This is a genomic window from Rufibacter sediminis (genome assembly GCF_014269285.1).
GTDB lineage: Bacteria > Bacteroidota > Bacteroidia > Cytophagales > Hymenobacteraceae > Nibribacter > Nibribacter sediminis.
This window is the reverse complement of the sequence record NZ_JACOAF010000007.1, coordinates 1-40,711: the sequence shown is the minus strand read 5'-3', so window position 1 is coordinate 40,711 and position 40,711 is coordinate 1. Positions and strand designations below refer to the sequence as shown.

Genomic DNA, 40,711 nt, shown 5'->3' with positions numbered 1-40,711 from the left:
GAACGCCATCAAGAACAAGATCGTCAGCCGCATGTTCGCCGTCATCGAGCGGAACATGCCCTACGTGTGCCTGCAGAGTTAAGTGGGTTGATTGGAAGGGATTCTTGGAAAAATTATGCGCTTTTTGTTGCTTTTACCATAGAACACAATGTTGTGAGGCGTTTTTCTTTCAAAGTTCGTAGTTAAGCAAGTAGGCTTCCTCTTTCTTTCCTTTCAGGTCAAGGTCAAGTCCGAACCCATTATTCTGTTTATCCCGAATCATTGCCCCATAGATATGTAGAATCTCTTTCCCGTCCTTGGTCTGGTTGACTTTGAAACCAAAAGGCCTCAATGGTTCGGTCACATTCCCTAACTTACCGTCCGCTTCCTTCAATGAAGCTATCAATGCTTTTTTGTCGTACTTGAACAATGCTGAATCGTTAAGCATTGGCATAAGCGCATCATAGTCCTTTTCTTTTATAAGCCACACAATCTTTTCGGCAACCTTCATCCGTTCAGTTACAAGACGTAAAGTCTCTGTTGAATACTTATAGGTTGATTTCTGCCCGTCCTTGTAGACTAAAACGGTGTGGATTTCATCATAATTTTCTGCTTCCTTGCCTAAGTTCCTAAAAAACAGGTAAGGAATATTGGAGCCTGGGAGGTGAGGAGAATCGGCCAGCTTATCAATGCCCTCACTTTGGCTTACCTCAAGCTCAAAGTATTTCTTTTTCCCCTCGTCAGTTGATGCGGACGCGCCAACTGCGTATTTGCATTGGCCGCCATAAAAGTCCAGGACTTCTTCTACTCCTTTGTTTTCATTGTCGGTAATGCTTACCAAATGCGAGAGTAGCCCAGTTTTTTCCTCCCCGTCTCTCTTTTCAGAGCATGAGTTCAGTAATAGTATCCCTACAGCTAATAAGTAAATTCTTTTCATTTCATTTTATGTTTTAAATGCCCTATAACGTCTAGTATAAAAGACGGCAAGGCCGTCGGCCGTAGCTGACTTTTATGCCTTGTTAGCGGTTGCTTTTCTTTTTAGTTCAAGTACTAAGTCTTCCAAATTTCCTTTAAGCTGGCTTCTACTTTTCAATAACAGTAGATGAATTATCATGGTGAAGGTTAGCCAAGAGAGTAAGGCCCAAAGAATTGTAAATTTAATGGTGCTTATGATAAGCCCAAGCAAAGTAAGAAAAGCAAGGAAGAAGATTATAAAATAAATTCCGTAAATGTTTGTTTTATAGTAAGGGATAATTTCAGCCTGTAATCTTGTTCCGATTCTGTCTAGTCCGCTGATTATTTCTATTCTGATTCTTCCGTTTGCTCTGAATGGCTGTAGGTTCGTTGGTCGCACATTTATTTCTATTGTGTCCGTACCAGTAAAACTCACTTCGCTGAAGTCGATGGAAAAACTTGTGAGTTTATCGAGAAAGCTTCTCTTTTTCTCTTTCTGCTGAGAAATGTAGCCAACAATCAGGCTTTTCGGCTTATCAAGGTCGAAAGTGTAATGCCTGTGATATTTGGAGAAAAGCTTCTTCATTATTTAAAGTTACCGCTAACGGTTAGTATAAAAAACGTGTGAGGCCGTCGGCCGAAACATGATTTTTATACAATGTTACATGGCGTAGTTTTTATAACTCTATTCTGACTTTTTTACCTCCCATGACACCCTCTGCATAAATCTTCCCTTCTTTATGCTCTATGGAGAGGGATTCAAACCCATTCTTGATTTTTATTTGTCCTGTCGTGTCAACTACGTACCACTTTCCATCTTTCATTATCTGCCCATGGTACCAGTTGAACTCTGATATGCCGTTTTGGCTGAAAGTTGATATAAGTTTTCCCTTGTAATCAACAAAAGCATACTGATTGTCTTTTACGACAACGGAGACACCATTCTTAAATCCCCAAACGGTATCGAATGGGATGGTGGAAACCAACTTCTCTTTTTTATCAATTAGGAAGTATTTCCCTTTGCCCTCCACGACAGCAGTTCCCCTATAGAATGGAACGGCATGTTTGAACTTAGGCTTTATCAGCCAGTTGCCAGTAGTGTCGACATATCCATACAAGGAATCCTTAAGCACTAGGGAGGAATAGTCATTAACTAAGACATAGTCGAACTGCGGCCTGAACAGTACCTTGCCAGTAGCATTTATAAGACCGTATTTGTTGAATTTGTAATCATTGTATTCCTTTCTGCCTCCCGAATCCACTAGGATAAATCCGTATTCCTGCCAGTCCTGGATATAGTCGAACTGGGCAGGCAAGATGATATTGCCTACGGAGTCATGAAGTCCTTCCTTTCCATTCTCCTCGTAGATATAGACAGTTTCCTTTATCTGGCCGATTGGCCGCATAGGTAAGTCTTCCTCTCCGCTAGGTGAAACTTTACAAGAGGCGATTAAGCATAGAAGTAGATATAGGTAACTTTTCATTTTCTTTCTATGCCATGTAACGTGCTGGGCTAAACGGCGTGCGAGGCCATCGGCCGATGCATGGCGTTTAGGTGTTGTTGTGGTGCGTTTTTCTTTTCTTTTCTTTTTAGCTGTCAAAGTCTTGGCACTCTACCTCACATACATAGCTTCCAATTTGTTTCAGTTTTGGAAGCATGAGGTTTAGGTAATGACTATAATCGGTGTATCTGTCCGAGCCGCTGATTCTTTTGCCAATCCCAAGGACAAAACTCAATTCATAATGCTTGCTGTAACCTTCGTAATTGTTATCAAGTGGGTAAACCAGAAACGAATTGCTCTCAAAGTAATCAATGTCCCATAAAACTAATGAGTTTACTCTTTTCAGTTCTTCTCTTTTGTCAAGGATTCTGCTGACTTCTTCGAAGTTGTCAAAAGGCAAATGGTTAAAGTCGTCATTGTCGTCAACCGCTATTGAGTAAAACTTTCCATCAGGGTTTTTCAGAGTCCAAAAGTCATTAGTAAAATCTTGGATGAAACTGGAAAGAGTTTGGTAGTTAGTTACGACTCTGATTCTAATTGACCTTGCAACCCCCATTTTTTATATTTTAAATGCACCACAACGTCTAGTGTAAGCGGCGGGCGAGGCCGTCGGCCGAAGGCTGACGTTTACACCTTGTTGAGCGACGTTTTTCTTATTCTTCTACTATCAATTCTGCTTCTTCACAATTCACTCTCACTACTCTGCCATTCTCAAATAAAAACATCAGGTCGTCATTTTCCTCTGGGTTCTTTTGCAGAGTAAAGCTGTCATTAACTTCTCGCAAATTAGATGGGAAGAAAGTGATTTCTCCCAAACGTTTGGCATCTTCGGGGAATTCACTATCGTCGCCTTCTTCAAAGTATCTGTAGTTGACGTTTTTTAGTAGAAAGATTAATCGAGAGAATTCTCCTTCTTGTACCCATTCTCCTTTAGTTTTTGTGAATTTTAGGGTGATTTCATTCTTTTCAGCGTTGTCCGCTAGTTCAATGAAGTCGAAGTTGTTATGAAGGTCAATGTGTCTGTTCTTGAATTGAACCGCATAATTTTCCTCAATTTCAAAGTTTGTTTTCATTTTATAAATGACGCTCAACGGCTAGTGCATGAGACGTGCTAGGCCGTCGGCCGTAGCATGGCTTATGCACCTTGTTGCCAGAAGTTATTTTTTCTTTAGTTCTGTTTCAAATAGATTCCTGATTTTAATATAATCTTTAAGCTCCTGCACGTTAGAATAGAACTTTGAATATGGTTCAGGATTGTAAAAAGTAAAAGTCCTTTGATTTCCTGTAATCTGATATTCAACAGCAAAGCTCTGCCCGTCTGTAACATCAATTCTATGCTCAACTTCTTGTCCATTCCTTACTGTTACTTTTCTCATTTTTTGCCTGAGCTCATTTTGACTAGGTAGCGTCGTCAGGTTACTCGCAAGAAGAGAGTCGTACAATTTCCCAAACCCATTTCTTGCCACTAGCTTATATTTTCTTATTCTACGAATCGGGTAATTCAATTCATCATATAGAATACCTTTCCAGATTCCATTCTTTAATGTTAAAATCTTCAAATCCTTTGTGTTGGACAACGCCTCATGAGTATAGAATCTTATTTCTACATCACAGTCGGATTCTGCAATGGGCTTTATTCCGATTCGCTTCTCAAAATCGCTATTTGAAGAAATGCTATACAGCTCAGAAGGCTGTGCATTATAATTACTCGTCTTTAGATTCCGTACTTCAACCTGAGAATGTCCTTTATCTAGGAGCACCAAAACTAGAAGAAGCAACAAACACCAACTTTTCATATTTATAATTACTGGCAACGTCTAGTGTAAGCGACGGGCGAGGCCGTCGGCCGAAGGCTGGCGTTTACACCTTGTTGGCAGTAGGCGTTTTTCTACTCTTCTGCAATTCCTTTACTCTTCTTTAATATTCTTTCCACTTTTGCCACAAGATTCGACACATCTTTTCTAAAATCTTTCCCGTGACAATTCTTATATATTTTCGGGCTACCACAATAACAGGGCTTACTTGGCCTTGCTCCTGAATTGATAAAATTTAATAAATTAGCCTTAAACTGCTCTAAGTGGGGTATCAGTTGTACTGCTGGTTCCGGAACTGACATTTGCTCATCATCAATTCTTTGTCCGTAACTATAAAGTTTTTCTATGTTTTCACATAGAAATATAAAATCATCTACTAACGGATTATCCGTAATATTTATTCGAATATTGTCAACCAATTGGCCAGTGTAAACAAAATCATTATCTGGCACAAACATTATCTGCTCGAAATCTAATTCATTTGGCGTTATATCAATCAGATCCCCTTCAGCTGACTCCCAAACAGCATGTCTTTCCGCTTCACAAATAATTTCCGATTGAAAAATATTCCAGCCGTAATAAACGCTTCCTCCGTCCTTTTTTACCTTTTCTTCAACATTTATAAAGCAATTTTGTGACTTTGAATATGGTTCGACTTTTACGGGCACTTGTTCTGGCTCATATTCACTTCCAATTTTTTTTAAAAGTTTTTCAACGTACTTATCAACTTCTTTAGGACTAATAGCTTTCATTTTTCATAAGAGTTAATTTATTTTTTCGCTTACTGCCAACTACTAAATAAACGGAACAACTCCGGTTATTGACTCTATACTTGGAGCCAAACTTCCGTTTATCAAACCAACGGTAGTCAGATAAACGGAACTGCACTATCGAATATACTATATAGTTCTATCTTAATCCTATAAGGAAGAGAATCCTTCCCGTTTATAGCCTGATTTTACCGAAACAGCCCCAAAACGAATTGCTACTTTAATCTTCCCTGTTTCCGGCGCATGATTTCCTCAACGGGTATATTCTCTATCTTGCTTTCCAGCCAGGAGATGATATCTAGGTACATGAAAGGGCGACGCTCGTAGGGGTTTTGGGAGATAGCGATCAGCTTTTCCTTGAGGGTAATGAAGGCGTCCTTTAGCTGGTAAGGGGCAATGTTGCCCACGGAGCGCAGGAACTTGAAAATCTCTACCTGCATTTGCTGCTGGTTGTCCATTTTGCCCAGGAAATGGTACACCGTCCGGATCTGGTAATCCAGGGTGTCATCATCGTAGCCGGCCTCGTAGTGAGCAATCAGGTTTAAGATCCGCGCAAAGCACTGCAGGTCCTCGCGCAGACTGGTGTTTTGGTGATGGATGACCTTGTTCAGGTACTCAATGGCTTTTTTAAAATCGCCGGAGCCAAAGTACAGACTGGCAATTTTGTAGTAGAACACCAGCATGCGGTGCGGGTCCAGTTGGGCCTGGAAGCCTTCCAGGTTCTTGAGTACGCCCGGAATCACCTGCAAGCCCTCGGTGAACTTGCCTTCCAGAAAATAGCCGTTGATCTTGTTGGTGTAGATGTAGAGAAACAGCAGCGTGTCTACGTTGGGGTTAGACCGCCGCGCTGGATCGGTCGCATAGTCTTCCAGTTGCTTCAGTACCCGTACAAATTTGGAATGGTATAAGATGTTATACAGTGTGTTGAGCAGGTTGTGCATGCCCTTGATGTAGAGCACGGGCCGCCGCTCTTTCATATGCGGATATTCGTCAAATAGATCCACCCACTTCTGCGCGGCGCGGTAACAGTTCTTGAAATCCTGAATCATGAGGTAATACCACACGTGCGACTGGTGGTAGTACAGCTTCTCGTAGAAGCCCGCCCGGCGCATGTCTATTTCGGGCAGGTTTTCCTGAAAGAAGGCCGAAATCGAGTTGTAGTCTTCCTGATTCCGGGCCAGGCCCACCTTCAGGTATAGGCCATACAGGCGCAGCGCCACGTTTGATAGCTGGTGCATCTGGGAGATGTGCGCAGAAACAGCGGTGGCTTCCTGGGTCAGGCTCTCCGCGCGGCCGCTCAGACTGCGGGTAATGTACTGGCTCTCAATCAGCTTTTCAAAGTCAATGGCCGTGAGCGCGATGTGCGGTAACTCATATTCCAGGGCCGTGACTTTCACTTTGTCCAGCATCTTCAGGCTCTGCTGGTAGAAACCCTTGTTATATAAGACGCGCGCGTAGTCCAGCTGCTCGTGCAACTGGATGTCCAGGTTCTGGGGCGTATGGAAGGCCCGCAGGCTGGAGAGCAAATGCTTGTAGAGGTTGTTCTTCAGATTGGCCAGCTGGGCCTTCTTGATGCTGGGCACCTGCTTCAGCACCTGGGCCTCATTCAAGGTGTCCTGCTGGTCCATGGCGTCAAACAACAGCAGAAACTTCAGGTCCTCACTAGAGCCGCTCCGGTTGGTAAACAGTCTAAAGTGCCTTTTCTCGGAAGGGGTAAGCGATTTTATCAACTGAAAAATGGGGTCAATATTTTGGTTAGGCATTGTAAAGGTGGAGGAGTTAAAATATTGATTTTCAGGATGATATAATTTGAAAGCGGAGGGTTAGAAATAGTAGATCAGGCGAAAATAATTTTTTGGTTCTGTACTACTACGCGCTTCTTTGTAAAGAATAAGTAGCCAAAATAACAATGTCAGCTCAGAAGATACAAATATTTGACACAACGTTGCGCGATGGGGAACAAGTACCCGGTTGCAAATTGAACATGGAGGAGAAGTTGGTAATTGCGCGTCAATTGGAGCTTCTGGGCGTGAATGTCATTGAGGCGGGTTTCCCGGTTTCCAGCCCCGGCGATTTTGAGGCGGTGCGCGCCATTGCCACGCAAACCAGAGAAGCCACCGTGTGCGGCCTCACCCGCGCCGTGGAGAACGACATCAGAGTAGCCGCCGAGGCGCTGAAAACCGCGCGTTACCCCAGAATCCACACCGGCATCGGGACGTCAGACTCGCACGTGAAATTCAAGCTGCGCACCACCCAAGCTGATGTAGTGGAGCGGGCCGTGGCCGCCGTGAAATTAGCCAAAAGCTTTGTGGAAGACGTGGAATTCTACGCCGAGGACGCCGGCCGCACTGACAACGAGTTTCTGGCCATGGTGTGCGAAGCCGTCATTAAGGCGGGTGCCACGGTGCTGAACATCCCCGACACCACCGGCTATTGCCTGCCAGAGGAATATGGCGCGAAAATTAAATATCTGTATGAAAACGTGCGCGGCGTGCAGAACGTCACGCTTTCCACCCACTGCCACAATGATTTAGGGTTGGCCACCGCCAACTCCATTGCGGGTGTGGTGAACGGAGCCCGCCAGATTGAGTGTACTATCAACGGGGTAGGGGAGCGCGCCGGCAACACCGCCCTGGAGGAAGTGGTCATGATTCTGCGCCAGCACCCGTACCTGAACCTGGACACCAGCGTGAACACGCGCCTGTTAACAGAGACCTCGCACTTGGTTTCGCACATGATGCGCATGCAGGTGCAGCCCAACAAGGCCATTGTCGGCGCCAACGCCTTTGCCCACTCCAGCGGCATTCACCAGGACGGGGTCATCAAGCACCGCGAGACCTATGAAATCATTGACCCCAAAGAAGTAGGCGCCGAGGATTCCTCTATCGTGTTAACTGCCCGCTCAGGCCGGGCGGCCCTGGCGTACCGCATGCAGAAACTGGGCTATACCCTGGAGAAAGAAGCCTTAGACAAAGCCTATGCTTCGTTTTTAGCAGTAGCAGACAAAAAGAAAGAAGTGGTAGATGAAGACCTCCATTTTATGGTGGAGCAGGATAATTTGGTAGCTGCAAATTAAGCACCTTTTCGTGTTTTCCGGCCAGAAACGGGAGAAACCAGCGCAACGTAGCGCTTCCCCAGAAAACTGGACCGGAAGACAATTATGAAAACTATGGCACAGACATTATTAGATAAGATTTGGGGCGCCCACGTAGTGAAATCCATTCCGGGCGGCGGGTTAGACGTGTTTTACATTGACCGTCACCTGATCCACGAGGTGACCAGCCCCCAGGCGTTTGACGAGATTGAGGCCCGTGGCTTGCCGTTGTTCCGCAAGGAGCAGATGGTGGCCACCGCTGACCATAACGTACCAACCAAAAACCAACACCTGCCCATTGAAGAGCCGCTTTCGCGTTTCCAGGTAGACAAACTCACCGAGAACTGCGCCAAGCACAACATAGAACTGTACGGCCTGGGCCACCAGAACCAGGGCATTGTGCACGTGATCGGGCCGGAACTGGGCCTGACCCAACCCGGCATGACCATCGTGTGCGGCGACAGCCATACCTCCACCCACGGCGCGTTCGGAGCCATTGCCTTTGGCATCGGTACCAGCCAGGTGGCGCAGGTGATGGCGTCCCAATGTTTGCTCCTGAGTAAGCCTAAGAGCATGCGGATCACGGTGGACGGTGACGTGAGAAAAGGCGTTACGGCCAAAGACATCATCCTGTACGTGATCTCCAAACTGGGCACGGGTGGCGCCACGGGTTACTTTGTGGAGTATGCCGGTAGTGCATTCCGGGCGTTGAGCATGGAAGGCCGCATGACCGTCTGCAACATGAGCATTGAGATGGGCGCCCGCGGCGGACTGATTGCCCCAGACCAAACCACGTTTGATTACCTGCAAGGCCGTCCGTTCGCGCCGCAGGGCGAACGTTGGGAACAAGCGGTAGCCTACTGGTCCACCCTGTATACCGACGAAGGAGCGGCCTTTGACCAGGAGTTATACTTTGACGCGCAGGACATCGCGCCCATGATCACCTTCGGGACCAACCCAGGCATGGGCATGGCCATTGATGCGCTTATTCCTACGGATGTGCCAGCCAGTGAGCAGGCCAGCTATAGCAAATCATTGAACTACATGGGCTTCCAGCCGGGCGAGTCTCTGTTGGGCAAGCAGATTGATTACGTGTTCATCGGGTCGTGTACCAATTCCCGCATTGAAGATTTGCGCCAGGTAGCCAAGTACGTGCAGGGCAAGCGCAAAGCGCCGCATGTAGAGGCCATCATTGTGCCGGGATCCAAACACGTGGAGAAGCAGGCCATGGAAGAAGGCATTGACAAAGTATTGGCCGAAGCTGGTTTTGAATTGCGGGAGCCGGGTTGCAGCGCCTGTCTGGCCATGAACGAAGACAAGATTCCGGCCGGGGCCTACTGCGTGTCTACCTCTAACCGCAATTTTGAAGGTCGGCAGGGACCGGGTTCCCGCACCTTGCTAGCCAGCCCGTTAGTGGCGGCCATCACCGCCGTGGAAGGCAAGATCGTGGACATCACCCAGTATTTAAATTAGGCCTAACTGCTGTTCGGGATTTACCAATCCCGAACCACTCTGTCGGGGATTTACCAATCCCTTTTGCAAGAGTTAAAAAACGGGGATTAATAAATCCCCTACAGAAGACATCCGGATTGAAAATCCGGATTAGCAAAGTTAAATTTTAGGTACGCATACAAGGTCGTCCCCCTTTGAAGGGGGTAGGGGGATGACAAAGGCAGTTGAGGAACCATCCGCTTCAGCTACAAAGAAATAAGATCGATTCTCGGGAAAGCCACATCAGCACGAGAAATCATCCCCCAACCCCCTTCAAAGGGGGACAGACGGAGAAAGACATTTGATAGAAAATGGAAAAGTTTGAGATACTCCAATCCACGGCGGTTCCGCTCCCGATTGAGAACATAGATACTGATCAGATCATCCCGGCCCGCTTTTTAAAGGCTACCTCCCGCGAGGGATTCGGGGAGAACCTGTTCCGCGATTGGCGCTTTGATTCTGCCGGTCAGCCCAAAGCCGATTTCGTGCTGAACAACGGCCGTTTCAGCGGCAGAATTCTGGTAGCCGGTAAAAACTTCGGATGTGGCTCCAGTCGCGAGCACGCTGCCTGGGCCATTTATGATGCCGGCTTCAAGGTGGTGATCTCCAGCTTCTTCGCCGATATCTTCAAAGGTAACGCCCTGAACAACGGTTTGTTGCCGCTGCAGGTGTCTGACGAGGTGCTGGCAAGATTGTTGCGCCAGATTGAGCAGGATCCGCAGACCACGCTGGTGGTTGACCTGGTGAACCAGGAGTTGCAGGTGCCCGTGTGGGAAGAGAGAATCTCCTTTGCCATTGACGCCTACAAGAAAGAGTGCATGATCAATGGCTATGATGACATTGATTTTTTAGTGAACCAGAAAGACGCGATAGAACAATACGAAAGCAGCAGACCATGGGCGTATTAACGAAGAGAATAGCCGTTTTACCCGGCGATGGAATTGGGCCCGAAGTATGTGCCGAGGCCCTGAAAGTGTTAGAGGCGGTGTCTGAGCGTTTCGGGCACCAGTTTGAGCTGGATGTGCAACTCATGGGTGCTTGCGCCATTGACGCCACCGGTGATCCGTTGCCGGAGTCAACCCTGCAAGCCTGTTTTGAAGCCGATGCCATTCTGTTGGGTGCCATCGGGGACCCGAAATACGACAACAACCCAGCCGCCAAAGTGCGCCCCGAGCAAGGTTTGTTGCGCCTTAGAAAGTCACTGGGGCTGTTCGCCAACATCCGGCCGGTCACGGCCTATGAGGTGCTGCTGAGCCATTCCCCGCTGAAGAGCGACCGCATCTCTGGCGTGGACATGGTGATTTATCGCGAGTTGACCGGCGGCATTTACTTCGGCCAGAAAGGCCGCACCGAGGAAGGCGCGTTTGACCATTGCACCTATACCCGCGAAGAGATCGTACGCATTGCGCACCTGGCCTTCCAGGCCGCAACAACCCGCCGCAACAAACTGACGCTAGTAGACAAAGCCAACGTGCTGGAGACCTCAAGGCTGTGGCGCGAAGTGGTGCAGCAGATTGCCCCGGAATATCCGTCCGTGGCCGTGGATTACCTGTTCGTGGACAACGCCGCCATGCAGATGATCCTGAACCCGAAGCAGTTTGACGTGATCCTCACCGAGAACATGTTTGGCGATATCATCTCCGACGAGGCATCGGTAATTGCCGGTTCGCTGGGCTTGCTGCCCTCGGCTTCGGTAGGGGAGACCGCGGCACTATTTGAGCCCATCCACGGATCTTTCCCGCAAGCAAAAGGCAAAGGCATCGCCAACCCCATCGCCACTATTTTGTCGGTGGCCATGATGCTGGAGCATTTCGGGCTGCAGGAAGAGGCAGACCTGGTGAAAGAGGCCGTTGATTACACCTTAGACAAAAAAGTACTGACCCCGGAACTGCGGGCCGATCATCCGTTCACCACCGAGCAGGTAGGCGCGTTCATTGCCAACTACGTGCAGGAAGGCGGCGAGAGTTTCCGGCACCTGAACAACATTGAGATCGGGATCAGCACCATCATCTGATTTTCTGTTTTGGGGCTGTTTTCCTGAAAACAGCCCCAAAACAGAAAAGATGGTTCATACTGGCGCGAGTCTTCAGACTCGTGACACCGGATGATGCGAGTCTCCAGACTCGCCGGGAGCCACAAACTGAATGAACTGAAAAGGAGTCTGGAGACTCCACTCATCACCTGTCACGAGTCTGAAGACTCGCGCCAGAGATAAAATGAAGAACGCGTTTTAGGCCTGTTTCTTAGAAAACAGGCTTAAAACAGTAAAAGCTTGAAGACCGCCTACATGCGACGACACCGATTTAGTATTTCCATTTTAGTCATTCGTCCTCTGCCGCAAGGTGGGTAGGAACGGTCCATTACAATCTTTTGGAGCCTTTCAATCTGCCGGTAGAAAGGCTCTTTTTTTTAGAAAACACCAGTAAAACACCTAGTTACAAACCATGGCTTTAAATAAATACAGCGGCATCTACACCAAAGACGACAGCCTTCCGGCCTCCCAGGCCATGTTGATCGGCTCGGGTATTCCGGAGGAGGATCTTCGGAAACCGTTCGTGGGCATCGTGTCTACCGGCTTTGAGGGCAATACCTGCAACATGCACCTGGACGGCCTCGCCGATGCGGTGAAGATGGGCGTGCAGGCCAATGGCATGGTGGGGCTACGGTTCAACACCATTGGCGTGAGCGACGGCATCACCAACGGCAACGCCGGCATGCGCTTTTCACTGGTGAGCCGTGAGATTATCGCTGATTCTATTGAAGCCATGGCCGGCGCGCATTACTATGATGCCGTGGCCACGGTGGTAGGCTGTGACAAAAATATGCCCGGTGCCTTGATAGCCATGGCCCGCCTGAACCGTCCGTCGCTCATGGTGTACGGCGGTACCATCAAAGGCGGGGAGTACAAAGGGCAGAAGCTCAACATTGTCTCCTGCTTTGAGGCTTACGGCAAAAAGCTGAACGGCACTATTTCAGACGAAGATTACCGCGGCATCATCCGGAATGCTTGTCCAGGGCCGGGTGCCTGCGGCGGGATGTACACGGCCAACACCATGGCGGCCGCCATTGAGACCTTGGGCATGAGCCTGCCGTTCTCTTCATCGGCCACGGCCGTGAGCCAGGAGAAAAACCAGGAAGCCCTGGATACCGGCGCTTACATCCTGAACCTACTGGAAAAAGACATCAAGCCCAGAGACATCTTAACCAGGGAGGCGTTTGAAAATGCCCTGGTGATGATTACGGTACTGGGCGGCTCTACCAACGCGGTGCTCCACCTCATCGCCATCGCCCACGCCGCGGGCGTGAAACTGACCATGGAAGACTTCCAGGACGTGAGCAACCGCATACCGGTACTCGCTGACCTGAAGCCCAGCGGAAAGTACCTTATGGAAGACCTTTCCGCCTTGGGCGGCGTTCCGGCGGTGCAGAAAACACTCTTGGAAGCTGGTTTGCTGAACGGAGATTTACTAACCGTCACCGGAAAAACGCTGGCCGAAAACTTAGCCAATGTGAAGCCACTAGGCGCGGAGCAGGACTTATTGAGACCGCTTTCCAACCCGATCAAATCAGACGGACACATTCAGATTCTGTACGGCAACTTGGCTTCTAAAGGAGCCGTGGCGAAGATCTCCGGGAAAGAAGGTTTGCGGTTTGAAGGTCCGGCCATTGTCTTCAACTCTGAGGAAGAACTCAACGAAGGCATCGCCGCCGGTAAAATCCAGCCTGGTCAGGTGGTCGTCATTCGGTACGTGGGACCCAAAGGCGGTCCGGGCATGCCCGAAATGCTGAAACCCACCTCCGCCATCATGGGCGCGGGTTTGGGCGATAAAGTGGCTTTGATCACTGATGGTCGTTTCTCGGGCGGAACGCACGGCTTCGTGATCGGCCACGTGAGCCCCGAAGCTTATGACGGCGGCACCATAGCCCTGGTAGAAGACGGCGACTGGATTGTGCTGGACGCCACCACCAACACCATAGATGTGCAGCTAGACGAGGCTGAGTTAGCCCTACGCAGAAGCCAATGGCAAAGACCTAAGCCCAATGTACAGGGTGGAGTGCTGTTGAAATATATCAGAACCGTGAGTGATGCCAGCCACGGTTGTATCACCGATTTACAGGAAGAAGCCTATGTTAACGCAAGAGAAACAAGCCCCAGCCTTGCCTGAAACAGACACGCTGCTGAGCGGCGGTCAGGCCTTATTGCACGCCCTGGCAGAGGAAGGGGTTGACACCATTTTCGGTTATCCGGGGGGCGCGATCATGCCCATCTACGATGCCCTGTTTGATTTCCCCGGGAACATCCAGCACGTGCTGGTGCGCCACGAACAAGGCGGTATCCACGCCGGGCAGGGCTATGCCCGTTCCTCCGGCAAAGTAGGCGTGGTGTTCGCCACCAGCGGACCCGGCGCCACGAACCTGATCACCGGCCTCGCCGATGCCCTCATTGACAGCACGCCGCTCGTCTGCATCACCGGCCAGGTGTTCGCGCACCTGCTGGGCACCGATGCTTTCCAGGAAGCGGATGTGATTGGCATCACCACGCCCGTCACCAAATGGAACTACCAGGTAACCGATGCCACCGAAATTCCGGAGGTATTGGCCAAGGCGTTTCATATCGCCCGCACGGGCCGTCCGGGACCGGTGTTGATTGACATCACCAAGAATGCCCAGTTGCAGAAATTTCCTTTTCAGGGCTATAAACGATGTGACCACATCCGCAGCTACCGGCCCAAACCTATTGTGCGGCCGGAGTACATCGCGCAGGCCGCCGAGCTGATCAACAGCGCCCAAAAGCCTTTTGTGCTGTGGGGGCAAGGCGTGATCCTGGGCTCGGCGGAGCAGGAATTCAAGGCGTTTCTGGAAAAGTCGGGCATTCCGGCGGCCTGGACCATTATGGGCGCGGGGGCTTTGCCCAGTGACCATCCGCAAAACGTGGGCATGTTGGGCATGCACGGCAACTACGGCCCCAACGTGATGACGAACGAGTGCGATGTGCTCATTGCGATAGGCATGCGCTTCGATGACCGCGTGACCGGCCGTCTGGATAAATACGCCAAACAGGCCAAGATCATCCACCTGGACATTGACCCCGCTGAGATCGACAAAAACGTGAAAACCACCGTGCCGGTGTGGGGCGACTGCAAAGAGACTTTGCCCTTGCTGACCCAACTGGTGGAAGCCAAGCAGCATACCCAGTGGCTGGCCAAGTTCCGGGAGTTTGAGCAAAAGGAAATTGACGCAGTGATCCGGGAAGAGTTGTTCCCCGCCAGCGGTGAAATGACCATGGGCGAGGTAATCCAGCAACTAAACGAACTTACTAAAGGCGAAGCCATCATTGTCACTGACGTGGGGCAGCACCAGATGGTGGCCTGCCGCTACGCCAAACTGAACCACACCCGCAGCAACATCACCAGCGGCGGCCTCGGCACTATGGGTTTTGCGCTTCCGGCCGCCATTGGGGCTAAGTTTGGAGCCTTGGACCGCACCGTGGTGGCCGTGATTGGCGATGGCGGTATCCAGATGACCATCCAGGAACTGGGCACCATCATGCAGAGCGGCATTGACGTGAAAATCCTCATCTTGAACAACCAGTTCCTGGGCATGGTGCGGCAGTGGCAGGAGCTGTTCCATGAGCGCCGCTACTCGTTCGTGGACATCCAGAGCCCCGATTACGTGCAGGTGGCCAAAGGCTATGGCATCACAGGCCGCAAGATAGACCAGCGCGAAGACCTGACCGGCGCCCTGCAGGACATGCTGGCGCACCCCGGTTCTTTCCTGCTGGAGGTCATGGTGACCAAAGAGAACAACGTGTTCCCCATGGTGCCGCAGGGCTGCAGCGTGAGCGAAATCAGATTGAAATAACCTTGCTAAAACCCGCAGATAATGAGTGAGCAAGCGCCAATAGAAAAGGAAGAGTACAACATTACGGTGTACACCGAGAACCACGTGGGGTTGCTGAACCGCATCGCCATGATTTTCACCCGCCGCAAGATCAACATTGACAGCCTCAACACCTCGCCCTCTGAGATAGAAGGCATCCACCGCTTCAATATCGTGATCAACGAGACCGAGGAAGTGGTGAGCAAAATCGCCCGGCAGATTGAGAAGCAGGTGGAAGTCCTCAAGGTGTATTACAACACCAACGAAGACGTGATCTGGCAGGAAATGGCCCTCTACAAAGTGCCCACCGACATCATCGCGGAGAAGGCCAAAGTAGAGCGTCTGCTCCGCGAAAACGGAGCCCGCGCCGTGGTGATTAGAAAAGACTACACGGTCTTCGAGACCACCGGTCACCGCGAGGAAACCGACAACCTGATCAAAGTATTGCAGCCCTTCGGGTTGATTGAGTTTGTCCGGAGCGCCCGCATCGCCATCATCAAAGGCAGCGACGGCTTCAACCGAAAACTCCGCGAATTTGAGCGCGACGAACCCGGCCAAGATGCGGTGGAGAACGAATTCCTAAACAGCAGGGACAAGGTGTTCAGTATGTAGCCCCCAGTTCTTCCCTCGTGAAGAGGCGAACGTCTGAGGATGCGTTTTAGGGCTCTTTTACAGAAAACGGGCTCTAAACGTGATCGGCAAAAACACGCGGAGGAACTGCGCAACAATGTCACGGAAGCAAATCCGAGAGATCGTGTAAGAACCAACTGGCGCGAGTCTCCAGACTCGTGCCAAGGGATGAAGCGAGTCTCCAGACTCGCCGGGAGCCACGAAACGGAAATGCCCAAGATCAGCAATGCACCATGTCGCTGCTTGGCAGCGAGGGTAGTCTGGAGACTACCCGGCATCAGGAGGCACGAGTCTGAAGACTCGCGCCAGTGAAGAACCAGGAATGGAGTGGTGTTTAGCGGCTGTTTTTCAGAAAACAGGCGCTAAACACACCAGAATGAGTAATCAAAACCAATAACCCATATTAACGAAACAAAATGGCAAAGATCAATTTCGGCGGTGTAGAAGAAACCGTTGTAACCCGCGATGAATATCCGTTGGCAAAAGCCCAGGAAACCCTGAAAGACGAAGTGATAGCTGTGATTGGCTACGGCGTGCAAGGACCCGGTCAGGCATTGAACATGCGTGACAACGGCTTCAACGTGATTGTGGGCCAACGCCAGGATTCTGCCTCCTGGGAGAAAGCGAAACAAGACGGTTGGGTAGAAGGCGAGACCCTGTTCTCCATTGAGGAGGCGGTAGAGCGCGGTACCATCATCTGCAACCTGTTGTCAGACGCTGGTCAGATTGCCGTGTGGCCCACCATCAAAGAAAGACTGAAGCCCGGCAACACCCTGTATTTCTCACATGGGTTCGGGATCACCTTCAAAGAGCAAACCAACATCATTCCTCCGGCGGATGTGGATGTAGTGTTAGTAGCTCCTAAGGGAAGCGGCACCAGCCTGCGTCGCCTGTTCCTGGAAGGCGGCGGATTGAACTCCTCGTTCGCGGTGTTCCAGGACGCAACCGGCAAAGCCTACGAGAAAGCCGTGGCCATGGGCATTGGCGTGGGTTCCGGCTACCTGTTTGAGACCGATTTCAAAAAAGAAGTGTATTCTGACTTAACCGGTGAGCGCGGTGTGCTGATGGGAGCCCTGGCGGGGATCATCGAAGCCCAGTACCAGGTATTGCGTCAGCGCGGTCACTCTCCGTCTGAAGCCTTCAACGAAACCGTGGAAGAACTGACCCAAAGCCTGGTGCCCTTGGTAGGCGAGAACGGCATGGACTGGATGTTCAGCAACTGCTCCGTAACGGCCCAGCGCGGTGCCCTTGACTGGAAAGGCAAATTCCGCGAGGCGACTTTACCAGTTCTAAATGATTTATATGACAGCGTGGCCTCCGGCAAGGAAGCCGAGCGCACCATCCAGCGCGGTTCCACCCCAGGTTACCGGGCAGAACTGGAAGCCGAGCTGAAAGAAGTGCGCGAATCAGAACTGTGGCAGACCGGTGCTACCGTAAGAAAGCTCCGTTCCGGTAGATAGTCTCTAACCTTCTTTTCTCCAGGAGGAGAATAAAATCTTTAGTGCGTTTTGGACATGTTATCTTGAAAATGGGCCCAAAACAGAAACGCCTGTGAAGTCTCTAAGGCTTCACAGGCGTTTAAACCAAACGGTAACCGTCATCTACTGGCGCGAGTCTTCAGACTCGTGACTAGGGATGATGCGAGTCTCCAGACTCGCCGGGAGCCACCAACTCAGTGCAAGTAGGAGTCTGGAAACTACCTCTCCTCGGCCTGTCCACTGACAGACCGAAATGGCCCTGATTTGAGATGCGTTGGCCTGTCAGGGGACAGACCAAGGGTAAGGATTTTGGCTAAAGGGAGTCTAGAGACTCCACGCATCCTTCGGCACGAGTCTGGAGACTCGCGCCAGAGAAAAAAGGTACTTGTTTTAGGGTTTGTTTTCTGAAAACAGGGCAAAAGCAGAAAGAGGAAATCACCATGCAGAAAGAGACAGCTTCGGTAGAAACCGGAATCGCGTTAGGGAGTGTAGAGAAGGCGGCGAAAAACCTGAAGGGCGTGATTTACAAAACGCCGCTTATGAAGAACCTGTGGCTCTCGCAGACCTACGGCGCCGAGGTGTACCTCAAACGTGAGGATCTACAGATCGTGCGCTCCTACAAAATCAGGGGAGCTTACAACAAGATCTCGACGCTCTCCAGCGCCGAGCGGGAGAAGGAAATTGTCTGCTCCAGCGCCGGGAACCACGCCCAGGGTGTGGCGTACGCGTGTCAGCTGTTGGGCATCAAAGGCTACATTTTCATGCCCGCTCAGACCCCGGCCCAGAAGGTGAACAAGGTCCGCCTCTTCGGGAAGGACATGGTGGAGGTGGTGCTCACCGGCGCTACCTACGACGATACCTTCAAAGCCGCCAAGGAGTTCTGCGATGCACGCGGGAGCGCCTTCATTCCGCCCTTCGACGATCTAGCCATTATTGAGGGGCAGGCCACCGTGGGGCTGGAGATTTTCAAGGATGCCGATTTCTCGATCGATTACCTGCTGATGCCCATCGGCGGGGGCGGGCTGGCTTCTGGCGTGTCCAGCGTGTTCAAGCAAGTGAGTCCGCACACGAAACTGATTGGCGTGCAGCCCATGGGCGCGCCGTCAATGTACAACGCCATCAAGAACAACAAGCGCCAGCCGCTGGAAACTATTGACTCGTTTGTGGACGGCGCGGCGGTGAAATGCCCCGGCGAGCTTACTTTTGACATTTGCCGCGAGTTGCTGGACGAGGTGGTGCTGGTGCCCGAGGGGCAGATCTGCGAGGACATCCTGAAGATGTACAACGAGGAAGGCGTGGTGCTGGAACCCGCGGGAACCTTGAGCATCTCGGCCCTCAAATCCTTTTCGGAGGAGATCAAAGGCAAGAACGTGGTCTGCGTGATCAGCGGCAGCAACAATGACATCACCCGCATGGAGGACATCAAGGAGCGCGCCATGCAGCACCAGGGCCTCAAACACTACTTCATGGTGACCTTCAACCAGAAGCCCGGCGCGCTGCGCACCTTCGTGAACCGCGTGCTGGACCCCGAGGACGACATCATCCATTTCCAGTACATCAAGAAGAACAACAAGGAGAAAGGCCCCGTGTTTATTGGGGTAGAGGTGAAGCGGCCGCATGACGTGGAGAACATCAAACTGCGCATGCTGGAGGAAGGCTTCGCCTACGAGTACCTAAACGGCCGGCAAGATTTCCTGAATCTATTTGTCTAAGTACCATTTTAGTTTGTTTTAGTTCGTTTAATTTAGTGTTGTGTAGAATGCCCTGCCTCTGTTCTGGAGGCAGGGCATTTGCGTTTCAGCCCTTTCCGTTTTAGGCCTGTTTTCTGGAAAAGGCACACAATTTAGGAGTGAGGAGAACTAATGCTCTCAGCTTCACTTCTAAACCGCCAATCATCAACTGTCGGTTCTCCCCAAAGGCGCTTTCACATTTCGTCCCCCTTTGAAGGGGGTAGGGGGATGATGACTCCTGCTGATCAAAGCATTCTCAAGGCTCTTCGGGATTTATAACCCCGAAATCGGATAATTGCGGATTTGTAATCCGCCATCCTTTTCGCTTATAGTGGCAGAAATCGGGGATTACAAATCCCCCTCCTAGTTGCTTCGGGATTGCAAATCCCGAAGAGCGCCTTTTTTCTTTGAACTTCAAAGCCCTGCCTCTTTGAAGGGAGGATGATACCTCATGCTGATGATGGCGTTCCCGAAACTGATTCAGAACCTCATTTAGAGCAAATCAGAAGGTTCTTCTAACGGCCTAATCATCTTCAAATTCCTTTTAAGGAGGATGATCTGTGTACCTATTTTCCCTCCGGTAGAAAACCCGCCGGTGAGCAAACGCCTCTCTAAACCGCCTCCATTTTAAGCCAGTTTTCTTGAAAAGGCCTCTAAAGCAGTAGATTAGCTCCGGCGATTTGTTCTGTAAACATTGCCATAACGAAAGGTTTACAATAAGGTAACGCCTTGTTTGGCAGGTCTCCCAAGCAGACAAACTACTTTTGATCAACAAAAAACCTGGTTTAAAACTGCTGACGAAAGCACGAACAGATTAGGGCCAGGTGGTGCTTTTTCAGACCAAACAAGACACGTCATGTACGCCATTCACCCTGGTGTTTTTTCAAATTCCCTCATCCGCTCCCAGTCCTACTAAACTTTTACTGTCCACTAGATCATGAGAAAACCTTTACTCCCTCAACCTAAGAGGAAGAACCAATTTCAGAGAAGGCTATTGCTGGGTTTTTCGTTTCTGGCCCTTATGCCAATGATCGAAGCCCCGGTGCTTGCCGCCTCCCCGCTTACCCCCAGAAACATGCCGGTAGCCCCAAACTTGCTGGCCAAAACGTCTGCTAACATAACCGCCGAAGCCAGCGGAACCGGCCAGCGGCCATCTGCTAGTCAGCAAACCGAAAAAGTAAGAATCTCCGGTACCGTGACCTCCGCCGAAATGGGCACTATGCCCGGGGTGGTGATTACTACTGGCGGTACTGCCGTGGGGGCCACCGACAATGACGGTACCTTCTCCATTCAGGTACCCAAAGGCGAGGAAGTGGTTTTCTCCTTCGTGGGTTATACCTCGCTGAGAAGAACCTTCGGGCAGAATGAGTCAAACGTTTCCGTGACCCTGGTGCAGGACAGCCAGCAACTCACCGAAGTGGTAGTAACAGCCCTGGGTATTGAGCGGGAGCAGAAAGCCCTGGGCTATGCTACCCAGACCGTGACCAGCCAGGAACTCACCGATGCCATGCCCAATAACTTCGCGCAGGCCTTATCCGGGAAAGTGGCCGGTTTGAACCTGATTTCGCCGGGTTCAGGCCCGGTGAATTCCACTAGAATCAGTTTGCGGGGCGATAACTCTCTAAACCCCGGAAAGAACCACGCCCTGATTGTATTGGATGGAGTGCCCATGAGCAGTGAGATAACCAGTTCTGGGGTAGACAACGCGTATGGTGCCGGTTCCGGGGCTGACATTCCGGTGGATTTCGGGAACGGAATTGCTGACATCAACCCGAATGACATTGAGAGCATTACCGTCTTGAAAGGCCCCAGCGCCGCCGCCTTGTACGGGAGCCGGGCTTCCAATGGCGCTTTGATCATCACCACCAAATCAGGAGCCCGCAAAGACAAAGGCATTGGGGTGACGGTGAACACCAACCTCAGCTTCAACGATGTCCTGAAATGGCCCGATTACCAGTATGAGTACGGCCAGGGAACCGGTAAATCCTTTAAAGACGGGCAGCCTTATTACTCGTACCTCCCGTCTGAGGACGGAGCGCATACCGGAGGAACCAGCAGTGCCTTCGGGCCGAAGTTTGACGGTCAGTATTTTTACCAGTATGACCCCACGGTGGAAGGGCAGTCGGCGGAAAGACAGCTTTGGAGACCGTACAAAGACAACATCAAAGGTTTCTTCAGAACCGGGTACACGCTCACCAACAACGTAGCCGTGGAAGGCGGCGGCGAGAATGGCTCCGTCAGGGCTTCCCTCACCCACTCCAAAAACGAGTGGATCATGCCCAACACAGGGTTTGAGCGCCTGACTGCTGCGCTGAGCATCAACCAAACCATCTCCAAAAAGTTAAAGCTCAGCTCTAAAATCAACTTTACGAACAAGAAGAGTGATAACCTGCCGGGCACGGGCTACAGTAACCAGTCCATCGCCTACTTCATGATCTTCCAGAACCCCAACGTAGATCTGGCCTGGTATGAACCCCGGTGGAAAGCCGGACAGGAGCAAATACAGCAGATTCACCCGTTCAGTTCGTTCATAGATAACCCGTATGTGATTGCGTATGAGATGACCAACTCCCTGAATAACTATTCCATAGTAGGGAACCTGGCCGCCACGTATGAGTTCTCGCCCAAATGGGACATCATGGTGCGCTCGGGCATTGATTTCACCGCCGAAGACCGGGCCATGCGGCGTCCGTTCAACACGGCTAACTTCCCGTTAGGGTATTACAAAGAGCAGAACATCTTTGACTACGAGATCAACACAGACGCCTTGCTGACCTATAGAGAGAAGCTGGGAAGCAAGATTGACGTCAGAACCTCGGTGGGGGGTAACCTGAGAGACCAAAGGTACCGTTTTACCGATGGCGTGGTAGATGGCTTGGTGATTCCGGGGGTGTACAAACTGTCTAACGGGATAGGCAACGCCATGATGGCCACTAACCATCGTAACAGAAAGGTAAACAGTTTGTACGCGCTGGCGGCCTTTTCCTTTGAAGACAAGATCTTTGTGGACCTGACGGCCCGGAATGACTGGTCCAGTACGTTACCGGTGCAGAACAGCTCCTTCTTCTATCCGTCCATCAGTACCAGCTTTATCTTAACCGATCTGTTCCGGCTGCCCACTGAGCTTTCTTTTGCCAAGCTGAGACTGTCTGCCGCGCAGGTGGGCAATGATACAGATCCGTACAAGACCAGAAAATATTACGGTCAGAGCGATTTCGCCGGCTCAGGCTCCGTCCCCACCATACTTCATAACATCGATTTCAAGCCGGAGATCACCACCAGCTACGAGGCCGGGATGGAGTATATGTTCTTCAACGGCAGAATTGGGCTGGATGCCACCGTGTACCGGAACTACACCAAAAATCAAATCGTGGACATTCCGATTGACCCAACCACCGGCTATACCCGGGCCGTGTTGAATGCCGGGAAAGTAAGAAACCAAGGGGTTGAATTAATCTTGAATGCCAAACCAATTGACAATGCATTCTTCAAGTGGAGATCAACAGTGACCTGGTCTAAAAACAAGAACAAAGTCCTGGAACTAGCCAAAGTTATTGAAAACCAGCAAGTATTAGGCGTAGGTGGCCAAGCCTCCATCATTGCCACAGTGGGCGGGACTACCGGTGACATCTACGGTTTTGGGTTTGTGCGGAGCCCCGATGGCCAGATTGTGTATGATGAGAACGGTTTGCCTGCCTATCCTAAAGACGTACAGTACATCGGGAACGCCTACGCCGACTGGAAAGGTGGTTTCCTGAACGAGTTCTCCTATAAGAATTTCCGGTTCAGTTTCCTGCTGGATGCTTCTTACGGCGGCATCATTTACTCCCAGACCCACCACAAAATGTCTGAGCAAGGCAAGCTGAAACACACCCTAATGGGGCGCGAGGAAGGCTTTATCATTGGCGATGGCGTGGTGTTGAACGGCGACGGTACGTACACCCAGAATACCAAAAAAGTTAACCCCGCCGATTATTACACCCGGTACTACCGCCGCGCCAACGTAGAGTCAAACTCTTTTGATGCCTCTTACCTGAAACTGCGCGAAGTTCGGCTGGAGTATAACGTGCCTGCGGCTTTCTTAAAGAGAACCAAGTTCTTCAACGGCGCCAGCTTTGCCCTCTACGGCCGTGATCTGGCCATGCTCACCGACTTCCCAATCTTTGACCCCGAAACGGCTGCCCTCAACGGGAACAACATCATGCCCGGTATTGAAATGGGGCAGATGCCTTCCACCAGAACCATGGGCGTGAACGTGACCCTTAAATTCTAGGCAAACCTCCGCTTCGTCATTCCAAAAAAAACGTCTCAGAACTGCCCAAGGCCGTGTCCAACAGTGGGCAGTTCTTTCAAAGAACTAAGACCATGATTTCGATAAAAAAAGCTTTTGCTGTGCTGGTCGTGTTTAACTGCGTTACCGCCGCGTGTACTGATGATTTCGAAGAGATCAACACCGACCCCAACCGCATTGAACAGATCAGTCCGGGTACGCTGCTCAACCCCATCCTCTACGAGATGAGCAGCTTCAACGCCAACCGCGCCGATGACTTCACCTTTGACCTCATGCAAGTAGCGCTTCCGTTCCCAAGTGCTTCGGGCGGCATCCACCGCTATGATGTGAGTGAGAATTCCGGGAGCTCCACCTGGAACACGTACTATCGCTGGCTGACCAACATCAAAGAAATGCAGGCAGCGGCCGTGGAAGCCAATGACCCCAACTATGAGGCGGTTGCTCTTACTCTAAATGCCTGGGTGTATTCCCTGCTCACCGACAGCTTCGGCGACGTACCCATGACAGAGGCATCCCGAGGTGATGAAGGAATTTTGTATGCTGCCTTCGATACCCAAAAATCGATCTATACTAAGATTCTGGCTGATCTGGAAATGGCCAATACCAAGTTTGACACTGACCCTGCTAAAAAAATGGTGTACGGCGATGATGTGCTCTACCACAATGACGTGACCAAATGGCGTAAATTCTGCAACTCGCTGCGGTTACGGTTATTGCTGCGCGTTTCAAAAAGAGAGGAGATGAACGCGGTGACTAAAATGGCGGAGATACTGAACAACCCCGCGCAACACCCGGTCTTCACCTCCAATGCAGATGCGGCCATTTTGCAGATTACGGGTATTCCGCCGTTGATTTCTCCCTGGGGGCGGGCGGTAGACTTTAGAACCGGCCGGGCTGCTTCTTCCTTTTTCATTGACCACCTGAACGCCTTGAATGACCCGCGCCGGCCGAAGTTTTTCACCCAGGCCACCTCCAAAGACGGTAGAACGCAGGTAGGGTACAAGGGCATCCCCAGCGGGTATGAGGGCAGTGACACGCAGTTTGACTATGCGCCTTCTTCCTTCAACGTGGCCCTGGTTACAGCCCCTATGGTAGCGGTGATCATGCCTTACGCCGAGGTGGAGTTTATCAAAGCGGAGCTCGCGTTCAAAGGAATAGTGACCGGTGATGCCAAAGCCGCTTATGAAAAAGGAGTGAAGGCCGCCATTGAACAATGGGGAGCCGTGATGCCCGCTGATTATTTTGCCAATCCGGCCGCGGCCTACAATGAGACTTTAGAACGCATCCTGTTACAGAAATACATCGCGCTTTTCTTCGTAGATTACCAGCAGTGGTTTGAATACCGGCGCACGGGTTTACCGGTGCTGCCTACTACCAACGTGATGATGAACAACAGAGTAGTGCCGGTGCGCTTCCGGTACCCCACCTCGGTGCAGACGAACAATCCGGAGAACTACCGGAAAGCGGTGGAGATGATGGGCGGAGATGACATCAACACCAAAGTTTGGTGGGAAAAATAAGTCCGCTAACTTACCTGCTTGAATAGGCTTGGAGCCTCCCGGGTGCCAGAACCGGAACCTGGGAGGCTGCTCCTGCACATGACGTAACCGTATTTTGCTATGACCAAACCCCCTATGAACCTCGTACCCTCCTGGAAGCTGCTTTTCTGTTTGTTTTTAGGGTTACAAACCAACGCCATGGCGCAAGCGCACCTTTCTCTGACCAAGTACACGTGTAAGCCAGGTGCCACCCAGGTGGGCAGGGTGGTGGTGAGCCCCGCTTTCGGCAGAGAAGCGAAGGTAAAAGTAGTGGGTGCGTCAGCGAAGAGGTTCACGCTGGGGAAAGACAATACGCTTGCCTTAAAGAAGCCCCTGGACACGCCTTGGGTAGACGTAGTGCTGGCCGTGGAGCAGGGGCAAAGCATAGTGCAAGACACGTTCCGGATTGTAAGAGACGAGTTCCTCGTGAACCGGGTGATTGCGCACCGCGGGGCCTGGAAAAACACCGGGGCTACGGAGAACTCCATTGGAGCCTTGCAGCACGCCATCCGGTTAGGGTGCGCCGGCAGTGAGTTTGACGTGCACATGTCAGCAGACTCAATGCTGTTCGTGCATCATGACCACGAGGTGAACGGGCTGCACCTGGAGAAATCTCCGGCGGCCCAGTTAGCGCAGGTAAAGCTTGCCAACGGCGAGTTGATGCCCACGCTGGCGGCGTATCTGCAGGAAGGCCAAAAGCAGAACAAAACCAGACTGATTCTGGAAATTAAACCCTCCGCCATCAGCAAGGAGCGGGGGCAGGCGCTGGCCAGCAAAGTGGTGGCCATGGTGCAGCAGTACAAAGCCCAGGGCTGGGTGGACTACATCAGCTTTGACTATGACATCCTGAAGAAAGTGCAGGAACTGGAGCCCTCCGCTAACATTTCCTACCTCAACGGCGAGAAAGCCCCCAGTCTGCTAGCCAATGATAAAATGTATGGGCTGGACTACCACCAAAGCGTGTTGCAGAAGAACCCGCACTGGATACCGGAAGCCCACCAGCTGGGCCTCACCGTAAACGTCTGGACCGTGAACACCCCTGAGATGATGGACTGGCTGCTGGAGCGCAAGGCAGATTTCATCACCACCAATGAACCCGAGCTTTTACTGGAGAAAATAAAGAAACTCTCAGCGAAATAACTTCTTAGCAACCGCCCATCTAGGCTTCCTGTTTTCAGGCCCTTTTTCCAAAAAGGGCTCTGGAACGACTATGCCTCTACAAAATCCATTTACTTCTCTTTCGTTTAACACCCTATTCTCCCGCACATGTTTAGAAGAAAATTCCTCCAGAGCCTGGGAACACTGGGCCTGGGGTTAACCCTGCCGCTTTCCCCCGTTCAGGCTTTGCCCAATCAGAAAGCCAAAAACCAAAAGATAGACCTTTCCGCTATTTCCATCCGGGGCAAAGTGCAGGCCGGCGGCAAGGGGATTCCGGGCGTAGTGGTGACCGATGGCCTGAACTTGGTGACTACTGATAAGGCCGGGAAGTACACCCTGGAGAGCAACGCCACCGCCGAGTTTGTGTACATCACCGTGCCCTGGGGCTATGAAATTCCGCAGGAGAAAGGAGTGGCCCGGTTTTACCAACCCATTCCGGTGGGCAAGTCCAGTTTCACCGCAGATTTTACCTTGCAGAAACTTTCTCAGGACGATACCAAGCACAATTTCGTGGTCTGGGCCGATCCGCAGATGATCAACAAGAAAGACGCCGAGGAGCTGGTGAATACCTCCGCCCCGGACCTGAAGAAGCTGGTAGACGGCTACGGCAAAGACACCTTGTTTCACGGCATTGGATGCGGTGACCTGGTCTGGGACAAGTTTGAGCTCTTCGAAGATTACCAGAAAGCGGTGGAGATCTCGGGTATTCCGTTTTTCCAGGTCATCGGGAACCACGACATGGACCTGACGGCCCGCACCGATGATGGCTCTGCCAATACCTTTAAAAAGCTGTTCGGGCCTACGTATTACTCGTTTAACCGGGGCGAGGTGCATTACGTGGTGCTGGATGATGTTTTCTTCATCGGGACGGCCAAACGTTACATCGGGTATCTTACAGAGAAGCAGTTGCAGTGGCTGGAGCAGGATCTGGCCTTCGTGAAGCCGGGCAGCACGGTGGTGGTATCGGTGCATATTCCGGTGAACAGCGGGGAGAAAAGACGGGCCAACCTCAAGGATGAATCTCTGGGCGGCGTGGTGTCTAACCGAAAGGAGTTGTACCGCCTGCTCAAACCCTTCAAGGCGCACATCATGTCGGGCCACACGCACGTCTGTGAGAAGGTGATGGAAGGCGACATCATAGAACATACCCACGGCGCGGTGTGCGGTGCCTGGTGGACGGGCCCTATCTGCACCGATGGTTCGCCCAGCGGTTACGGCGTGTACGAGGTGGACGGCTCTGAGCTGAAATGGTACTACAAATCAGTAGGCCATCCGCGCGAGCACCAGGTCCGGCTGTACCCCAAAGGCAGCGTGAAAGACCGCCCCGATGAGATTGTGGCGAACGTCTGGAACTGGGACCCCGCCTGGAAAGTGATCTGGTTTGAAGACGGCGTGCGCAAAGGCGAGATGAAGCAGGAGACGGGGCTGGACCCGCTTTCGGTGCAGTTGCACGCCGGTCCCAACCTGCCCGCCAAGCACAAGTTCGTAGACCCCACCCTCACCGATCACCTGTTCTGGGCCAAACCATCGGCGGGAGCCAAGCAAATCAAAATTGAAGTCACCGACCGGTTCGGCCAGGTCTACACCGCAGCGCAAACGGTCTAACCCAGCTTTGCCCTTTCCTGTACCGTTCCCCAGAGGTGGATACACCTCCGGGGAACGGTTTTTTGCGCCTGTAGAGTCATTAATACCCCCTTCGTTTTAGGCCTGATTTCCTAAAAATACCCTCAAAACGGAACACATCAGCATGCAAGTGAAAAGGTTTCTGTTGATGAGGCAGTTGCTCTTTTCTGAAGAACTTATTCTTTTGTCTCTCCTTTTCCTTTGCCTTTCGCCTTTGTTGGTGTTCTCACCAACAAGCACAACGCCGCGCCTTGCCAATTGACGCAGCAAGGCGATGTACTTCTTTTGACCAATACAAAGCTGTCTACCAGTAAGTAGAACAAACTCGTTTTAGCCCTGATTTCCGGAAAACACCCTCAAAACAGAACCGGCAGAGCCGAACCGGATCATGCAGCTGGAAGCGTTATGAAGGCGTTTTACAAGTGTTTTAAGTAAATCAGGCTTAAAATGCGGAAGTGCCGGGCGCATAAGCTAGGTTAGGCAGGAACAAACTTTTATCTTGAAAGCCCGTCTCAGAAGTTCTGAGCGGAGGCAGTTTTTTGTAAGCGTATGTTTCTTTCACTTCAGCACGTCACCGTTCGGCACCTCCAGCATATTATTTTCCAGGACCTCAGTTTTCAGGTAAACAAAGGCGAACAATGGGCGCTGGTGGGGGAGAGCGGCTCGGGGAAAACCAGCCTGTTGCAGGCCATTGCCGGGAAACTGAACGTGACCGGCGGCCAGATAGACTACGGCTTCTATCACGAGTTTCTGCAAACGCAGGCGATCACGGATCCATTCTTCACCTTCAAAGATCTGATTGCGGAGGTAGGCCAGAAACATTCCTTCCGCAACTTCTCCTCCAATACCAGCACGTTTTACTACCAGCAGCGCTACCACGCCGCTGACGCAGAAGACGCGCCCACGGTAGAAGATTATCTAGCCTCGGTAGACACGCCGCTGGACCGGACTTCAGACTGGTCGCTTAGCCAAGTGATAGAGGTGTTTCAGCTGGAGAAGCTGTTACCCAAGGAACTGATCAAGCTATCCAACGGGGAAACCAAGCGGTTGCTGTTCGCGGCGGCCTTGCTGCGCCACCCCAAGCTGCTGCTGCTGGACATGCCCCTCACGGGCCTGGATGTCACTACCCGCGAAGATTTTCACCGGATTCTGGCCCAAATCGCCGCCTCCGGGATCACCATCATCATGGCCACCGCGGAGCAGGAGATTCCGGATTTCGTGACGCACGTGGCAACGCTGCGGCAAGGGAACCTGATCTCGGCCCAACCCAAAGAAGCATATCAGCCCGATCTGGCCGGAGCAGCATCAGGTGCCTCGGTGGATGTGGCTGCGTTGCAGAATTTACTTTCTGGGGAGGCATTGCCGGTTTTTGAGACCATGGTGGGCTTGAAGGAGGTATCGGTGCAGTATGGCGAGAAGAAGGTGCTGGACAAGGTGAGCTGGCACGTGGCGCAAGGCGAACGCTGGGCCGTGCTGGGCCCGAACGGGGCCGGAAAAACCACGCTGCTGAGCTTGCTCAACGGTGACAATCCGCAGGCGTTTTCCAAAGACATCACGCTGTTTGACCGCAAGCGCGGCACCGGCGAAACCATCTGGGACATCAAGAAGAAAATCGGGTTTGTCTCGCCAGAATTGTTTCAGTATTTCCCCTATCAGCAGACTTGCTTACAAGTGGTGGAGTCGGGGTTGTATGATACGCTGGGCTTGTTCCGGAAAAGCGACCCCCAGAACGCGGCACGGGCCCGGCAGTGGCTGGACTTGTTTGGCATAGCGCAGGAGGCCGGGAAATCTCTGCGGCTGGCCTCGGCTAGTACGCAACGTCTGTGCCTGCTGGCCCGCGCCCTGATCAAACATCCGCCGCTCCTCATTCTGGACGAGCCCTGCCAGGGCATGGATGCGCAGCAGCAACATCGGTTCAAGCAGATCATCGAGGCGCTGTGCGCCAACTCTGCCACCACACTCCTGTACGTCACCCATTATCTCCAGGAGATTCCGGATTGCGTGACCCGGGTGCTGCAACTGGAGCAGGGGCGGGCGCAGGAGAAAGTCTAGGTATCTTGCTGCAAAGCCGTATCTTGCCGTTTTGTAGAAACTACCTGCTCACCTTTTCCGCTGCGCTTTACCTATGAGGAAACATTACGGCCAAAACAAGTTCGCCTTGCTGCTCACCGGCGGAAGCTGGCTTTTGATGGTCTTGGTGGTGTGGCTGCTGCCCATCTCGTTCAGCGGTTATCTACAGGAAGATTGGGACACGCTTTTCTGGTACGTCTTGTCGCAGACGGGCGGTATTTACGGCACACCGGTGCTGGGCGTGCTGCTCTGTCTGCTGGTGGCCAGGCGGCAGCCGGGCCTCAAACTACGGGCACAGTCGTTCACGGTGGCGTTTCTGTTTCTGCTGCTCACGCTGGGCAGCATGGCTATGCTGAATGAGTACATCATCAAGCCCCTGGCGCAGGTGCCGCGGCCCAGCCACCAGTTTCTGCTGGGGGAGAAAGGGCAGGAAGCCTCCTTGCTGGATACTTTTTACCTGCAGGATGCCGCCTCCCGCCGGGCGTATTTAACTCAGTTTCTGAAAAAGAACCCCGAAAAGTACGCCGAGATTTCGCCGCTGGTGCTGGAGCACTGGGTGAGTGAGGCGGGCTACTCTTTCCCCTCGGGCCATTCACAGAACGCGTTTCTGCTGGGTTCGCTGCTGACCATGTGGCTGGGCCTGCAGCTGCCGCGCAAACGCCGGCCTTGGTTGGTGCTGCCCTTGCTGTGGGCTGTTCTGGTGTGTTTGTCACGGGTGGCGCTGGGCGTCCACTCAGAGCTGGATGTTTCCTTGGGGTCGGGCACCGGCATGTTGCTGGCGTATTTCTTTTCTTTGTCTGGGGTATTGAAAAAAGCGTTTCGGGAAACCACGCACCCCCAGGATATATCGTAACCGCATAAGTAAAAGCCTTATTTGTGCCTCAATATCCAGATATATAGTATTTTAATCAAGATAGTTAATATCTTAAGGATATGAGACGAATACTATTCCTGCTGTTTCTTGCTCTTTGGTGTTGTGCTACCAGCTTAAAAGCTCAGGACACTGTGTATGTTGTGAAACCCCGTTTTTACTTCCAACTAGGGGTGGGTTATCCGCTACCCTACAATAGGCAACCCGCAGCTAATGCGGCAGTAGTGTTGGAAACAAAAAGGAACTTTGCCTATGGAATAAGATATTTTGAACACCTCTATCTGCATCAAGTGCCTTCTTCTGATCATGTTGATAAAAAGTATGTGCCAAATCATGAATACCGTGAAATCAATCTGAGTGTAGGCAAAATAATGGCCCTCAATAAGAAGTTATTTCTCACAACTTCTGTAGGTCCATCCTATGTGAATTATATAATGCCATACAATGTGAAGAAAGTACCTTCCCCAAATAATAGCTGGGGAGGCTTTTTTAATTCTTCCATTTATGAATATGAGATAAGGAGATTTCATCTGTTGGGGGTTAGCCTGCGGGGGGACTTGGCTTTTTATCCGAGGCGAAAGGTAGGAATGAGCCTGGGTGGGTTCCTTAGTCTCAATCAAAAAAATACCCAGGGAGGGATAGATCTGAATTTATTAATTGGGGGCACCTTACGCGAGAAGAACCATTAGAAATTAAATAAGTCTGCAACTTGCAATAAGCCTTGTAGAAAGCAAGAAATTACCTTACATGAAAATTCTATACGGAGTGCCCGGCGAGGGCATGGGCCACGCCACCCGCAGCAAGGTGATCATTACATATCTGTTGGCACAGGGCCATGACGTGCAGGCCGTGTCCAGCGCGCGGGCCTTCCAGTTCCTACACCAGGCGTTCCCCGGGCGGGTGCACGAGATCAAGGGCTTTCACATTGCGTACCGGAACGCCGCTGTCTCTACCGTCAACACCGCTTTGCTCACGCTGCGCACAGCCCCGGCCAACCTGAAGCTGAACTTCAACCGGTACCGCGAACTGATGGAGCAGTTCCGACCAGAGGTGGTGATCTCCGATTTTGAGTCCTTCAGCTACTTCTTCGCGAAGCACCACCGCCTGCCCATCATCAGCATTGACAACATGCAGGTCATCAACCGCTGCCAGTTGGACATTCCGGTGTTGCCCGAGTGGAAAAGCAGTTTTCAGGTGGCTAAGAATGTGGTGAAAGCGAAGGTGCCGCGCTCGGCGCATTATCTGGTGGCCTCGTTCTTTTCAGCGACCACTTGCAAGGAGAACACCACAGTGGTGCCGCCCATCATCCGGGAAGCCATTCTCCGGGCGAAGACCAGCGTGGGGAACCATGTGCTGGTGTATCAGTCTAGCACGAACCAGAAAAACCTGTTGCACACCTTGCAGCAACTGCCGCAGGAAACGTTTATGTGTACGGATTCAACAAAGACGAGCAGCACGGCAACGTACACCTGAAGGCGTTCAGCGAGGAAGGCTTCATTCAGGATCTGGCCTCGGCCAAGGCCGTGGTGGCCAACGGCGGTTTCTCTTTGCTGAGCGAGGCCGTGTTCCTGCACAAACCCATCTGCTCGGTGCCCATTCCCAAACAATTTGAGCAGTACCTGAACGCCGCCTACGTGGAGAAACTGGGGTACGGGCGGTATTTTCCAGAGTTTACCCCAGACGGACTCAAGGCGTTTCTGTACGAGGTGCCGCAGTTTCAGGAGCACCTGAACGGCTATCAGCAGGAGGGGAACGAAGTTCTGTTTAGGGAATTGGAAAAGCTGCTGGCGGAAGTGGTGGCCCCTTAAATTCGGTTCAACTCTACCTTACCCACCAGCCTCTTCCAGGTGCACGTAGTAGCGCGTGATCTTGTTCCACTGCAAATCCTGGAACCCGGCCCAGCCGCCTTCCGAGATGAGGGTGTTGAGCAAACCGCGTCCGCCGGCTTGGTCGCCCTGGTTGTTGGGTTTCTCTTCGTGGCCAATCTCAAAGCCCATCAGTTTGGTGCCGTCGCGCAGGACCCGGAACGTGCTGGTGGCTTCGTCGGTGAAGAAATGCTTGACCTCGTCGCCATCGTTTCCCTGTTTCTGGGCCTCAGGTTTGGGACTAGGGCGAACCACGAATTGCGCTATGTCTTCTTCCTCCACTACCTCCACCACGGTGACCCAGTTTTCAATGGCCGTGGCGGGCAGAATAATCTGCATGAAATCGCCCACGCGGGCTTGCGTGGCGTCTGATTTGTTTCCCTGGGCATCATACAACTGAAAGGTGGAGTTGATGCCGGGCAGCAAAGACCATCGGTTCACATCAAACAGCTTCTGCTTGGACCGCGCGAACTCTCGCCGGGCGGTGGCTTCGTCGGGGTAGGAATTTTCGTTGTAGAACAGTTTGTCCTTTGCATTTTCGCCCTTCAGTACTTCCCACTCTTTTTTTACCTTGTTCAGCAAATCTGAAATGCCCATTTCTCTTCTGGTTAAGTGATGCCGTTAATCTTTATGACTTGGAAAAGATACGCGGCCGGGCCGGGGAAGTTAAGGTGCGCCCGGAGATCCGGTGGGTTTTGCGGCTAATTCCTGAAAAGGAGCACAAAAACGGAGGCCTGCCGGAAGACACGCAGCCGGAGGAAAGCAAAGAAATCAGGTCTGTTTTAGGGCTGATTTTGGGAAATCGGCCCTAAAACAAGCTTACTTCACCGGGGAGATTTGGGCGATGCCATCCAGCACCGGCCTGATCTGGTTGGCCTGTTGCATCATCTGGTACAGCTGGTTGGTCTCGCCGTTCAAAAGGCACTGGTGGAATTGCTGCAGGTGCTTGATGTACTCGGCTAGGGCGTGGCTCAGGAAATGGGCGTTCTGCTCAAAGATGGGGGCCCACATATCAGGGGAGCTTTTGGCCAGACGCACGGTAGACGCGAAACCGGAGCCCGCCAGCGCGAAGATGTTGCGTTCGTCTTTCTCCACGTCCAGCACGGTTAAGCCCAGCAGAAACGAGCTCACGTGCGAGAGGTGCGAGACGTAGGCCACGTGCTTGTCATGCTCCTCGGGTTGCATGTAAATGGTCTTCATGCCCAGGATGTTGAACAACTCCTCGGCGGCAGAAAGCGCGCGTTCAGAAGATAATTCCTTCTCGCAGATAATGTTCATCTTGCCCTGGTACAGACCTTCCAGCGCGGCAGTAGGGCCCGAGTTCTCGGTACCGGAAATGGGGTGCGCGGCCACGTACTGCGCCCGGTTGGGGTGCGCTTTCACGGCTTCGCACAAAAGGCTTTTGGTGGAACCCAGGTCAATGACTACCGTCTGCGGCGGCACCAGGTCCAGCAGCGAAGGCAGCATTTTCTGAATGGCGGTGACCGGAATGGCCACCAGAATGAGGTCCGAAATAGCCGCGGCCTCGGGCAGGGAAAGCACCCGGTCCACCAACCCGATCTCCACCGCCTGGGCGGCATTCTCGGGATTCTGGTCTACCCCAATCAACTCGGAGGCAAAACCCGCTTTTCTGATGTCTATGGCCGCGGAACCGCCTATCAGCCCGGTCCCAATGATGGTGATGGTTTTCATGATGGAGTGCGTACGCAGGGTAGAAACACGAAGGTACTATAAGTTTTCCGATCGGGGTTCATTCCCGCTGGCGTACGGTGGTCCGGAGGAAGGAAGCGGTGCCGTTTAAGGGCTGTTTTTACGAAAATAGCCCCTAAACGGCACCGCTTGCTGAATGGCTCTGCGGCTGGGCCGCTTACTCCTGGGCCAAGAAGGACTGGTACTCGGGGTGGCGCTTTACGTAGGTTTCCACCACCGGGCAGGAAGCCACAAAGGTCAGGTTCTTCGCTTTTACGTACTCCAGCGCCGTTTTCACCAGTTTGTCGGCGAGCCCTTGGTTGCGGTGGCTTTCCGGCACAAAGGTGTAGTCTAAATCAAGTTCCTGGTTTTCGGTGATGGAGTAGGTGAGTTCCGCTTCCTCGCCCTCCAGCTCCATGTAAAACCTGAGATCTTCTTCATCGTGAATGACATCTGTCTTGTCCATAGTTCTCTCCCGTTTAAATCGTTCTATACGAAAATGACCGCCGAAGTGGTGAAAAACCGTATTTACCCGTGCAGGAGCCGCATAAGTACCGGAAACCGAAAAGGAGCCTCGGGGGTAAAAGAATCAGGAAATGTAGCCGATTAGTGCTAGTTTCCCTTTCTATCCCAACCTGCATTGCCGCCTATGAACTACATAGATGTATTGCTTCTGCTCATCGTGCTTTCTAGCCTCTGGACCGGTTGGTACCGGGGTTTTGCCTACGGAATGCTGGATTTGGTCCGGTGGGTGGGGAGCCTGATCATCGGGTTGAGTTTGTACCCGTACGTGGCCGAGTGGCTGGAAAAGTTGGTGGATTGGAATGAACTCTGGCTGCTCCCCATTTCCTTTTTCATAGTGGCGGTGCTGGCCAGCATTCTCATTCAGGCGCTGGGCGATTGGGTTTTAAGCCGATTTCCGGGAAACGTGCACAAAACCAAAACCAACCAGGTGCTGGGCTTGCTGCCCGGTTTGTTGAGCGGCCTGGTGACTGCCATCATTGTGGTGGTGTTGCTAAAGGCGTTTCCGCTGCCGCAGAACATCCAGCAGGAGGTGCAGGACAGCGGACTGGCCTCGCGGTTTTCCGCGTTCTCAGAGAAGGCCGAGCTGGCGCTCTCGCCGGTATTTGACAAGGCCCTGAACCGCACCATGAGCAAACTCACCGTGCAACCCGGCTCCGAAGAGGTGATTGAGCTGCCCTACAAAGTCACCGAGATGAAACCTCGCCCCGACCTGGAGGCCGAAATGCTGCAGCTGGTGAACGCGGAACGCGCCAAGCAAAACCTGGCCCCGCTGGCCGCCGATACTTCCCTGCGCCGCGTGGCCCGGCTGCACTCCGAGGACATGTTCCGGCGTGGTTATTTCTCGCATTACACCCCAGAAGGCTGGAGCCCGTTTGACCGCATCCGGAAAGCCAGAGTCCCATTCCGGCTGGCCGGCGAAAACCTGGCGCTGGCCCCCACGCTGGAAATTGCGCACAACGGCCTCATGAACTCGCCGGGACACCGCGCCAACATCCTCCGCGACCGGTTCGGCCGCGTGGGCATTGGCGTGCTGCAAGGCAGTGACCGTAGACTTATGATCACGCAGAACTTCCGGAATTAAAGAAGTTGAAAGGAGAGGAGATTACTCGCGGCAAGTGAAAATGAGCCGTTTTCAGGAAAACAGGCGTAAAACGCCTTGCTCGACAAACTAAGTCATCAGACCTTTCTAGCTAACTTACCTGCTTCTGCTTTTCTGCCGGGAACTGTTGTTTGAATTAACGATTCTGAGGCAGATTGAGAGATGGAACGGAGGAAAGAATCCGTTCATCATCGAAACGAATTACTTCCAGACAGCTCATAAAAAAGGCTGCCCCAAACCGGAGCAGCCTTTTCTGGTGGAAGACCGTGCTGGTTACTTTTCGATCACTTTGATCAAGGTATTGGCTTCTACCCGGTCGGTCAATTGCATGCCGTTCAGGATGGCCATTTCTTCCAGGCGCTTGTCAGGAACGTTGTAGGTGCGGAGAACCTGCGACAGGGGCGCTCCGGTTTTCACCGTCTTGATGCGCACCACCTCCGGTTTGCGGTTCAGTTTCTCCTGATCGGTGAGCTGCCGAAAGTTCTGGGCGACGGTGCTGAACGTCTGGAAATACGTATTGAAATCAGTAGTAGAAGTCACCCCGGTGAGGTTGTAGATGTTACCGCCGTACTGGATGAAATAGCTCAAGGCCTGGATGGGGGCTGCTTGCTGCTGCTGAGCCTGTTGCTGCTGTTGTTGTTGCGGCGCCTGCTGCGAGATAACGGCCAGGGCGGGCAAGCCATTCACCGTTACCTGCTTTGATTCCACGGCCTGCAGTTGGTTATCGGTGAGCATCTTCTGGGCGGCGGCCTCTAGCGAGGTGCCCTGGGCCAGACGCAGGAACATCAGGGCTTTGCCGTCCTGAGGGGCCATCTGCACCTGCTGCGGTGAGTTCTGGTGCTGCCATCCGGTGGGGATCGGGAACTGGAACTTCAGCTCGGGGTGGTAGAAGATGCTGTTCTCCACGAAGCCTTGTTTGGGATCTTCGCCGTAAATGAGTCCTTCCAGCATTCTGAGATAGCTGTTGCGGCCTTCCTTCAGGGTAGCCGAGTTGGTTTTCTGTTTCCACTGGTCGGCTAACTGGTGCACGGTGTTGTAGCGGTCACCAGGGTTGGGGTGGCTGGAAAGGAACGTAGGAATCTCCTCCTGGCCGCTCTGTTGCGTCTGCCGCTGCAGGGTCTGGAAGAAATCGGCCATGTGGCTCGCGTCATAGCCAATCTTGGTGGAGTACTCCACGCCCAGCTCATCGGATTGCCGCTCATCGTCCCGCCCAAATTTCAGGAACAGAAGCCCCGCTCCCTGCGAAAGCTCATTCCCGAACTGCGCCAGCCGAGGCGAGGCGATCATTCCGCCCATGAGGAGCACTTGGGTCAGGGTAGATTTACTTTGCTGCTGCGCCGAGTGCCGGGCCGTGATGTGCCCGATCTCGTGCCCTAGCACGCCCGCAAACTGCGCCTCACTGTTGAAGTGCGCCATGATGCCGCGCGTGAAATAAACGTAGCCGCCCGGCACGGCAAAGGCGTTGAGCACCGGAGAGTCTACGATCTTGAATTCATATTTGAGGTTGCTGCGGTGCGAGATGGCCGCCATCTGCTGGCCTTTCTCCTGGATGAACCGCTGTAGAGTGGGGTTCTCCACCAGGCCGTATTGCGCCACAATCTCCGGGTCGGCTTGCAGGCCCATGGCTACTTCCTGTTCCTCAGACACAAAGTTGATGTCTCGTTTCCCGGTAACGGGGTTGGTAGCGCAGGAGTTGAAAGATAGAATGGCCGCCATGGCCACACTACAGGTAAGAAGTCTTTTCATAGCGGTAGGGTTAAGGCTCAAGTAGTATTACTGACAGTACTAACCAGTACCGCAGGGTGTACTGTACTTAGCAACGTGTTTAGAAAATATTGGTTACGGTGTGCTGTTTTATTGGATTTATCTTAGGATGGTGAAAATGCAAAGGCAGGTACGTTTTTAGGCTGTTTTCAAGAAAGTAGCTCTAAACGCACCCAAGGCAAACCCAAAGCACCCGTAACCGGAGTAGTTACAGCACCTCGTCTGAGGCGGGGGGAAGCCGATTTAGGGCAGACAGTTCTTTCCAGCGCATGCGGTAAGCGTTCATGGCGGTAGTGCCCAGTTTTTTGAGCAGATGGTAATTGGCCACCGCGCCCACGGGTGCCCCGATGACCGGAATCAGTTGGGCCATCTTGGCCAGGTCTATGTAGTCGCGGTACTCTTGCTGGAAGGTGCGCCAGTCAAACTGGTGAATGTCCTGGGGCAGGTGCAGTTTCTGGGTTTCCCAGTCCACCATCTGCCCGTAGACGTGCCGCCGTTGCTGCTGTCCGCTGAAAGCCAACTGGAAAATATGCAGCAAATACACCCGCTCGCGGTAATCTTCCACCGAGTGGCCGTACAGGGCGGCAATGTCGAACAGCATCTTCAGCTTGATGCCCAACAGCAGCGGAAAATCTGCCAAACCCAGCAGAATGCCGCCCGCGCCGGTGATGCCTCCCTCGGCGGCGGCTGTTTTCTTGTAGAAATCGATCCGGTCCAGCACCTGGGTTTCCTTCAACTCCATGGTGGCATGGGAGTACGGCTTACTGGTGGTGTACTTCGCCCCGAACAACACCGCCCGTATCATCTGCTTGATGGACGCGGTAATGGCCTGGTGTACTTTCTCGGGGATGATGCTGTTGATCTTCTGCTGCACGCCCCGCGTGAAGTGGCTCATCAAAGACGGCTCCTTTACCATCTGCTGCTGCCATTCACGCAACTCCTGGAGCATCTTTTCTTCGTAGGGGGTGGCAGTCATAACAGTGGCAGAATAGTGGACAAAACGCTCTGCGAAGAACGGATTTTAAAGGGAATAGACAAAGGAGCTAGTCCTATAAGTGAAATTGCAAGCGGCATTTTACTAGGTATTTTCCAGAATGAACGGAAAGCAGCTTGCATTGAAGCTTCCATCTTGTGTTCTGAGCCTGCGCCTTCTTGAGGATTTAGGGATTCTCTCTATATTAGGGTAGAAAAGGAATGCAAGGCTCCTTCACTTTTCAAAGCCTTGAAGAATTTCTAACATCCAGCCAAAGTGCAGATAAGCGTATGTTTACGTTTATCCGATAGTTGGCAGGCATATAAAATACAAAGATGAGAATTGTTTTACTTCTACTATTTACCCTTTCAATCAATACGGCTATTGCATGTTCTTGTGCTGGTTCGACAATATTTGAGAACTTCAAGGGCTCCGATGTTGTGTTTAAAGGAAAAGTGATTGATGTTAAAGAAGTAAAAACCAAAGAAAAAACGACATCAGGACAAACAGTGGATTATAAGCGTTATGAGTTTAAATTTGAAATCAAGAACAGGTACAAGGGATTAAAAAGTAAAGAGCCAGTAACAATCATAACAACAGGAGGCGGCTCTGATTGTGGTAACTATTTCGACCTTGGGAAAAGCTACATTGTCTATGCCTATAAAGAAGATATGATGCTCAGCTTTTCCCTAATGGACAGGAAAACGGACGAGAACCTAAGCACAAACTTATGCACAAGAACCAAACAGGCGTATCCATGGACTTTCCTTGAATCCCTAGTTCTTGATATACTTTAAAAGAAATACGCCTGCCAACAATGTATAAACGGCAGCCTTCGGCCGACGGCCTTGGCCGTCGTTTATACTAGTCCGTTAGCAATAAGAGAATGAAGAAAAGTTTACTATTCATTTATTCAATTTTGGTTTTCAGTCTTAGTGGCTGTTCATGGCTATCCAGTTTCTACATAATCAATAATACTCAAGATAAAATCATAATCACTTTCTCACTAATGCCAACTCAAAGAAGTGATTATGATTTTGCAATAAAGGACACCATTGAATTCTATAAGCTTAAAAAAGATTGGAAATCGGAAGATAGTAAACTGACAAAGGACAGTTCTGGCGGTACATATTTAAAAGAAAACTGGGACGGACTAGAATATTATAAGATGATAATCAACCCTTACTCAGCGGCTTCAAGCGGAAGCAACTTGCCTAACTTCACCTTTCAAGAAAAATCTTATCGACGCGAAATATTTAGCAATATCATAGAAATGCAAATCATTCGACAGGATACGAAAGATACTGTATGGCTCAAGCCTTCTTTTTTAGCTGATTTTTCTAAGCAGCTAGGTAAGTTTGATATAGCGCTTGTACTAGAATAAAACTCCTATTGCTAACAATGTTTAAACGTCACCCTTCGGCCGACGGCCTTGCGCGTCTTTTATATTAACCGTTGGTGGTAATTATAAATATAAATAATGACACTTGTCGAGTTAATTAAGTATCTGGAAAGTGAAACACAATTACAGAAGCTTTATCAAGAAATAAATCTGGATACTGAATCAGAGGCAGTTCTTGCCTATATGAAAGATAGTTTAAATCTAAACTCCGACATTGAGTTCTTCTCCATTGAGTGTACGGATGATGAAATTGAATTTGAAAAAGATGGGATTAAGTATTACCAGTTGTTTCCATTAGAATATGGAGTTGAAATTTACTCTTATTTCGACGACGAATTTAGAAGAAAAAAATATAGTGATATAGATAAAGCAAAAAGAGTACTAGATTACATCGTAAATGACGCTTAAACTTTAGTATAAAAATAGCTACCACTAACACTGTGTTCTATGGTAAAAGCAACAAAAAGCGCATAATTTTTCCAAGAATCCCTTCCAATCCACCCACTTAACTCTGCAGGCAC

General features: G+C 51.6%; 36 protein-coding genes. 23 read left to right on the top strand and 13 right to left on the bottom strand.

The features are described from left to right. Positions 1-186, top strand: a 186-nt coding sequence (locus tag H7U12_RS22425) for a hypothetical protein (protein ID WP_206683857.1), incomplete at its 5' end; no start/stop codon positions are given. Here H7U12_RS22425 and H7U12_RS02930 read toward each other — a convergent pair. The 8 genes from H7U12_RS02930 to H7U12_RS02895 form a co-directional block, all read right to left on the bottom strand. After that, on the bottom strand, positions 170-916 hold the full coding sequence (locus tag H7U12_RS02930; protein ID WP_186632646.1) for a hypothetical protein: 747 nt from the start codon (positions 914-916) through the stop codon (positions 170-172). The two genes, H7U12_RS22425 and H7U12_RS02930, sit on opposite strands and share 17 nt — an antisense overlap. 72 nt (positions 917-988) lie before the next feature. After that, positions 989-1,519, bottom strand: coding sequence for a hypothetical protein (locus tag H7U12_RS02925; protein WP_186632643.1), 531 nt, complete (start codon positions 1,517-1,519; stop codon positions 989-991). A gap of 91 nt (positions 1,520-1,610) precedes the next feature. Beyond that, positions 1,611-2,417 (bottom strand): WG repeat-containing protein, encoded by an 807-nt coding sequence (locus tag H7U12_RS02920; RefSeq protein WP_186632640.1) that lies wholly within the window; start codon positions 2,415-2,417, stop codon positions 1,611-1,613. A 106-nt stretch (positions 2,418-2,523) separates the two neighbouring features. After that, positions 2,524-2,991 carry a hypothetical protein gene (locus H7U12_RS02915; RefSeq protein WP_186632637.1) on the bottom strand — a complete coding sequence of 156 codons (468 nt, stop codon included), beginning with the start codon at positions 2,989-2,991 and terminating at the stop codon, positions 2,524-2,526. 97 nt (positions 2,992-3,088) lie between these two features. Further along, a complete protein-coding gene (locus H7U12_RS02910) occupies positions 3,089-3,508 on the bottom strand; it encodes a hypothetical protein (protein ID WP_186632634.1) in 420 nt (139 codons plus the stop codon). Positions 3,509-3,592: 84 nt separating this feature from the next. After that, positions 3,593-4,216 carry a hypothetical protein gene (locus tag H7U12_RS02905; RefSeq protein WP_186632632.1) on the bottom strand — a complete coding sequence of 208 codons (624 nt, stop codon included), beginning with the start codon at positions 4,214-4,216 and terminating at the stop codon, positions 3,593-3,595. Between the two features lie 107 nt (positions 4,217-4,323). Beyond that, positions 4,324-5,001, bottom strand: a complete 678-nt coding sequence (locus H7U12_RS02900; protein ID WP_186632628.1) for an SEC-C domain-containing protein — start codon at positions 4,999-5,001, stop codon at positions 4,324-4,326. A gap of 233 nt (positions 5,002-5,234) precedes the next feature. Next, positions 5,235-6,782, bottom strand: a complete 1,548-nt coding sequence (locus H7U12_RS02895; RefSeq protein ID WP_186632625.1) for a hypothetical protein — start codon at positions 6,780-6,782, stop codon at positions 5,235-5,237. 146 nt (positions 6,783-6,928) lie between these two features. On the opposite strand from H7U12_RS02895, the gene H7U12_RS02890 reads away from it, so the two are divergent. From H7U12_RS02890 to H7U12_RS22525, 18 genes are all read left to right on the top strand, one after another. Further along, positions 6,929-8,095 (top strand): 2-isopropylmalate synthase, encoded by a 1,167-nt coding sequence (locus tag H7U12_RS02890; protein ID WP_186632622.1) that lies wholly within the window; start codon positions 6,929-6,931, stop codon positions 8,093-8,095. A gap of 93 nt (positions 8,096-8,188) precedes the next feature. Next, positions 8,189-9,586, top strand: a complete 1,398-nt coding sequence (gene leuC / locus H7U12_RS02885) for a 3-isopropylmalate dehydratase large subunit (protein ID WP_186632619.1) — start codon at positions 8,189-8,191, stop codon at positions 9,584-9,586. A 329-nt stretch (positions 9,587-9,915) separates the two neighbouring features. Continuing rightward, a complete protein-coding gene (gene leuD, locus H7U12_RS02880; protein WP_186632616.1) occupies positions 9,916-10,512 on the top strand; it encodes a 3-isopropylmalate dehydratase small subunit in 597 nt (198 codons plus the stop codon). Beyond that, positions 10,500-11,618: a 3-isopropylmalate dehydrogenase gene (leuB, locus tag H7U12_RS02875; RefSeq protein ID WP_186632614.1), complete on the top strand. Its 1,119-nt coding sequence runs from the start codon at positions 10,500-10,502 to the stop codon at positions 11,616-11,618. Before leuD ends, leuB begins: the two co-directional genes overlap by 13 nt. Before the next feature lie 430 nt (positions 11,619-12,048). Then, positions 12,049-13,770 carry a dihydroxy-acid dehydratase gene (ilvD, locus tag H7U12_RS02870; RefSeq protein WP_186632611.1) on the top strand — a complete coding sequence of 574 codons (1,722 nt, stop codon included), beginning with the start codon at positions 12,049-12,051 and terminating at the stop codon, positions 13,768-13,770. Further along, complete coding sequence (ilvB, locus tag H7U12_RS02865; protein WP_186632608.1) at positions 13,733-15,466, top strand: biosynthetic-type acetolactate synthase large subunit; 1,734 nt, start codon at positions 13,733-13,735, stop codon at positions 15,464-15,466. Before ilvD ends, ilvB begins: the two co-directional genes overlap by 38 nt. 21 nt (positions 15,467-15,487) lie before the next feature. Beyond that, the gene (gene ilvN, locus H7U12_RS02860) at positions 15,488-16,096 is read left to right on the top strand and encodes an acetolactate synthase small subunit (RefSeq protein WP_186632605.1); all 609 of its coding nucleotides are present in this window, start codon (positions 15,488-15,490) and stop codon (positions 16,094-16,096) included. A gap of 434 nt (positions 16,097-16,530) precedes the next feature. Continuing rightward, entirely contained in the window at positions 16,531-17,574 is a 1,044-nt protein-coding gene (gene ilvC / locus H7U12_RS02855) for a ketol-acid reductoisomerase (RefSeq protein WP_186632602.1), read from the top strand. A gap of 458 nt (positions 17,575-18,032) precedes the next feature. Beyond that, complete coding sequence (gene ilvA / locus H7U12_RS02850) at positions 18,033-19,304, top strand: threonine ammonia-lyase IlvA (protein WP_186632599.1); 1,272 nt, start codon at positions 18,033-18,035, stop codon at positions 19,302-19,304. A gap of 1,039 nt (positions 19,305-20,343) precedes the next feature. Then, complete coding sequence (locus H7U12_RS02845) at positions 20,344-23,595, top strand: SusC/RagA family TonB-linked outer membrane protein (protein ID WP_241749067.1); 3,252 nt, start codon at positions 20,344-20,346, stop codon at positions 23,593-23,595. Between the two features lie 92 nt (positions 23,596-23,687). Then, the gene (locus H7U12_RS02840) at positions 23,688-25,133 is read left to right on the top strand and encodes a SusD/RagB family nutrient-binding outer membrane lipoprotein (RefSeq protein ID WP_186632593.1); all 1,446 of its coding nucleotides are present in this window, start codon (positions 23,688-23,690) and stop codon (positions 25,131-25,133) included. A gap of 114 nt (positions 25,134-25,247) precedes the next feature. Further along, positions 25,248-26,291: a glycerophosphodiester phosphodiesterase gene (locus H7U12_RS02835; RefSeq protein WP_186632589.1), complete on the top strand. Its 1,044-nt coding sequence runs from the start codon at positions 25,248-25,250 to the stop codon at positions 26,289-26,291. Positions 26,292-26,417: 126 nt separating this feature from the next. Next, positions 26,418-27,914: a calcineurin-like phosphoesterase C-terminal domain-containing protein gene (locus H7U12_RS02830; protein WP_186632586.1), complete on the top strand. Its 1,497-nt coding sequence runs from the start codon at positions 26,418-26,420 to the stop codon at positions 27,912-27,914. 567 nt (positions 27,915-28,481) lie between these two features. Then, positions 28,482-29,984 (top strand): ATP-binding cassette domain-containing protein, encoded by a 1,503-nt coding sequence (locus H7U12_RS02825; RefSeq protein WP_186632583.1) that lies wholly within the window; start codon positions 28,482-28,484, stop codon positions 29,982-29,984. 73 nt (positions 29,985-30,057) lie between these two features. Then, positions 30,058-30,855 (top strand): phosphatase PAP2 family protein, encoded by a 798-nt coding sequence (locus tag H7U12_RS02820; RefSeq protein ID WP_186632580.1) that lies wholly within the window; start codon positions 30,058-30,060, stop codon positions 30,853-30,855. A gap of 80 nt (positions 30,856-30,935) precedes the next feature. Further along, complete coding sequence (locus tag H7U12_RS02815; protein WP_186632576.1) at positions 30,936-31,562, top strand: hypothetical protein; 627 nt, start codon at positions 30,936-30,938, stop codon at positions 31,560-31,562. 58 nt (positions 31,563-31,620) lie between these two features. Then, positions 31,621-32,346 carry a glycosyltransferase family protein gene (locus tag H7U12_RS22530; protein WP_255897555.1) on the top strand — a complete coding sequence of 242 codons (726 nt, stop codon included), beginning with the start codon at positions 31,621-31,623 and terminating at the stop codon, positions 32,344-32,346. Next, a complete protein-coding gene (locus H7U12_RS22525; protein ID WP_255897554.1) occupies positions 32,301-32,681 on the top strand; it encodes a glycosyltransferase family protein in 381 nt (126 codons plus the stop codon). Before H7U12_RS22530 ends, H7U12_RS22525 begins: the two co-directional genes overlap by 46 nt. A gap of 18 nt (positions 32,682-32,699) precedes the next feature. Here H7U12_RS22525 and H7U12_RS02805 read toward each other — a convergent pair whose 3' ends face one another. The 3 genes from H7U12_RS02805 to H7U12_RS02795 all read right to left on the bottom strand — a co-directional run bounded on the left by H7U12_RS02805 (position 32,700) and on the right by H7U12_RS02795 (position 34,893). Next, positions 32,700-33,335: a hypothetical protein gene (locus H7U12_RS02805; RefSeq protein WP_186632573.1), complete on the bottom strand. Its 636-nt coding sequence runs from the start codon at positions 33,333-33,335 to the stop codon at positions 32,700-32,702. Between the two features lie 222 nt (positions 33,336-33,557). Then, entirely contained in the window at positions 33,558-34,430 is an 873-nt protein-coding gene (locus tag H7U12_RS02800; RefSeq protein ID WP_186632569.1) for a prephenate dehydrogenase, read from the bottom strand. Between the two features lie 175 nt (positions 34,431-34,605). Beyond that, the gene (locus H7U12_RS02795; protein WP_186632566.1) at positions 34,606-34,893 is read right to left on the bottom strand and encodes a GNAT family N-acetyltransferase; all 288 of its coding nucleotides are present in this window, start codon (positions 34,891-34,893) and stop codon (positions 34,606-34,608) included. A 183-nt stretch (positions 34,894-35,076) separates the two neighbouring features. On the opposite strand from H7U12_RS02795, the gene H7U12_RS02790 reads away from it, so the two are divergent. Next, entirely contained in the window at positions 35,077-36,033 is a 957-nt protein-coding gene (locus H7U12_RS02790; protein WP_186632563.1) for a CvpA family protein, read from the top strand. A 291-nt stretch (positions 36,034-36,324) separates the two neighbouring features. Here the strand turns inward: H7U12_RS02790 and H7U12_RS02785 are convergent, their stop codons facing one another. Both H7U12_RS02785 and H7U12_RS02780 read right to left on the bottom strand, forming a co-directional pair. After that, positions 36,325-37,797 (bottom strand): M48 family metalloprotease, encoded by a 1,473-nt coding sequence (locus tag H7U12_RS02785; protein ID WP_186632560.1) that lies wholly within the window; start codon positions 37,795-37,797, stop codon positions 36,325-36,327. 226 nt (positions 37,798-38,023) lie between these two features. Further along, on the bottom strand, positions 38,024-38,791 hold the full coding sequence (locus tag H7U12_RS02780) for an EcsC family protein (protein ID WP_186632557.1): 768 nt from the start codon (positions 38,789-38,791) through the stop codon (positions 38,024-38,026). Positions 38,792-39,123: 332 nt separating this feature from the next. Here H7U12_RS02780 and H7U12_RS02775 point away from each other — a divergent pair, with 332 nt between their 5' ends. The 3 genes from H7U12_RS02775 to H7U12_RS02765 all read left to right on the top strand — a co-directional run bounded on the left by H7U12_RS02775 (position 39,124) and on the right by H7U12_RS02765 (position 40,598). Next, positions 39,124-39,585 (top strand): hypothetical protein, encoded by a 462-nt coding sequence (locus H7U12_RS02775; RefSeq protein WP_186632554.1) that lies wholly within the window; start codon positions 39,124-39,126, stop codon positions 39,583-39,585. 89 nt (positions 39,586-39,674) lie between these two features. Continuing rightward, positions 39,675-40,172, top strand: coding sequence for a putative periplasmic lipoprotein (locus H7U12_RS02770; RefSeq protein ID WP_186632551.1), 498 nt, complete (start codon positions 39,675-39,677; stop codon positions 40,170-40,172). A gap of 96 nt (positions 40,173-40,268) precedes the next feature. After that, positions 40,269-40,598, top strand: a complete 330-nt coding sequence (locus tag H7U12_RS02765; protein ID WP_186632548.1) for a hypothetical protein — start codon at positions 40,269-40,271, stop codon at positions 40,596-40,598. The last annotated feature ends 113 nt before the right edge of the window (positions 40,599-40,711 follow it).

Bases quoted from the DNA above. Each gene is read 5' to 3' on its own strand.
- H7U12_RS02930 (WP_186632646.1), bottom strand. From the start codon at position 916: ATGAAAAGAATTTACTTATTAGCTGTAGGGATACTATTACTGAACTCA.
- H7U12_RS02925 (WP_186632643.1), bottom strand. From the start codon at position 1,519: ATGAAGAAGCTTTTCTCCAAATATCACAGGCATTACACTTTCGACCTT.
- H7U12_RS02920 (WP_186632640.1), bottom strand. From the start codon at position 2,417: ATGAAAAGTTACCTATATCTACTTCTATGCTTAATCGCCTCTTGTAAA.
- H7U12_RS02915 (WP_186632637.1), bottom strand. From the start codon at position 2,991: ATGGGGGTTGCAAGGTCAATTAGAATCAGAGTCGTAACTAACTACCAA.
- H7U12_RS02910 (WP_186632634.1), bottom strand. From the start codon at position 3,508: ATGAAAACAAACTTTGAAATTGAGGAAAATTATGCGGTTCAATTCAAG.
- H7U12_RS02900 (WP_186632628.1), bottom strand. From the start codon at position 5,001: ATGAAAGCTATTAGTCCTAAAGAAGTTGATAAGTACGTTGAAAAACTT.
- H7U12_RS02895 (WP_186632625.1), bottom strand. From the start codon at position 6,782: ATGCCTAACCAAAATATTGACCCCATTTTTCAGTTGATAAAATCGCTT.
- H7U12_RS02890 (WP_186632622.1), top strand. From the start codon at position 6,929: ATGTCAGCTCAGAAGATACAAATATTTGACACAACGTTGCGCGATGGG.
- leuC (WP_186632619.1), top strand. From the start codon at position 8,189: ATGGCACAGACATTATTAGATAAGATTTGGGGCGCCCACGTAGTGAAA.
- leuD (WP_186632616.1), top strand. From the start codon at position 9,916: ATGGAAAAGTTTGAGATACTCCAATCCACGGCGGTTCCGCTCCCGATT.
- leuB (WP_186632614.1), top strand. From the start codon at position 10,500: ATGGGCGTATTAACGAAGAGAATAGCCGTTTTACCCGGCGATGGAATT.
- ilvD (WP_186632611.1), top strand. From the start codon at position 12,049: ATGGCTTTAAATAAATACAGCGGCATCTACACCAAAGACGACAGCCTT.
- ilvB (WP_186632608.1), top strand. From the start codon at position 13,733: ATGTTAACGCAAGAGAAACAAGCCCCAGCCTTGCCTGAAACAGACACG.
- ilvN (WP_186632605.1), top strand. From the start codon at position 15,488: ATGAGTGAGCAAGCGCCAATAGAAAAGGAAGAGTACAACATTACGGTG.
- ilvC (WP_186632602.1), top strand. From the start codon at position 16,531: ATGGCAAAGATCAATTTCGGCGGTGTAGAAGAAACCGTTGTAACCCGC.
- ilvA (WP_186632599.1), top strand. From the start codon at position 18,033: ATGCAGAAAGAGACAGCTTCGGTAGAAACCGGAATCGCGTTAGGGAGT.
- H7U12_RS02845 (WP_241749067.1), top strand. From the start codon at position 20,344: ATGCCAATGATCGAAGCCCCGGTGCTTGCCGCCTCCCCGCTTACCCCC.
- H7U12_RS02840 (WP_186632593.1), top strand. From the start codon at position 23,688: ATGATTTCGATAAAAAAAGCTTTTGCTGTGCTGGTCGTGTTTAACTGC.
- H7U12_RS02835 (WP_186632589.1), top strand. From the start codon at position 25,248: ATGAACCTCGTACCCTCCTGGAAGCTGCTTTTCTGTTTGTTTTTAGGG.
- H7U12_RS02830 (WP_186632586.1), top strand. From the start codon at position 26,418: ATGTTTAGAAGAAAATTCCTCCAGAGCCTGGGAACACTGGGCCTGGGG.
- H7U12_RS02825 (WP_186632583.1), top strand. From the start codon at position 28,482: ATGTTTCTTTCACTTCAGCACGTCACCGTTCGGCACCTCCAGCATATT.
- H7U12_RS02820 (WP_186632580.1), top strand. From the start codon at position 30,058: ATGAGGAAACATTACGGCCAAAACAAGTTCGCCTTGCTGCTCACCGGC.
- H7U12_RS02815 (WP_186632576.1), top strand. From the start codon at position 30,936: ATGAGACGAATACTATTCCTGCTGTTTCTTGCTCTTTGGTGTTGTGCT.
- H7U12_RS22530 (WP_255897555.1), top strand. From the start codon at position 31,621: ATGAAAATTCTATACGGAGTGCCCGGCGAGGGCATGGGCCACGCCACC.
- H7U12_RS02805 (WP_186632573.1), bottom strand. From the start codon at position 33,335: ATGGGCATTTCAGATTTGCTGAACAAGGTAAAAAAAGAGTGGGAAGTA.
- H7U12_RS02800 (WP_186632569.1), bottom strand. From the start codon at position 34,430: ATGAAAACCATCACCATCATTGGGACCGGGCTGATAGGCGGTTCCGCG.
- H7U12_RS02795 (WP_186632566.1), bottom strand. From the start codon at position 34,893: ATGGACAAGACAGATGTCATTCACGATGAAGAAGATCTCAGGTTTTAC.
- H7U12_RS02790 (WP_186632563.1), top strand. From the start codon at position 35,077: ATGAACTACATAGATGTATTGCTTCTGCTCATCGTGCTTTCTAGCCTC.
- H7U12_RS02785 (WP_186632560.1), bottom strand. From the start codon at position 37,797: ATGAAAAGACTTCTTACCTGTAGTGTGGCCATGGCGGCCATTCTATCT.
- H7U12_RS02780 (WP_186632557.1), bottom strand. From the start codon at position 38,791: ATGACTGCCACCCCCTACGAAGAAAAGATGCTCCAGGAGTTGCGTGAA.
- H7U12_RS02775 (WP_186632554.1), top strand. From the start codon at position 39,124: ATGAGAATTGTTTTACTTCTACTATTTACCCTTTCAATCAATACGGCT.
- H7U12_RS02770 (WP_186632551.1), top strand. From the start codon at position 39,675: ATGAAGAAAAGTTTACTATTCATTTATTCAATTTTGGTTTTCAGTCTT.
- H7U12_RS02765 (WP_186632548.1), top strand. From the start codon at position 40,269: ATGACACTTGTCGAGTTAATTAAGTATCTGGAAAGTGAAACACAATTA.